Here is a 57,164-nt window from a genome sequence, read left to right as displayed (position 1 = left end):
CGCGCCCTGGCAGACCAACTCTTCGAGCAGACGGGCTGGTTCAGCGTTCTGGTCCTGTCCGACAGCCGTGTCTACTTCGAGCTCTGCTATGTGCTGGCGCTGGTTACTGCCGCACTGTTCCTGCTGGGCTGGCGTACCCGTGTCCTGTCGGTACTCTTCGCCGTCATGGTGACCTCGTTCCACAGCCGGGCGATCTTCATGACGGACGGGGGCGACAACCTGATCTTGCTGATGTCCCTCTACCTCGTCCTCACGGCATGCGGTCGGCGCTGGTCCCTGGACGCACGCAGAGACCGGTTGAAGACGGTTCGTGCGAGCAACGCGCCGACCTCGACGAGGAGCTTCCTCGCATGGCAACTCCGCGATGCCCGAACCACGTTGATCACGGTGGTGCACAACTGCGGCATGTTCTTGATCGCGGCACAGGTCTGTTTTCTCTACGGTTCAGCCGGCCTGTACAAGGTCCAGGGCGCTTTGTGGGGCGGCGGAACCGCGCTGCACTACGTCCTGAACCTCGAACTCTTCCGGCCCTGGCCCGTCCTCTCCCACTTCGTGGACGAGCACACGCTCGTGGTCGCCGTCGCCGGCTATCTGACTGTGCTCTTGCAGGTGGCCTTCCCGTTCGTGCTCTTCGGCAGGCTCAAATATCCCGTCCTCGCCATGCTGCTGGGCATGCACATCGGCATCGCCGTGCTGATGGGGCTGCCTCTCTTCTCCGGCGCGATGATCGTCGCGGACGCCGTGTTCCTTCCCGACCGCTTCTACACCTTCCTGCCTCACCTCCGCCGAGGCGCGGTGCGGCGGACGGACAGCGGACGCCCGGTGCCCGGACGAGCGGCAAGCCCCGGAGCCGTGCCCGCGCAAGGCGGACCGGGCGGCACACCCCGCTCGAAGCGCCGAGTTGTGCTCCCGGCAGGGCGGAAAAACACTACGCCCGTCTCCGAACCCGCGTCCCACCAGGTCCTCCCCGATAACAGCTGACACAAGGAGGCGGATCGGCCTGTTGGTGTCAGGCGGTGGTGTCAGCCGCTATGGGTGGGCTTGACTAGTTCGCCTCTCATGCTCTTAAGCAGTGGGCGCGGGTCGTCACTCCGGATCCGATGTGGGGCCTGTCTGCGCCTCAACCAACGACAGCCAGCCACGACGGTGGGTGCGTCGGCCGATTGGGCGCGCGTGTGCCTCGCCGTACCACCACCGGTCTCAGCCACCCTGCCGGTGTTGTTACCCGCGCTTACGCGGCCCGCGAGGGGCAGCGGCTGCCGGTTCGGTCGGTTGGTGTCAGGCCTCTGCCGTCATCACCTTGAAGATGACGACGCCAGCCACGATCACGACCACTGCTCCAGCGATGAGCAGGGCGTGGGCTGCGATGAATGCCGCGATAGCTGTCACTGACGTCACGAGCGCAGTGCCCAGAGCAGCGGCGGCGGTGATGAGGTTCCGGATCACCTCAGGGTGGTTCTTGAGCCACCCTTTGGCGAACTTTTGGGCCGCGTCGAAGCTGATAGAGCCAGCCCGCGTGGCAACACCCCCGACAAAGCATTTGCAGGCAGTGGTAGCGAGGGAGTAGATCACTTCATCCTCCTGGTTGTGTACTCCCAGGTTCTTCCCGTGGTGCCAGTGTTGAGGCAGGCGCGCGGAAGCATCCAAGGAGCGTGAGGAGCACGACTCGGAGTACAGGAGAACCGAAGGAGCCCCGTCGACTTCGAGGCTCGCGACAAGGTGGCTGGCTAAATGCCGTGGAGCCGACCGCCCCAACCACGACGTGTCCTGACCTCATGCCCTGTGCGCCCGCCCGGAGGAGCGAAGCGACGAGGGGGGCTTGAACCAGTAGCGCTGATCGATCAGCACTCCGACGACGACCGACGGCAGGAAGTTGCAGCCGGCCTCGACGCCACGGTCCGTAAGGCACGCCAGGAAGTGCAGGAAGCTGCGGCCGTGCCAGAACCGAGGACGGGCGCTCCGGACGATCAACGTTCTGGCACGAATCTGGCACGCGGCGAGTGATCAGAGCGCACAGCAAAAAGGCCCGGGTCGATGACCTGGGCCTTCTTCGTGGAGCGGGTGACGAGAATCGAACTCGCGCTCTCAGCTTGGGAAGCTGATGTTCTACCATTAAACTACACCCGCGTAAGACGCCGGTCTGGACCGGGGTCGGAACGCTCCGTAACTCTACCCCATGCCGGGCCCCGGGCGATGAAGCCGTGGGTCCTGTGTGCGTTTCTGGGGAGGGATCCGGCTGCGAGCGGCCGGAGTTGGGGCGTACGGTGGGGCGGTGGAAGTGGGGTCGGGCGGGGTCGGAGTGCCGCCTGGAGGGTCGTCCCGTTCGTCCCGTAATGTGGCTTTGGTGGTCCGGCGGTCAGCAGCCGGACAGGGCTCTTGGGGAAGGGACTTCAGGACTTGATGGAGCGCACCGTCGTCCGTTGTGCCGATGGGCACGTGTTCAGTACCGCTTCGTTCCCGATGCAGCAGGCCGAGCGGCTCGGTCCCGGGCGACTCGTCCGGTGTCCTCGGTGTACCCGGTTGCGGAGTGCCGTACCGGTGACTCTCGAGAAGCGGTAGCGGCAAGAGGGAGCCGGAGGCGCTGGAGGCGCCGTCGGCCTGGCGCGCGGAGTCGTCCGATGGTGGTCGCTCCGCGCGCTTTGCGTATCCTCGGGACGTGCTTCTCTCAGACAAGGACATCCGGGCCGAGATCGACGCCGGGCGAGTGCGGATCGATCCCTACGACGAATCCATGGTGCAGCCGTCGAGCATCGACGTGCGGCTCGACCGGATGTTCCGGGTGTTCGAGAACCACCGGTACCCGCATATCGACCCCTCCGTCGAGCAGGCCGACCTGACGCGGCTCGTGGAGCCCGAGGGCGACGAGCCGTTCATCCTCCACCCGGGGGAGTTCGTGCTCGCGAGTACCTACGAGGTCATCTCGCTTCCCGACGATCTCGCCTCGCGGCTGGAGGGCAAGAGCTCCCTCGGACGGCTGGGGCTGGTCACCCACTCCACCGCCGGGTTCATCGACCCCGGCTTCTCCGGACATGTGACGCTCGAACTGTCCAACCTCGCCACCCTGCCGATCAAGCTCTGGCCCGGTATGAAGATCGGCCAGCTGTGCATGTTCCGGCTCAGCTCGCCGGCCGAGTCCCCGTACGGCAGCGAGCGGTACGGGTCCAGGTACCAGGGCCAGCGCGGGCCGACGGCCTCCCGGTCGTTCCTCAACTTCCACCGGTCCCAGGTGTGAGCGGCGACGGCGTGAGCGGCGATGGCGTGAGCGGCGCGGACGTGGCGCGGGAGAACCTGACCTACGAGCAGTTCGGCACCGCCGTCCGTGAGCTCGCGCAGACCATCGCCGACGACGGCTATGTACCCGACGTCGTGCTGAGCATCGCCCGCGGCGGTGTGTTCGTCGCCGGCGGGCTCGCCTACGCCCTCGACTGCAAGAACATCCACCTGGTGAACGTCGAGTTCTACACCGGGGTGGGGACCACGCTCGAGATGCCCGTCATGCTCGCGCCCGTCCCCAACGTCATTGATTTCTCGGACAAGAAGGTCCTGATCACCGACGACGTCGCCGACACGGGCAAGACGCTCAAGCTCGTCCGCGACTTCTGCCTGGACGCCGTCGCCGAGGTGCGCAGCGCCGTCGTCTACGAGAAGTCGCAGTCGCTCGTGAAGTGCGAGTACGTGTGGAAGCGGACCGACGACTGGATCAACTTCCCGTGGAGCGTTCTGCCGGTCGTGCGTAAGGCGGGGGAGGCCGTCACGCCTTCCAGGGAAGCCCTTTAGCCGTCCAAGCCCTTAGCCCTCCAGCCCTCTGGCCTCAGTGGGCCCCTGTGGCATGAGGCGAGGCGGGCCGGCCGTTTCTGTCGTCGGCCGGCCCGATCCGGCTCATGTTTCTGTACGTTTCCCCGAGCTTCCCCGAGCTTCCCCGAGCTTCCCCGAGCTACTTCGCGTTGGTTGCGTTACTTCGCTCGAAGTACTTTGACGCCGTCCCGTTCGAAGTCGTAGACGTAGTCGTTGAGGCGGAGGCCGTCGACCGCGCCGATCCACATGAAGTCGCGGCCCTTGCCCACGGCGACCGTGTAGACCGTCGGCCTGGCGTTGACGGAGGTGAACGAGGCTTTCAGCTGGGCGAAGGTGCACTGGGCGGCCTGGGTGCAGGTGGTCTCGCCGCCCGTGAGGTACCAGTAGCCCGTCCTCGTGGCGTCGAGGAAGGGGCTCCAGCCGTTCGTGACCGGGGACGCGGCCGGCACCCACACCAGCGTGGAGTAGTCGTCGGTGCCCGTCACGTTCGGGTCGATCTCGATCCTGATGTTCGGCAGGTTCGTCACGCCGCCGTAGCTGACGTTCTCGCCCGTCTGGAACACGTGGAAACCGACTCGGCGCAGCCCCAGCACCTGCTTCCCGAAGAAGTCCACCTCGTTGCCGAAGTCGACCTTCTCGCTGGGAGGGGCCAGCGTGGTGGAGTTGTTCGCCACCTCGATGCCGAGGCTGCCCCGCCCGTACGGCGGCCTGGCGGCGGTGCCCGTCGTGCCGAACGGGCCGAAGGGGCCGTTGCGGAGTTCGGCGACCGGAGAGCCGATCGTGTTGCGGGCGATCACGCCCCAGTGGTCCGAGTGGGCCCGGTTGTCGTCCGTCTGGGCGGCTGCCGATCCCGGAAGGATCAGGGCGACGACGGCGACCAGCAGGGCGGCCACGAGCGCCGTTCCCCGCCTCACGCCAAAGCGAGCTTTCACGCGCACTCCTTGTTGGAGGGTGTAGGGAACAGTCACAATATATTACGCTCTGTAGTTGTCATGGTGCGACATGCGGTGTTTCGTATGGTTCATACCGGACTGGCAGGCGTGAGCTCTTGCTTTCCGTGACGACATGCCAAGGGCCCCCGGCGATCCGCCGAGGGCCCTACCGGTGTCTGTTCCCCAGGTGCTAGAACGTGCCCAGCTTCACGATCGACAGCAGTGCGATCAGCTGGATCGACGACGCGCCCAGCGCCTTCGGCCACGGCAGGTCGTGCGAACGGCTGACCATCAGGGTCAGCAGGGCGCCGGCCGCCACCCACGTCGCCCAGCCCAGCAGCTGTACGAACGACGCGTCGCCGCCGAAGAACATCGCGACGACCAGACGCGGGGCGTCCGTGAGGGACATGATCAGCATGGAGAGGCCGACCGTGGGCTGCCACGCGCCGTCGCCGCCCAGCTGGCGGGCCAGGGAGTGGGTGACCACGCCCAGGATGAAGGAGCTCAGCACCATCGCGACGGCCGTCGTCAGGACGATCGGGATCGCGTTGGACAGCGTCGCGTTGATCGCGTCCGCACGCGTGTCGTCGAAGCCGAAGACCGCGAGCAGGCCGTAGAGGAACGTGACGACGAGGGCGGGGCCCCACATCGTGTAGTCCCGCATCTGGAGGAAGGTCTGCTTGGGGGCGAGGACGATGCCCTTCAGCAGCTCCTTCCAGTGCAGTCGCGGACCGACCGGACCAGCCGGGGCCGAGCCCGCGTGGTACGTACCACCCTGGTTGTACTGGTCGTACTGGTGGTGGTCGTCGATCGAGAAGGCCTGGGTGTGCCCCGGATTGTTCGCGGCGTACGGGTCGTGCGGGACACCCCCCGGGCCGCCGGGACCGCCGGGGCCGCCCGGAGCACCGTACGGGGCGTCGCCGCCGAAGTACTCCGGCTCGTCGCCGTTCTGGCCGCCGTACCCTGCGCCGTTCGCCTGCGGCCACTGGCCGCCGCCCGCGCCCGTGCCGCCGTACTGCGGACGCTGCTGCGGGTACGGCTGCTGGCCCGACGGGTAGCCGTACGACGGCCCCGAGGGTCCCGACGGTCCCGAGGACCGCGACGGTCCCTGGGGCGCCTGCTGCCCGTACGGAGGTTGTTGCGGTCGCGCTTGCGGGGCACGGTTGTCCCGGCCGCCGCGTCCGATCCTGAATCCAGCCACGTCATCGAACGTACCTGGTCCCGGAGAGTGACGTGCCTGACCCTGCCGTCCGGGTACGGCTTTGCTGCCGACCTGTGACATCCCCTAAGGGGAGTAACGGGGCTGGAAACGGTGGTTCATCAGGGAAGTGTCGTAGGGGGCGCGGGGACGGCCGGGGAGTGCAGGTGTGAAACGGCGACGCCCCCGTGTCCACGGTGGGACACGGGGGCGGCGGTGCGGCTGCGGCGGTACAGCCGGTCGGGCTGCTGCCGGTGGGGTTGCTGCCGAGCGGGCTGCTGCCGGTCGGGTTACTTCACCGGTTGTGGTTCCGGCTCACTCTCGGTCTGCGTGCCGCCTGCCGGGGGCTCGTCGTCGACCGGGGTCTTGACCGACTCCAGGAGCAGCTGGGAGACGTCCACGACCTGGATGGACTCCTTGGCTGTGCCGTCGTTCTTCTTGCCGTTGACCGAGTCGGTCAGCATGACGAGGCAGAAGGGGCAGGCGGTGGAGATGATGTCGGGGTTGAGGGAGAGGGCTTCGTCGACGCGCTCGTTGTTGATGCGCTTGCCGATCCGCTCCTCCATCCACATCCGTGCGCCGCCGGCGCCACAGCAGAAGCCGCGCTCCTTGTGCCGGTGCATCTCCTCGTTCCGCAGACCCGGGACGTTGGCGATGATCTCGCGCGGAGGCGTGTAGATCTTGTTGTGGCGGCCGAGGTAGCAGGGGTCGTGGTACGTGATGAGGCCCTCGACCGGGGTCACCGGGATCAGCCTGCCCTCGTCGATGAGGTGCTGGAGCAGCTGGGTGTGGTGGATGACCTCGTAGTCGCCGCCGAGCTGCGGGTACTCGTTGCCGAGGGTGTTCAGGCAGTGCGGACAGGTCGCGACGATCTTCTTCGCCGACTTCGGCTTGCGTGAGTCCGGGGTGGTGTTGCCGTCGTCGTCCAGCTCCTCGCCGAAGGCGCTGTTCAGCGCCATGACGTTCTCCATGCCGAGCTCCTGGAACAGGGGCTCGTTGCCGAGGCGGCGCGCGGAGTCACCGGTGCACTTCTCGTCGCCGCCCATGATCGCGAACTTCACGCCCGCGATGTGGAGGAGCTCGGCGAACGCCTTCGTGGTCTTCTTCGCGCGGTCTTCGAGGGCGCCGGCGCAGCCGACCCAGTACAGGTACTCGACCTCGGTGAGGTCCTCGATGTCCCGGCCGACGACCGGCACCTCGAAGTCGACCTCCTTGAGCCACTCCAGGCGCTGCTTCTTCGCCAGCCCCCAGGGGTTGCCCTTCTTCTCCAGGTTCTTGAGCATCGTGCCCGCCTCGGACGGGAACGCGGACTCGATCATCACCTGGTAGCGGCGCATGTCGACGATGTGGTCGACGTGCTCGATGTCGACGGGGCACTGCTCGACGCAGGCGCCGCAGGTGGTGCACGACCACAGCACGTCGGGGTCGATGACGCCGCCTTCTTCGGCGGTGCCGATCAGCGGGCGCTCGGCCTCGGCGAGCGCGGCGGCGGGCACGCCCGCGAGCTGCTCGGCCGACGCCTTCTCCTCGCCCTCCATCGACTTGCCGCCACCCGCGAGGAGGTAGGGCGCCTTGGCGTGGGCGTGGTCGCGCAGCGACATGATCAGGAGCTTGGGGGAGAGCGGCTTGCCGGTGTTCCAGGCGGGGCACTGGGACTGGCAGCGGCCGCACTCGGTGCAGGTGGAGAAGTCCAGCAGGCCCTTCCAGGAGAACTGCTCGACCTGGGAGACGCCGAAGACGTCGTCGTCGCCGGGGTCGGTGAAGTCGATCGGCTTCCCGCCCGACGTCATCGGCTGCAACCCGCCCAGGGCGGTGGCGCCGTCGGCGTTGCGCTTGAACCAGATGTTCGGGAACGCCAGGAAGCGGTGCCAGGCCACACCCATGTTGGTGTTGAGCGAGACCACGATCATCCAGATGAACGACGTCCCGATCTTGATCATCGCGACGAGGTAGACCAGGTTCTGGAGCGTGGTGACGCCCAGCCCCTTGAAGGCCAGGACGAGCGGGTACGAGGCGAAGTAGCCGGCCTCGTAGTGCTCCACGTGGTGCAGCGCACCCTCCAGGCCGCGCAGCACGTAGATGGCGAGGCCGATGGTGAGGATGACGTACTCGACGAAGTAGGCCTGACCGGACTTGGAGCCGGCGAAGCGCGACTTGCGGCCTGCGCGTGAGGGCAGGTTCAGCAGGCGGATCGCCATGAGGACGACGATGCCCAGGATCGTCATCACGCCGATGAACTCGATGTAGAGCTCGAACGGCAGGAAGTCGCCGATGACCGGCAGCACCCAGTCGGCCTGGAAGAGCTGGCCGAAGGCCTGGGCGAGGGTCGGCGGCAGCGTCAGGAAGCCGATCGCCACGAACCAGTGGGCGAAGCCCACGATGCCCCAGCGGTTCATCCGCGTGTGGCCGAGAAACTCCCGTGCCAGCGTCACGCTGCGCGCGTAGGGATTGTCTGTCCGAGTTCCGGCGGGGAGCGGCTGGCCCAGCTTGAAGTACCGGACGAACTGGCCGATGGCACGTGCGATCAGGGCGACGCCGACCACGGTCAGAAGCAGCGACACGATGATCGCGGCGAGTTGCATTTGGGGGCTCCTCGGGCCTGCGAGGGAAATTACTAAGCGGTAACTTATGCAGTCCGTTTGAGACTACCCCGTATTCTCCGTCGCACTGTAGCGGGATGCGGAGTGATCTCAGTCGCTGAGGGTTGCCTCAGGATCCGGTCGGGTTCCGGTCGGGTTCGGGTCGGGTTCGGGTCGGGCTGGAGTGGAGGGAAGGTCGGGTTCCGGTTGGGATCCGGTCGAGAATCGGCCGTGTTATTCGTACCAAATTGGTACATATGTGACTAATTTATATCCGTGCTCTACGGGATCGTCGCCGCCATCACCGCCCTGTTCCTCGCCGCCGTCCTCGCCGCGCTGCTGCGCGTGCCCGCCCTGCGCCTGGGGTTGCTCGACCGGCGGCAGCGGCAGCGGCGGGTGCCTCTGTTCGGGGGTGCCGCCGTGGTGCTCGCCACCTGCCTCGTCGCGGTCGCCGGGGACTGGACGGGCATTGCCCCGCTCGGCGACGGCATCGAGGTGCTGCTCGTCGCGGGGGGCGCCGTCGCCGCGCTCGGGCTCGTCGCGGACGTGTGGCGGCTCAACGCGCGGTTCCTGGTGGTCGGTACGGCGGTCGCGGCCGCCTTCGTGGTGCCGTACGGCGACACCGGGGCGGTGGCCGGAGCGGCGGGCGTCGGCTGGATCACGTTCGTCGCCCTCGCCTTCCGGTCGCTCGACCACGCCGACGGAGTGGCCGGAACCGTCGGGGTCGTCACCGCCTTCGGAGTGGCCGCCTGCGCCGCGGTCGAGGTCATGGACGGGCTGGCGGTGCTGCTGAGTGTCTTCGCCGCCGCGCTGACCGGGTTCCTGATGCACAACTGGCCTCCCGCGCGTGTCGCCCTCGGAGCGTGCGGGTCGCTCTTCGCGGGCTTCCTCCTCGCCTCGGCCGCCGTGATCTCCCGCGCGGGGCACGATCCGGTCGCCGGCGCGGGGGTGCTGTTCGCGCTCACCGCGGTCGCCGTGGCCGACGTCGCCCTGGTCGTGCTGTCGCGGCGACTGGCCCGACGGCCGTTGCTGCGTGGCGCGTCCGACCATCTCGCCCACCGGCTGCGGCGGCTGGGGCTCACCGCGCAGGGGGTGACCGTGCTGCTCGGGGTGGCGGCCTTCGCCGCGGTGCTCGTCGGGGTGCTGGTGCACGCCGGGTGGGTCGACGCGCGGGCGGTGTGGTGGGTGGCCGGCGGGGCGCTGGTCGTCGTACTCGGGATGCTGCGGGTCGCGGTGTACGGGCCGCCACGCGCGCGTGGCCGTCGTGCCCGGCGCGCCGGTCGTGCGGGCCGCTCCGCGCCGCGCCAGGCGGCCCGCCCGGTGTCCCGCCCGGCACCGCGTCCCGGGTCGGGTTCGGCGTCGGTGTACGCGCCCCGGCGTCAATCCGAGGACCCGGCGCTTCACCCGGAACCTGGGATGCGGCGGACCGGGCGCTCCGTATCGCCGCAGGTCAACGCCTCCTTGCGTGTAAGGAACGGATAAGAGTTGAGTGGGTGCGACTCAGGTCTGTTGACCCAGAGGTGAGCCTCGTGCACACTTGAGTCCGTTCCACTCAAGTCAGCTGGAGGAAGATCACCATGGCACGTGCGGTCGGCATCGACCTGGGCACAACAAACTCCGTCGTCAGCGTTCTGGAGGGCGGCGAGCCCACCGTCATCACCAACGCCGAGGGTGCCAGGACCACGCCGTCCGTCGTCGCCTTCGCCAAGAACGGTGAAGTGCTCGTCGGCGAGGTGGCCAAGCGCCAGGCAGTCACGAACGTGGACCGGACCATCCGCTCCGTGAAGCGTCACATGGGCACGGACTGGACGATCGAGCTCGACGGGAAGAACTTCAACCCGCAGCAGATGAGCGCGTTCATCCTGCAGAAGCTCAAGCGCGACGCCGAGGCCTACCTGGGCGAGAAGGTGGCCGACGCGGTCATCACCGTCCCGGCGTACTTCAACGACTCCGAGCGCCAGGCGACGAAGGAAGCCGGTGAGATCGCCGGTCTCAACGTCCTTCGCATCGTCAACGAGCCCACCGCGGCCGCGCTCGCGTACGGCCTCGACAAGGACGACCAGACGATCCTCGTCTTCGACCTCGGTGGCGGCACGTTCGACGTGTCCCTCCTGGAGATCGGTGACGGCGTCGTCGAGGTGAAGGCCACCAACGGCGACAACCACCTCGGTGGTGACGACTGGGACCAGCGTGTCGTCGACTACCTGGTGCAGCAGTTCAAGGCCGGCCACGGTGTGGACCTCGCCAAGGACAAGATGGCGCTCCAGCGTCTGCGCGAGGCCGCCGAGAAGGCGAAGATCGAGCTGTCCTCGTCCACCGAGACCTCGATCAACCTGCCCTACATCACGGCGTCCGCCGAGGGCCCGCTGCACCTGGACGAGAAGCTCACGCGCGCCCAGTTCCAGCAGCTGACGGCCGACCTGCTGGAGCGCTGCAAGACGCCGTTCCACAACGTCATCAAGGACGCCGGCATCAACCTCTCCGAGATCGACCACGTCGTTCTCGTCGGTGGTTCGACCCGGATGCCCGCCGTCGCCGAGCTCGTTCGGGAGCTGACCGGCGGTCAGGACGCCAACAAGGGCGTCAACCCGGACGAGGTCGTCGCCATCGGCGCCGCGCTCCAGGCCGGTGTCCTCAAGGGTGAGGTCAAGGACGTCCTGCTCCTCGACGTGACCCCGCTGTCCCTCGGTATCGAGACCAAGGGCGGCATCATGACCAAGCTGATCGAGCGCAACACGACGATCCCGACGAAGCGTTCGGAGATCTTCACGACGGCCGAGGACAACCAGCCGTCGGTGCAGATCCAGGTCTACCAGGGCGAGCGCGAGATCGCGGCCTACAACAAGAAGCTCGGCATGTTCGAGCTGACCGGTCTGCCGCCGGCGCCGCGTGGCGTCCCGCAGATCGAGGTCGCCTTCGACATCGACGCCAACGGCATCATGCACGTCACGGCCAAGGACCTCGGCACGGGCAAGGAGCAGAAGATGACCGTCACCGGCGGCTCCTCGCTGCCGAAGGACGAGGTCGACCGCATGCGCCAGGAGGCCGAGCAGTACGCGGACGAGGACCACCGTCGTCGCGAGGCCGCCGAGTCCCGTAACCAGGGCGAGCAGCTCGTCTACCAGACGGAGAAGTTCCTCAAGGACAACGAGGACAAGGTTCCGGCCGAGGTCAAGACCGAGGTCGAGGCCGCCGTCGAGGAGCTCAAGGCCGCGCTCAAGGGTGAGGACACCGCCGAGATCCGCACGGCCACCGAGAAGGTCGCCGCGGTCTCGCAGAAGGTCGGCCAGGCCATGTACGCCGACGCCCAGGCCGGTCAGGGCGCCGACGCTCCCAAGGCCGACGCCCCGAAGGCGGACGACGACGTCGTGGACGCCGAGATCGTGGACGACGAGCGCAAGGACGGTGCCGCGTGACGGAGGAGACTCCGGGCTTCGAGGAGAAGCCCGACGTCCCCTCCGGCGCCACCCCTGAAGACGCCGAGCCGAAGGCCGCTTCCCCCTCCGCTTCGGCGGCGGGGGAGGCCCCGGCCGGGGACACGAACCAGACAGCCGGTCTGGTGGCCCAGCTGGACCAGGTGCGCACCGCTCTGGGCGAGCGCACCGCGGACCTCCAGCGCCTCCAGGCCGAGTACCAGAACTACCGCCGCCGGGTCGAGCGCGACCGGATCGCGGTCAAGGAGATCGCCATCGCGAACCTCCTGACCGAACTCCTGCCCGTGCTCGACGACATCGGCCGCGCGCGGGAACACGGCGAGTTCGTCGGCGGCTTCAAGTCGGTGGGCGAATCGCTGGAGACCGTCGCGGCCAAGATGGGCCTCCAGCAGTTCGGCAAGGAGGGCGAGCCCTTCGACCCGACGATCCACGAAGCCCTGATGCACAGCTACGCGCCCGACGTCACCGAGACGACGTGCGTGGCGATCCTGCAGCCCGGGTATCGGATCGGCGAGCGCACCATCCGCCCCGCGCGGGTGGCCGTCGCCGAACCGCAGCCCGGTGCACAGGCGGCCAAGGGCGACGAGGCCGAGGCGGCCGACGACAAGGAGAGCGGTGGCCCGGACGAGGGCTGAGCTCGAACGGATGAGCGGGTGGGAGGAGGGACGTCGAGGATGAGCACCAAGGACTTCGTCGAGAAGGACTTCTACAAGGTCCTCGGCGTCCCCAAGGACGCCACCGAGGCCGAGATCAAGAAGGCGTACCGGAAGCTCGCCCGCGAGTTCCACCCCGACGCCAACAAGGGCAACGCCAAGGCGGAGGAGCGCTTCAAGGAGATCTCCGAGGCGAACGACGTCCTCGGTGACCCCAAGAAGCGCAAGGAGTACGACGAGGCGCGCGCCCTCTTCGGCAACGGCGGCTTCCGCCCCGGCCCGGGGGCGGGCGGCTCCTTCAACTTCGACCTGGGCGACCTCTTCGGAGGCGGCGCCCAGGGCGGCGGCGCGCAGGGCGGCTTCGGCGGCGGCATCGGGGACGTGTTCGGCGGCCTGTTCAACCGTGGCGGCCCCGGCACGACCCGTACCCAGCCCCGGCGCGGCCAGGACATCGACACCGAGGTCACCCTGACCTTCACGGAGGCGATCGAGGGCGCGACGGTCCCGCTGCGCATGTCCTCGCAGGCCCCCTGCAAGGCGTGTTCGGGGACGGGCGACAAGAACGGCACCCCCCGCGTGTGCCCGACCTGCGTGGGCACGGGCCAGGTGGCGAGGGGCTCGGGCGGCGGCTTCTCCCTGACCGACCCCTGCCCGGACTGCAAGGGCCGGGGCCTGATCGCCGAGCATCCCTGCCTGGACTGCAAGGGCAGCGGCCGCGCGAAGTCGTCGAGGACCATGCAGGTCCGCATTCCCGCGGGAGTGACGGACGGTCAGCGCATCCGGCTGCGCGGCAAGGGCGCCCCGGGCGAGCGTGGCGGTCCGGCGGGCGACCTGTACGTCGTCGTCCACGTCGGCGCGCACTCGGTGTTCGGCCGCAAGGAGGACAACCTGACGGTGACCGTCCCGGTGACGTTCACCGAGGCGGCACTCGGCGGCGAGATCAGGGTGCCGACGCTCGGTGGACCGTCCCTGACCTTGAAGCTTCCGCCCGGCACGCCCAACGGCCGCACGATGAGGGCGCGGGGCAAGGGCGCGGTCCGCAAGGACGGCACCCGCGGCGACCTGTTGGTCACCGTCGAGGTGAGTGTTCCGAAGGACTTGTCGGGGAAGGCTCGTGAGGCGCTGGAGGCGTATCGCGAGGCGACCGCGGGCGAGGACCCGCGGGCGGAGCTGTTCGAGGCCGCGAAGGGAGCATGAGAGTGATGGACGGCCGTCGGCGTAACCCGTATGAACTGACCCAGGAGACCCCGGTCTACGTCATCTCGGTGGCGGCCCAGCTCTCGGGCCTGCATCCGCAGACGCTACGCCAGTACGACCGCCTGGGTCTCGTCTCCCCCGACCGCACCGCCGGCCGGGGGCGCCGTTACTCGGCCCGCGACATCGAGCTGCTGCGCACGGTGCAGGCCCTGTCCCAGGACGAGGGCATCAACCTGGCCGGCATCAAGCGGATCATCGAGCTGGAGAACCAGGTGGCCGCGCTCCAGGCCAGGGCCGCGGAGCTGGAGGCCGCGCTGGACGGTGCGGCCGCGGCCATGCAGCAGCGGGAGGCGGCGGTGCACGCCTCCTACCGGCGGGACCTGGTGCCGTACCAGGAGGTGCAGCAGACCAGCGCGTTGGTGGTCTGGCGGCCGAAGCGGCAGCAGCCGACGGACTGACGCCTGACGGCACGTATACAGCGGCACGTATCCAGGGGTACGTATCCAGCGGCATGTATACAGCGGTACGTATACGAAAGAGGGGCCCGGAGATTCGTCTCCGGGCCCCTCTTCTCTTGTGTTGCCACGGCCGCCCCGTCCTCGTACGACTGTCAGTCGTCCATGTCGACGCCCGGCTCGGGTCGTTCGTGGCCCGGCGGCCTTTGCTGCGGCGGCTGCTGGGCGGGGGCGGACGGCCGGTCGGCACCGCGCCGACGCACGCCCATCTGCCAGAGATGCGAACCGGAGACGCCGGGGGCGGGAGAGGGGGTTGGAGCTGGGGCCGGGGTCGGGGCCGGGGTCGGGGTTGGGACTGAGGGCTGGGCTGGGGTGGGGGGCTGGGCTGGAGTCGGGGTCGTGGTCGGGGTGGGAGTCGGGGTCGCGGTCGGGGTGGGGGACTGGGCCGGTGCCGGGGACGGTGCCGGTGCTGGGGCCAGTGCCGGTGCTGGGGCCGGAGCTGGGGCCGGGGCTGGTTCGAGGTTGGTGACGGGCTCCGGGTCCCGTTCCGCCTCCGGGGCCCGTTCCGCCTTCGGACCCCGTTTCACCTGCGGGTCCCGTTGTGCCGTCGGCTTGGGCTTTTCCTGGGGCAGGGCGGGGGTCTGGGGGTCGGTGGTCGGAGGCTCTGCCCCCTGGCCCAGGTCCGGGCGTCGCCAGCGTTCCGGGATGGTCGACATCCGTCGTACCGCCTCGGGGTCGCCCGCCGCTGCCGCCGCGACGGCGCGTGCGCGCAGGGCGCTCTGGCGGGCGATCGGGGAGAAGCCGGGGGCCGCGTTGCCGGTCTCGGACGGCAGGCCGCGGAGGCCCATCCGGTTCAGCTCGGCCTGAAGTCCCGTCTCCGGGGCGAAGATCTCGCGCGGCAGTTGCCAGGAGGCCGCGCCGTCCACGTCGACGCGGTGTTCCCTGCCGTCCACGGCGAAGGTGAGCCCGTAGCCGATGTACTGGTCGTCCTTGTCGAACAGCAGGTCCCCGGAGATCTCGCCGCCCCGGTCGCGCACCTCGTCGGCGAGGACCTGGAGGGCGGGCGGGAGGGGGTTGGTGCGGCCGAGGCTGGTGACGTAGCCGTCGCTGCGGGCCACCTGCCGCTCGTCGGTCCCCTTCTCGGTGTAGGGGACCTGGAAGCGGGTCTCGCCCTTCTCGTCCTGGTAGGTCTCGATGGCCCCGACGCGTGCCTCGACGAAGGTCAGCCGCTTCTCGCCGCCCTCGCCATGGCCGTACCGCTGTTGCATCGCCGGGAACTGGACCTGGTGCTGCAGTGCCGGCGGCGGCCGCGAGCCGATGATCGTGACGTGGGCGTCGGGATTCTGGATCAGGATGATCTCCGCGTTGGCGACGGCGGTTCCGCCGGAACCCACGACGATCCACTCCTTGGCGGCGTGCGGATCGAAACGGCTCTCGGCGACCTCGTCGCCCAGCAGCACGCGCCCTGCCGCGGCTCTACGCGCCGCCTCCCACTTCTGCGTCGAGTCGAGGGCGGTGAAGCAGTTGCCCATGCGGGTCTCGTCCGCGGTGCCCAGGCCGGCCGTGAGGGCGTCCTTCAGTGCCGGGGAGGAACTCAGGGCGCCGAGCACGGTGCCGGTGTCCGTGCCGCTGCGCTCGGCCTGTGTCAGCCAGGCGCGCAGATCGCCCGCGCCGGCGATCCCCTGCCCCTCCAGCTCTCGCAGCCGATCGCCGATCAGCCGTACCGCTTCGCCGCGGCTCTCCACGGGGAAGTCTCCGCGCGGCATTCCCGGTACGAGCTCCGGTGTGAGGCCGGTGGCGATGCCGGGCGTGCCGGCGCAGGCCACCCAGAGGGGAGTCGCGCTCTCCTTGCCTTCTTCGCCCAACGTGCTTACTTCTGCCAGGAGTTCGCCGTCCCGTCCCAGGCGCAGCCGGGCGCGGCCGTTCACCACGTCGCCCTGCGTGGCGAGTTGGTCCTCCCAGACCCGGACGGCGTGGATGGAGATGCGGTGCCGGGGATCCTCGACCGCCGAGTACGGGTCGACGCCCATCCACTGCGCGAGGTCGCGGTCCTGGTCGGCGGACTGCACGATCCCGTCCCCGGGGTCCAGGTGCCAACGGCCCGCCCCGTCCACCAACAGCGCCTCCGGATCGCGTCCGGTGAGGCTCGCGCCGCCGCCGATCACGACCTTGCGCAGCGGGAGTCGCCCTTCGGCGAGCTGCCCCTCCAGCGTCTGCACGGTGCGCTCGCTGACCTGCGCGCGGTACTCCGCCCATCGCTCGGCGGCGGGTTCCAGCTCGTCGCGGGGGAGCGGCAGCCCGTCCTGGTCGTAGCCCGGCATGGGCATGGTGACGTCACGCCGTCCGATGAACGCCTCGACCTGACGTTCCGCGCGCAGGGCGGCGTCGCGGGACGCCTGGAGGGCGGTGGCGTCGGCGGGGGAGAGGTTCTCGATGGGGTGGGCGAGATCCTCGAGGAGACTCACCGAATCTCTTGAGAGAGAGGCGTACGACACCAGGTATCGGACGCGTGCCGCTTTTTCCTGGGTGTGGAACGCCGCCTCGTCGCTCAGAGCGACAGTGGGTCGGATGCCGTACGGGTCGAGCAGTGCGGAGAACTGCGCGCGCGCCTCCATCTGCTCCTGTGAGGAGAGCCCGGTGTCCTTGCTCTGTCCGGCGAGCCAGTTGAGCTCCCCGATGCGCCCCCTGTCCGAGGCTGACAGCTGACGGTCCGCGGGGAGCTCCGCTCCTTCCCGCAACAGGTCTTCCCGGACGGGGACCAAACCGTCGGCCGCGCGCTCGCGCACGGCGGCGAGCTCACCGAGTTCGTGGGCGAGGACTCGTCCCAGCATCGCGGTCGGAAGGCGGTCGGACACCCGGATGACGTAGTTCTGCGAGGCGGTGTTCGTCGCCGTGTCGGCGATCGCTCCCGTCGTCAGCGGAATGGCGTCCACCCAGATCTGGGCGGACTCCCCCCGACTGTCCTGCAACACGAAATACTGGCGCCCGTCCTCGGTCTCAGCAGGAGTGAGGGAGGCCAGTCCGTCCCCCAGGACGACGGACGCCACCGCACCCATGTCCCGCCTCGCCGCCCACACGAGATCTTGCTGCTGCACGGGTCCGCCCGGCCGGAGTGTTCCCATGACGAACTGCGGATCGGCCGATGTGTCCACGTGATGCCCTCCCCCAGGCTCTGTACATATGCACGCCGCACAACAGACTTTAGGATCATCCCATGTTGAGAGCCCGTTCCTCGCTGGAAGCACACCTGTACATGGACCTGCACCCATGCGAGTGCGGGAGCTCCGACTTCGTCCGCCGACACCGCTTGGAGCAGCGTGGTGACGGCATCGTCGCCGTGTACGAGGGTCCGTGCAGCCAGTGCGGCCGCAACCGGAACTTCGCCTTCCTGATGGCCGACGAGATCCCCCCGCCTCCGCCGGCCTTCGGCGGGCCCGAGCCGTCCGAGATCATCGACCCCGGTGAGTTCGCCGAGGTCGCCTCCGACGTCTCGCGCCGCGCCGGGCTGGAGATCCTCAACACGCCCGAATCCGAGCACCACAAGCATCGCGGCGCGATGGCCTATGCGGTTGCCGCCGTCGAAGAGGTCCTGAAGTTCATTCCTCCGGGCCAGGACGCCGTCCCCGCTTCGGCCTTCACCTCCGAAGTGGGCAAGGCTCGCTACGAGAGGGACCGGGGAAAGTTCGATCGCGACATCCTGGAGATCGAACTCCGCCTCACGCGCCAGATCCTCGCCGACATCGACGAGGTCAGCCCTCCGCCCGGCCGGAGCGGCCCTCAGGCCTGAGTGCGGGCTCGGCGGCGGCGGCTCAGCCCAGCTGTTCCGTCGTGCCGTCCGGGTGGATCAGGAGGCGGATCGCGCCGCCGTAGCGGTTGTCGGTGATGGTGGCCGGGGTGGGGGCGCCGAGTTGCTGGGCGCGTTGCTGGAGGATCGCCAGGACGACGTCCTGGATGTCGCCGTAGGGCGGGGCGGTGACCGGGACGCCGTCGATCAGGCCGGCGTTGGGGGAGAAGACGTGCACCTGGGCGTCCGCCGTGGCGGGGGGCGGGGGTGGCGGCGTCGGTTCGGTCATCGGGTGTCTTGGTTCCTTCCGGCTCGCTTCCGGAGCAACTCCGGCTCAGGCGCTCTTCGCCTCGTCCTGCTCAGGGACGTCCACGGTGACGTCGAGGGCGACGTCCATGGTGATGTCGACGGTGCGAGCGTACGTGCCTCGGGCGAGGCGTTGTAGGCGGCCCGACTTGACGAGGGCGGACAGTACGTTGCTGATCGTCTTCGAGGGGTCGCCGTAGACGCCGGGCGGGAGGGCGCGCAGCACGTCGCGGGCCGAGAAGGGGCCGGGGAAGGTCGATACGGCCGTCTCCACGGCCGCCCGGATGCTGGGGGCGCCGGAGGGGGCGAGGGCGGCGGCCTGGCCGGTGCCGGTGGACGTCCTGCCGGTCGGGGCCGGGTGCGGGAGGCACGCGCGGATGCCCTGCAGTGCGGTGCGGATCGGCTCCAGGTGGATCTCGTCGCCGTCCGGGGCCCCGGTCGCGGCCAGCATGGTCGCCACCTTCTCTATGTTGGCGAGGGAGGAGGCCAGCTCGCGCAGCAGCGGTTCCAGGAAGTCGCGGCGCAGGGCCGCCACCGGGTCGGTGGTGGCGAGTTCGACGGAGACCGAGCCGGTCAGGGCGCGGAGCGGACCGGCGGCGTCCGGGGCGGTCTCGGCGGAGCCGCAGGAGCTCCCGCCCCCTTGCGGAGCCAGTGCCTCCACGGCCTTCCGCGCGGCGCGGATGGTGTCCGGCAGCTCCGGCGCGATCTCGCCGCCGGGCACGCTCGCCAGCATCGTGACCAGCTGCTCCAGGCCGGTGAGCGTGGGCAGGGCGGAGCGGATCAGGGGGGCCAGCAGAGCCTGTCGTACGGCCTGGGCGGGATCCTCGTACGAGAAGGCGATCCGCTGCCCGGACTCGGCCGCTGCCATGTCCTCGCTCCTGCTTTCCGGGTGGATGGGTCTGGAACCGTGGCCGTCGTCGTGCGTCCGCCGAGTGGTGGTGTGCTCGTGCAACTGCCTCGGGATGGCGGGCAACTCGCTGCGCTGCCTGGCCAGTTGGTCCTGGCGTGCGTCGAACGCGTCGAGGATTCGCTCCAGCACGGGCTGACCGCGCTCGGCGTCGTGCCGGGCGGCCGTGTCGGCGCTGAGGGAACGCAGGCGCAGCAGGCGGCGGGACGTTTCGCCGGAGCTGTAGCCGGGGCCCGCGCCGGGGCCGTCCACCGTGTGGGTGGGCAGATCGCCGTTCGCGTCGCCGACGCCGAGGGCGCGGCGGATCCAGCGGCGGTCGTCGAGCGTGGTCGCGGCCGCGTAGCCGTAGGGCTCGGCGTGGGCGACGGCGTCCTGGAGGCATTCCGCCCACAACGGGCAGGAAGCGCACAGGTCGCGGGCGGTGCGGAGCAGTACGAGGTGCTGGTGGCGCTGTTCGGGCGAGGTGTGCGGAATGTCCGTGGGTGCCTCCAGCAGCGGGTGCTGGAAGACGTCCGGTCGGCGCTGGCAGGGCAGAGCGGCGTCGGGAGTGTGGGCCCCCGTCCCCGCCCCCGCTCCCCGTACCGGCCCGCGCGCGGGACGCGTGGGCAGCGCCGTATGGCTGGCCATAGGCATGTGTGGTGTCCCCCGTGGTGATACGTGATCGGGGGGGAGCCTAAAGCGTTCCGTCAATCCCGTGCAACGCATCTGCAAAGCATGTGCCGACTTGGCACAGTGACGAGACGAAACGTTCACACGGGCCTCAACTGTCCGTCGGGTCACTGGCTTTGGGCGTCCGCAGGCGGCCAAGTGCCTGGCGGGCCCGGCCCGAAACCGCTTTCGCGCTGCTTCCGCGCATCGCCAGTACGCCGAGCACACCGAGGAAACCGAGCGGCACACCGGCTTCCGGCAGGAACATCCCGACGACGGACGCGATGACGAGGATCACATCCGCGAGCACGACGGTGACGCCCCGTCGGCCCGGGTGCTCCTTCACCATCCAGGCGCCGAGGAGCGCCATTCCGGCGAGCGCCCAGTAGCCGAAGGCGGCTGTGCCGGTGACGGTGGCGCTGCTGGACAGGCGGACCGCGTCGCTCACGGCGGAGAAGTAGCCGGTGAACGCTGCGGAGAGGATGGTCGAACCGAGGCCCAGGAGGAGCTGGGTGCGGCGGCGGAGCAGCCAGACCAGTCCGCCGAGGACGATCAGGGTGCAAACGGTGACGAAACTGGAGCCGCTCTCGGAGGCGATGGCGAAGAGGGTGTAGGCGGCGGCGAGACCGAAGACGAGGCGGGGGAGGAGCTTGACCGCCCAGGGATCGTTCTTGTCCTGGTGGAGGAGGCGGCGGAGGAGCTGAGCCGGGGTCTTGCGCGGGGGCGGGGGTGTGTCGCGTCGTGCGGCCTTGTCTCTCACGCTCATCCCATCCCCGTGCCGGTGGCTTGCTTGCCGAGATCGGGAGCGGGCGGAGCCGTCGACTTGACGGTGGAGGTGGCGGTGGCGGCTTCGGGCTTGACGGGAGTCGGTTTGAAGCCCATCTGCCACACGGGGATGGAGGCTGTCGGCTTCTCCGTCTGTTTCGGCACAGCCGCTGCGGGCGTCTCGGCTTCGGGGCCCCTGGACTCCGTTGCGCTGGAGGCGGAGCCGGCCTTCTCCACAGTCCGTTCTGCGCGTTCTGCTGTCACCGACGCGCATTCGGCGGCCACAGCGGCTTGGCGGGCTACGGGGTCCTGTGTCGCGTAAGCGACGGGATCGACGTAGTGAGGGAGGGACGGGTCGTCGACCTGCACCTGAGCGCGCACGCCGTTGGTGCCGACCTCGGTCCTCGTCTCCTTCGGCCACGCCTGGGGGGCGGGATATGCGAAGTTGATGTTGTCCAAGCCGACGTGCTGGTTGGCGTGCAGAGTGGGGAGTTCGCTGTTGTAGAGGATCGACCGGGTGTGGGCGGTCTCGGCGAAGACGACGACGGGACCTTCGGCCGCCTCGGCGTAGGTTTGGGAGATGTTGCCCCAGCACTCACGGGCCCAGGCGTAGGTGTAGCCCTCTTCGTCGCCACCGAGCGCCTTGCGGACGGCGTCTTCGAAGAGGTACATCTCGTTCAGACGGCGGCCTCCCGCCGTCGTTTCGAGAGTCTGGGCCGAACCGGGATTTCGTTTGTTCTGGCTTCTGGCCCAGGCCTCGGCAATGTAGCGGTTGTCCAGGAAACGTTCGCTGTTCCAGTTCAGCGGTGCCCTTGTATTCGGTATTCCGTGTGACCAGAAGGCACTGGTCGGGGTGGTGCCCTCGGGAGGTTCCACGCCCTTGGGATCCGTGGTCAGGCTTTGGATGTAGTCCTTGACGGAGGTGAAACCCGCAGTCTCGGATTCGGTCTCCAGGCGACGGGCGAGGGCCAGGGAACCCTCCCTGGTGCTCGCCTCCTGTGCGTTTTTGGCTTCCTCGTTGGCGATGTTGAGGGCGAGCTCTTCGATGTACTTGGGTATCAGCTGAGGGCTCACAGTCCCCCGATCTCGACCGGACGCGGGTGGAAGGTCACCGACAAGTTGGCGGTGCCACGACGGGGTGCCGGTCCGGCGGTATCTGCCTTGAGCGAGACCTCCATGATCACCAACGGGCCGGTTGTCTGCTGGGGCATCCAGTAAGCAAGCCGGTGCGGGTTCTGCTGCTCGAGCCGGTAAGCGCGCGATCCGACGTCGTGATTGCCGAGGTTCTCGGGGAAGTCCTCGGCGTCCCACGCGCCTTCCCAGGTCGGTTCCCCCAGCACGGAGCAGGTGGCTGTCAGGTACACCGGCCAGGCGCGGGCAGCTTCGGCCAGTAGGGCGGGGTTGTCCTCGACGGCTTCCGCGCTTACTCCCCAGACCCAGTGGCTGACGTGGGTCACCGGGGCCCAACTGCCGGCGAGGTTGTTGAGGGTGAATGTGCCGCCGGTGTCGGTGCGCACCTGGAGCACTCGCTCGAAACTGGTCGGTACCCAGTCGAATTGCGCGCACCACATGTCCAGGCCCTTGCCCGGATAGGGCGGGCCCGACCAGATGGTCGGCCAGTCCACGTCGGTCAGTCCCCGCAGCTCGGTGACCAGTTCCTGCGGGGTGCGGTCCTGGAGTCCTGAAGTGAGGCCCATGATCAGTCTCTCGTCTCGGTTGTCGTCACAGCAGCCAGCCGGGGCCGTCGTCCTCGGGGTCGGCAGGGCCGTGGCAGGCGAGAGAGATCGTCGCACTGCCCGGCCCCCAACCGGCCGCCGTACCCGCCGCGAGGTTCGCCTTGAGCACGAACAGCGGTGCCCCCGGCGTACGGAAGGACCACACCGCCAGCCGGTACGGGTCCCGGTGTTCCGCACGCCACTCGGCGTTCTGCCAGTACGCGCGGCCGGGCGGGTCCGGGAAACCGGCCGTGTCCCAGTCGCCGGACCAGGTGGGCACGCTCAGCACCGCTTGGACGGCGGCGACGTACGCGGGCCACTTCCGGGCGGCGAGGGACATCAGTGCCTCGTTCTCCGCCGCCGCACCCGCGCGTACCGACCACAGGACGTGCTCGAGGCGGGTCACCGGGCGGGCGGGGGCGACCGAGGCGAGGTGGAGGCGGCTGCCCTGTGCCGTACGGACCCACTGGCCCGACTCGAACCACAGGGGACGCCAGCCGAACCCCGCGCACCAGCGCGTCCGCTTCTCCTCGTCCTCCGGTACCCCGGCCCACACCGTGGGCCAGTCCACCTCGACGAGCCGCGCCAGTTCCCCGACCAGCTGGTCGGGGGTGCGGTCGGCGGTCAGGACGGGCATGGAGTGGCTCCTCGAAGCTGCTTACGGGCTGGGGGGCGGGGTCAGACGCGACCGCTGGGACCGCGTGGGTCCCGGGGCGGCGGGGGGACGACCGGAGCCGCCGGCGGCGTCGGCTGCCGGGGCGGGGCCGGCGGGTCGGCCGGGGCGGGGCGGGGGCGTGGCGCGGACGGCTGCGGCTGCGGTGCGGGAGCCGGGCGGGGCTCGGTCGACGGCACGGACTGCTGTGGCGCCTGCTTGCCGCCCGAGTCGCTGACGCGGCGGCCGCGCTTGGGCGCGGGCGGAGCCTGGGCCTCCTGCTCCTCCGGCTGGCGGTTCCGATCCTCCTGGGCGGCGCGCGCTGCCTCAGCCGACCGGTACGCCGTCTGTTGCTGCTCGCGCTTGGACTGGCCGAGCCAGCCTCGCTTCTGCAGTGCGGCCCGGCCCCGGCCCTTGTTGGCGAACTTGTCCAGGGCCCAGGCGCCGCCGCGTGCCGCGCTGCCGGTCACGCGGGCCGTGCCCTTGGCGGTGGTGCCCGCGACGCGGCCGGTGGCACGGGCGGATCCGATGGCGAGGCCCGGGGCCATGGCGGCCGCCTTGTCGAAGGTGGCGTTGGCTCCGTCCCGGATACCGAGGGCGTCTTCGCCGCCCGCGACCTGCGGGGTGAAGTTCCCGGCGAGGAGCTTCTTCAGCATCATGACGACGGCGACGGTGACCAGCAGCAGCATGAGCAGCTGGGTGCCGAGGGCGATCTGCGCGGGCAGGATCATCTGGTAGAGCACGAGCAGCACGGTCAGGATGACGCCGAAGCCTGCACGCAGCACGAAACTGTGGATGAACGTCTCCAGCCAGCTCTTCAGCAGTTTCTGCTGGGAGGGATGGATGCCGAGCGTGGCGACCAGCGGCAGCAGCATGACCAGGATCAGTGTGACCGCGTGCCACAGGAGGGTGAGCGCGCTGAGCGCGAGGACCATCACGCCGACGATGAAGGCGGCCACGAGGGAGTAGAACGCGATGCCCACCCGGTCGGTGGCGTTCTTGCCGGCCCAGTCGTTGAAGGCCACGGGGTAGATACTCTTGTCCGCGGCATCCTCGCCGACGGCGATGTCGATGCGGATCTTCTGCCAGTCCTTGAACTTACTGTCGTTGCTGACGCCCTTGATCTGGCTGTCGACGTTGGTCCATGACTGGGCCACGGCCTGCTTCACGCGCAGGTCGGCACAGCGGACGCCCTCTCCCCAGGAGCACTCCGGAGCCTTCTCCGACAGGGCGCAGACGCCGTCCGTGCCGACCGTCCCGGTGTCGTTCTTGAAGATGCACGTGGAACCCGGCTCCCCGAACTGCCCCATGGCCCACGGCCGGAAGGCGAGGGTGTCGTACATGGCGCAGCTCGACAGCCGAAGGCCCACTTGGCCGGGCTCGTCCTTGCCGTTGTTCGGCAGGTCGCACGGGCTCTGCATCTTGCCCGAGACACCCGCGAGCACGGTCGAGCTGAGCGCGGAGTTGGCCTCGGCGATCCATTTGTCGGAGCTCTCGACGACCTTGTCGTAGTTGTGGCCGGTGAGGAACGCCATGACGGCGATGACGGTCAGGGCGGTCCAGGAGACTCCCGCCCACACCTCGCGCATGTCGCCCTTGCGCCATTTGGTGAAGACCCACAGGCCGACCAGCAGGATCATGACCGCGACGGCGGGCTTCAGGACGTTGTCGCGCAGCGTCGTCACGACGTTGTCGCGGCCCGTGTACAGGCCCGAGAAGGGGCTCGGGTTGGACGCCATCTCCTTGACGGAGATGGAGAACCGGGTGAGCACCTTGGTGCCGTAGAAGACGGCATCGGCGATGCCGTTGTTGACATAGGCCATGACCTGGCAGGAGTCGGCCCCACTGCCCCACGAGCCGTTCTCCTCAGAGGCGTCGCCCTTGCCCTTGAAGGTCATGGACCAGTTCAGGCCTCGCATGCCGTTCAGCTCGTACAGGGTGTAGTGCTTGGCCTGGCCCTGGTCGACCTTGAAGGCGCCCTTGACCGTGCCCGTCTCGTCACCGAGGTTCTTGGAGCCGTCGCTGTCCTTCCACTGCACGACGGCGGGCATGATGCCCTCGCCGTTACTGCCCGGCGAGTCCATGTGGTAGCTCTCGTCGCCGGTGAAACTGCAGGAGAAGTCCGCGTACGCCGAACTCGGCGCGGCCAGGGTGAGGGCGATCAGCGCCAGCACCACGAAGAGGCCGGCGCGGACGGCCACACCGGTTTTCCGTATGCGACGGCTCAGCACGCTGGGCGGGTGCATCTGAAAATCCTTACGGAGACGGGGAAAGGGCTGCTGCGGAGACGGCCGTCAGCCGGCGGAGAGGTAGTTGGTCAGTACGCAGCCGTCTGCCGACGCGTCCTGGGTGCGGTAGCCGTCGGGTGCCTTGAAGTCGGGGTCGCAGTTCTCGATCATCAGGCCGGTCTGGAGCAGGCTGTCGCTCGCCTCGTAGTTCGTGGGATCGACGATGAAGTCCGCGCCGATGAGGAACTTGCCGCGGCTCAGCCGGCCGGCCCATCCCTCTTCCTTCGCCGACTCCCTGGCCGTGTCCCGGTAGTTCTCCTGGAACGCCTTCATGTCCTTGGGCAGGTAGACGACCCAGCCCCCGAGATCGGACCTGGTGTCACCGCAGAAGCCGGCTTCCTTGATCGACCAGGCCGCGGCCTCGCGCTGCTCCTTGGCCGTGTCGTCCTCGTCGGTGTGACCGAGGAAGCCCTCCACGGGGGTTCCCTGCGCGCCTTCGTCCGTGGTGATGTCCGTGCACGGCAGGCCCGCTCCGGCGATGAAGTCCTGCGCCTCCTCCAGCGACTTCGCGCTGGGCAGGCTGCCGCCCTCGGGGGCGGCAGCGGAGGCAGAGGCGGGGTGGGGCCCGGAGTCCGAGTCCGACCCGCACCCGCTCATTGTCGCGAGGAGGGCCAGGGACACGGCCCCCGTGGCGAGCGGCTTGGACAGGCACATGGGGATGCGGTCTCCTCGGTGGGTTCGGGTGGTGGGCGTCATACCGTGGCCGTTGCCGGGGCTTCCGACCGTGCCGGGTCCTCCTCCACCTCCTGGAGGAACGTCCAGTCCCAGACGCTCAGCGGTGGGTTGACGCCCTGGCGGGCCGGGCGGGTGGTGCCGTTGGTGTCCGTGGCGGCGAGGATCTCCTTGAAGACCAGGTCGACGGCGACCGTGCCGACGCGCTTGTCGACGTCGCGCTGGAGGCAGACACCCGTGCGGAGGTCCTGGAGGGCCGCGATGACCTTCGGGTCGTTCTCCGGGCGGCCCAGCAGAGGGGCCACCAGGGACGCCTCCTGCGCCGACTTCTGCTTGAAGGCGAAGACCGTGTGGATCTGGTTGGCGCCGCCGCTGCGGGCCTCGGAGTCCTCGATCTGGACCAGGTCGATGGCCTGCTGGGTGATCAGGACGGTGACCGCCAGGTAGGAGCGGCCCTGCTTCAGCGCGCGGCGCATCAGGTCGCGGCCGGACTCGGTCGCCGTGACGACGTACGCCTCGTCGACGAACAGTGCCTTCGGGCGGAGGCCGATCTCGCCGGTCACCGGGTTCTTCTCGTAGCCGACGTCGAGCATCTGGCTGCCCAGTTCCACGACCGCCATGAGGGCCGTCGCCGCGAGGCGTTCCGCCGGGTTCCAGCTGCGCGGGTCGGAGGCCGCGGGCGACTGGAAGCCGCGCAGGGTGATGACCGTGCGGCGCTTGCGCATGCTGGACAGGGGCTGCGGGCGCTCCGCGAAGGAGAGACGGGCGTAGGGGAGCGTGCGCAGCTCGGTGAGGAGCATCTGCGCGAGCTTCAGGTCCTTGATCGCCTCCCGGTCGCCGCTGGCCACCGCTTGGTCGTACGCCGCGACGACCTCGTCCACGACCTGCCACAACGTCGGGCGGGGGACGGCGAGTTCGGCGTCGCGGGCGGTGTGGCCCTGCTCGACCGCCTGGCGGATCGCGGAGTTGTAGCGGCCGATGACGGTCGCCATGCCCTCGATGACGGGGAGGCGTACGCGCTGGTAGTCCTCGTCGCCGAGGAAGCCCCGGAGCATGGACTCGGCGAGGAGGCGGCCCGCGGGGACGTCGCGGGCGATGACCCACGGGTCCAGGACGCCGGCCTGGCCCTTCAGGAGGTCGACGACCTCCGTCTCCGCCCAGAACTCGGGGTTCACCGGCTGGAACTTGCTGGCCGGAGTGCCGAGGAGGCCCGCTTCCGCGTCGCCCGCGAACGCCGGGTCGTTCACCTGGGCGCCGAAGCCCAGGTAGTAGCAGAGCTGGGCGAAGTCGGTCTTCGGGTCGATGACCAGGCAGCGGACGCCCGACTCCGACTCCTCGTAGAACTTCTGGAGGGCCAGCGAGGACTTGCCACCGCCGGAGGCGCCGACGATGGCCAGGCCGCCGCCGTCGTTGCGGGCGGGGCCGACGTGCAGCGAGTAGTGGACCGGCATCTTGCCCGCCCAGCCGACCAGGTTGCCGACCCAGCCCAGACGCTTGCCGGAACGGTGCTCGGGATTGTCGCCCAACTCCGTCCCCGCGGTGGGCAGTCCGGCGCCGAGCTGCTCGACCTCCTGGAGCCGCAGGTAGGGCGCGATCGGCAGCTTGGGCGCGTCGCCGGGGAGCTGTGCCTGGAGCAGCCGCCACTGCTGGCGGGTCGGGCGCAGCAGGGTGACCTTCAGGTCCTGCTTGAACTGCATCTCCAGGACCCGGCGCCGGCGCTCGAGCTCCTTCACGTCGTGCGCCGAGATCGTGAAGCGGATCTGCGCCTCCATGCCCGGCATCTTGTGCTCGTCGATGTCGTCGACGAGCTCCTGGGCGCGGGTGACCTGCGTGGCCAGCTTGGTGTCGGGGCTGCGGCCGGAGTTGGCCATGTCGTTCATCTCGTCGACCAGGTTGCCGCGGATCTTGTCGGCGCGGTCCTTGAACTTCAGGTACGGGATGAGCGTGAACCGCATGTCGATCTCGACGGGGAAGTCGACGTGCTGGGCGGCGTAGCGCGCCCACGCGGTCGACTGGCGGAAGCGGGTCTCCGCGGGCCAGTTGGCGGCGACGAGGGTGGTGGTGTAGCTGGTCTGCTGCTCGCCCGTCACCTCGTCGTACTGGTTCAGCACGATGTGCGTCTTGCGGTTCTCGCCGGAGAAGTCGACGACCAGGTCGAACTGGTTCGGACCCCAGGCGCGCGAGCCGAGCACCGGCTCGGGAGGCACCGGGAGGTCGCCGTGGAGCGGCTTGCGGATCAGCCAGACGAGTTCCTCGCGGGTGAGCGGGGCCCCCTTGAGGCCCTCCAGGCTCTCGTGGACCTCGACGGCGACCTGCGTCCACTCGGCGAGGACGTGCGGGGAGAGGTACTCGTCCGTGACGCCGGTCGCGGTGGCGGCGGCCTGGTCGGCGGCGCCGCGCACGCCCTGGAGCAGGCCGGGCTCGTCGTACGGCTCGTCGTCCTGGGCGACGACCCCGCTGCCGCCGTTGGTGCGCTTCAGCGAACCGAGCTTCACCAGCAGGATGTTGCGCTCGCGCTTGGCGCCGATGCGCTCCTGGTACTCGGCCTTGCGCAGGTTGTACGCCTTGTAGTTCTCGGTGGGCTCCCAGGCGACCGCGTTCAGCTCCTCCGCCCAGGTCATCGCGGTGATCGGCTGGTAGACCTTGCGGTAGTGGCACTCGACGTTGCGGTCGCCGCGGGCCAGGTTCAGCAGACCGCGGGCCGGGCCCTCGGCCATGGCCTGGAGCTCGCCGGCGTTCAGGTACTCGTCGATGGCGTTGGGCAGGACCATGCCCGTCCACACCGAGTCGCCGTGCACGAAGATCATGTCGTCGGCGTAGCGGTAGGGGAGGCGGAGGTCCTCGCGGCGGGCGGCGGCCGAGGAGTTGGACGGCTTGGAGCGCGCGGCGGAGGAGTTCCTGCCGCCGCCCTGGCCGCCCTGGCCGTTCTTCTTGCTCGACGAGGCGGCCATGATCATGGCGACCACGAAGAAGGCGGCCGCCCCGCCCAAAAGGATCAACATGAACATGGAGGAGTCACCCTGGGGTAGTTGACGTGTAGAGGTTCAGCGGTAGGTGGAGAACGCGCTGCCGCGTTCGGCGGCGGCCCGGCGTGCGGCCTCGTAGCGGGACTGCCAGCGGGACGAACCGGGAGTGAAGAGGATGACCTGCCAGTGCAGCTCTTCCGGCTCCTGGTCGGCGGCGAGGCCCTGGAGACGCTTGGGCTGGAACCACCAGTCGGTCCACACCACGATCTGCTGGCTCAGCGTGAGCGCCGAGGGCAACGGCCGTCCCCAGACGAAATAGACGGCGAACGGAGGCCCGAAGTAGAGGATCGACGTCCACATCGACATGCCGAGGAACGGCAGGAACGCCGACATCGTAAACAGAGCGATGAGCCAGATCAGCCCGAAGCCGAAGGCCGCGCCCAGCGCGGGCAGCAGCAGGCCCGGCAGCGGGATGTTGCCCCAGTTCCAGATCCGCTTGGGGCGGTTGACCAGATCGGTGTGGTCGTACGCGACCAGCGGCTCCGGCGCCTCCTGGCTCATGTCTGCGAACTCCCCTGATAGGGACGAGAACTGATGGACTGTCGAGCAATGTCCGAGCGGTCGGTCAGTTGCCGCCGCCGATCTCCGTGCCGAGGCCGATGAGCACGCCTGCGAGGCCGCTGGCGCCACCGATGATCAGGGCGGCGAGCGCGATCATGCCGAAGCCCTGGAAGGCCTCGCGCATCCCGTCGCCGCGCTTCATCGACATCAGCATGCGGATGCCGAGGACGAGCAGAGCGATGACGGCGACCATGGTGCCTGCGTTGCGGAGGATTTCCTCGATCTTGTCGAACATGTCCGTCAGCGTGGTACCGGCGGCCAGGTACATGGTGATTCCTCTCGGTGGTTGAGCGGTAGTAAGAGGTGGGGGGTGGGAGCGGCGCGGTCCCGGTCAGGACTTGCCGGGTTGCGGCGTGCCCTTGGGCGACTGGGCGGACGTGGAAGGGGAGGCCGGTGCGGACGGGGAGGGGCTCCCCGTCGCGGGGACGCTGTCGGTGTCGTCGCTGTCGGCCCGACCGCCCTGCTCGTCGAGCACACCGCCCCGGACGTCTTTGATGAACCAGCCCTGGGCCGTGTTCACGATCGTCATCCGGTACGCGCGGCGCACGGCGACGCCCTTCGCGTCGCTCCAGTCGACGGCCACGCGCACCTGGACGTCCTGCCCGACGCCGTAGGCGTAGGGGTCCGTGTCCTGGACGCTTGACGGCACGAGCGCGACGACGGTGCCGATCTCCGGGTTCGTCAGGCGTCCGGAGAGGCCGGTAGTGGCCGTCAGCGTCGCGTCGGGCGTGATGAAGCGGGACATCGCGGTCGTGTCGGAGGCACCCCAGGCCGCGAAGTAGCCGGGCAGCACCTTCTGCTGGAGCTGCGTGGAGAGGGCGTCGTCCACGACCTCGTCGCTCTGGTCGACCTCCGGCACGTCCGCACGCGCCGGCAACGGCATCTGGCCGACATCGCCGGCGATGCGCATGCCCTCGCCCGTCTTGAGGTCCTGCACATAAACGGGGACGGTGAGCGTGGTGAGCGTGCCGTCGTCCGTCCGGACCTGCACGCCCAGGTAGCGGCCGTGGTCACCGTACTCGGGAAGCTTCTCGGCGGTGCCGTCCCAGGTGACGGAGACGGCCGTGCTGGTGCCCTCACCGCTCCAGCCGCACTCGGGGTCGACACCGGCGGAGGAGTAGCGGGCGAGGTCGGTGCGGCGGGTGGACGAGGTGTCGGGGGAGAACGTCATGCAGAGCTGCGCGTACTGCTCGGCGAAGGCCGCCGCCTGCTCGGTGGGGAACTCGGTGAGGCGGTACCGGGTGGCGTCCGACGCGTCCAGCCCCGCGGTGGTGGACCCGGACGACTTGCCGATCACCAGTCCCATCACGCCGCACGAGCCCAGCGCGAACACGCAGGTCGTGATCAGCAGGGTGGCGCGGAGCGCGACGTGCGTGCGGCGTCCGCCGCCGGGGATACGGCCGCCGGGCTTGGGCACGTCGAAGTCACGCGCGGGGGCGGGCTTCAGGGTGGCCTGGCCGGGGGTGGCTGCACCCGGGGCGCTCGCGCCCGCGGCCGGGGCGCTCGCGCCCGTGGTCGGGGCCGCCGTGGCCCTGGGCGGCATCGTGGAAGAGCTGTGGGCGGGGGCCTGGTGGCCGTGCTGGGGGGAGTACTGGGCGGTAGGCGTGGGCGTGGGCGCCGGCGCGGCGGCGGTGGCGGCCGTCGCCGTACCGCCCCGCTTGCGCTGCTCCTTCTCCGCCTTCTTCTGCTCGTACGCCGCCTTGCGCGCCGCCCGCTCGCGCTCGCGCTTCTCCTTCTTCGACTCGCCCTGGGGCCGCGTCTCACGCGGCGGCAGCGACGGGACGGCGGCCTGGCCGGCCCGGGGCGTGCTGCGCACCCAGGCGGCGGCGACCTGAGCGCGGGCCGCGTCGGAGGGAAGCGGCTGCGGCTGCTGCGGGGCCTGCTGCGGGGTGGGCGCCTGCTGGCCTTGCCCCTGCCACGCCTGCTGCGGCGGCTGCTGGGAAGGACCGAAGGACCCGGGCTGCCCGGAAGGCTGGCCTCCGCCGACCGCGCCAGCAGGGCTGTTGTGGTCTGTCATCGAGTCGGTTACTCCAGCGAGTCGGTTCCCCGTCCGCCTGGGCGGGTTCACGACCGCACCGCACGACGGGCCCTGGCCCGGCCAGGTGCGCTTGGCAGTGTGACAAAGACCTGTCACCGGACCGGTGCCGCTTTCCTCGCCGGGACTGCGGGAATTCCCGATGCCGTGTCCATGAGGAAACCGGTCGGGAAAACTGTCAGGGACACGACGGGAAGGTGGCGTGCCGTACCGGGCCGCCCTGGGCCCACAATGCGCTGGGCACGTGTGCCCGAGGTGCCCGGCTACCGCTACTCGGCTACCGCCACCCGGCACCACCCCTTGGACCCGACGGACCCGGCGAAGGACGAGAGTTGACCGACCACAACGGGCACCCGCAGCAGCCGCAACCCCCGGAGCAGCCCGACCCGCGCACCTGGGAGATCCCTCAGCAGGCCCCGCCGGTCCAGCAGGTCCCTGCCGCTGCCGCTCCCTCTGCGCCTGTCCCCGCCCCTGTCCCCACCCCTGCGCCCGCTACCGCACCGGCCCCGGCCCCGCAGCCGGCCCAGGCCGCCCCGCAGGTCTTCCAGGCCGAGCACGCCTGGGTGGACGGCTATGAGCCCGGCAACCCCTGGCAGGCCAGCCTGTGCGTTCAGACGCCGTACGGGACCTTCGCCTATCCGCTCACGCCGAACACGATTCCCGAACTCCTCGAGCAGATAGTCCTGGTGGCGCAGGAGCAGCAGGGGATGCCGGTCGGTTTCGACGAGGATCCCGAGTCGGCGCCGACGGTCGGCGAGGAAGAGGGCGAGGAGCAGGAGGGGGTGGTCGCCCGCCTCCAAGGGGGGCGCGCCGCACGGATGAGCGGCTGGACGGTCGTCCACGACCTGTGGGAACGCGAGGATCCGACGGCGCGCATCGTGATGGGGGCGATCGTGGTGGTGCTCTTGTTGCTCGGTATTTTCCTGACCTGATCACGCCACCGCTACAGACCGACCGATGAGGACAACGATGACAAGCACCGACGAGGTCGGCACCGAGCCGGAGTTCTACTTTGCGGACGTCTTCGTCTTCGTCTCCGACTACCTCGCCCAGTTGATCCGCCGCCGTGTCAACGGCACTTCGGCCACCTGGTGCCCGAAGTGGTGGGAGCACCCCGAGGCCGGTGCCCGGCTGTCGGCGCTCTGGCTGGCCTGGGAGCATCTGCGCCAGGACCCGGCGCTCGGCATGTCGACGTGGTGGCTGCACCATGCCGATCCGCATCTGCGGGTCCTGATGGACGCCGACTCGGGGCCGTTCGCGGCCTGTTCACCCAAGGACGGGCACACGGCCTACCCGTTCGATCCGCTGCCCGTGGAGCCGCGTTCGGAGTGAGAGTCCTTCGTTCGCGACCGCGGCGGAACGTCTTCCTTTCCCGGGACCCCGGCCCGGCCATTCCCGGTTCTTTCCCCACCGGGAAAACGCGGGGCTTCGCCGCGCCACCGCCACCTACCGTGTCCCGGTCACCCGTCGACCGCCGTTACCGGCCCATCACAAGGGAGGCGCGGGAACGTGGAGTTGCCTGCCGAGAACAAGCGCACGGCACTACTGCCTCTGGTCGTGCTCGGCGCTTTGTTGATTCTCGTGCTGACGATGTTCACCGTCTTCGACGGTGACGACGATGACAGCGGCGGCGCGGACGCGGCGCCGACCGCCACTTCCGACGGTCGCAACGGTGCCGACGCCGACTCGGGTTCTTCGGGCTCCGATGCGGCCGGCAACGGCGCCACACCCATCGTCGAGCCTGCCGAAGTGGCCAAGGCCCATGCCGTCATGGCGAAGTACATGGCCGGGCTCACCACCTACGATCACACGAGCAAGGCAGCCGCCTGGGGCGCCCCGCTGCTCGCCCTCACCACCGGCGACACACAGATGAAGCAGACGACCGTACTGCCGTCCGGCAAGGAGTGGGCGACCTGCCAGGCCGAGGAGTGCTCGTCCAAGGGCGCGGCGGTCGTCGAGCGTGACGCGGTGATAGCCGACGACGTGGTGCGCGACAGCGGCCGGACCATATCCAGCCTGGTGAAGGTGACCGTCACGCACACCTCCGGCGGCCAGTCCTCTACGGAGGAGAACGAGTGGCTGGTGACCGTCAAGGAGGACGGCGGTCAGTGGGAGGTGTCCGGCTTCGATGTCTTCGGTCTCGGCAACGTCGGGACCTCCGAAGACGCAGGGGAGTGAGCCGGACATGGTGGCACCCGCTGTACTCGCGGCCGCGGCGAAGGCCGCGAAGGTCGCCAAGTCCGCCAAGAAGGCGGGGCAGCACGCGGCCGGGTCCGGGGGAGGCCAGAACGGCGACGGCGGCAAGAAGAAGGACAAGACCTTCAAGTGGTGGATGATCATCGGCGGCGGTGGCGGTCTGGCCGCCGCGTCCGTGATCTTCCTGGTCCTGCTGCTCGTCGGCAGCATGGTCGGCGGCGTGGGCAATGGCGCGACGAACGCGGCCTGCGGTGACTACGCCGACAACGCCAACGCCGGCAACACCGGTGATGCCGCCGCCACCAACCCGATCATGCCGGCCGGCAAGATGTACATGCCGAGCGCGACCGCGCGCGCGGAGATACCGCCGAAGATGATCCTCGCCGCGATGCGCGCCGCCGCCAACTACGACGGCCTCGACTGGACACTCATCGCCGGTCAGATGTACCAGGAGACCAAGTACGGCCAGGACAAGTCGGCCGCGCCCGGTGGCAAGAACTCGCTCGGCTACATGGGCATCCTTCAGTTCGGCACCCCGGCCTGGCAGGACTACGGCTCCGATGGCAACGACGACGGCAAGAAGGACCTCTACAACATCGACGACGCGGCCTGGGCGGCCGCCAAGTTCCTGCACGCCAAGAAGGCCGAGACCGAGCCCTTCAAGGCGCTTCAGAACTACTCCGGTTCCACGGCCTCCAACACGATCTACCCGAGAGTCGTCCTCACCCAGGCCGCCCGGTACCGCGGGGTGCTCACCGGTGACCAGGACCTCATCGAGCGCTGGTACGCGCACCTGAAGGAGACGGTCGAGAAGAACCCCGACTTCCCGACTCTCGGGCAGCAGTCGGACATCCCGGAGCCGGTCGGCAACGACGCCCAGCCCGGCAAGGCCCTCAGCATCGCCTCGTCTCCGGCCCGCTCCTGGTCCACCCCGCCGATGGACGACGACGGCGAGACCGTCACCGCCATGGCGCCGGCGGCGTACACCACGGGCCTCACGAACACGACGGGTACGGCGAGCGTGACGACCGTCGCCTTCCCCAAGGCCAAGCAGCCCACCGTGGTGGGCGGCAAGGACTGGCAGTGGCCCATGAAGGAGGGCACCTACTCGCTGGGTACGCCCTACCACCAGAACGGCAGCATGTGGAGCCTCGGCTACCACACCGGCCTCGATCTCGTGGCCACCTCGGGTACGCCGATCTACGCCCCGGCCGACGGCAAGGTCGTCCACGCAGGCCCGGGCGGTTCGTACGGCAACGAGACGGAGATCCAGCACGCGGACGGCGTCATCACGCTCTACGCGCACCAGACCACGATCAAGGTGTCCGTCGGCGACAGCGTCAAGCGCGGTCAGCAGATCGGCACGGTCGGCGCCACCGGTAACGTCACCGGACCCCACCTGCACTGGGAGGTCCGGGTCCCCGGCGTGGACAACCCGTTCGTCGGCGGTCAGGACCAAGGCCCCGGGATGGTCGACCCGAAGGCCTGGATGGACGGCCGGGTCACCGGAAACCCCGACTACGGCACGGTCCCCGGCTCCGAGGAGCAGAGCAGGGACGCCCAGTACGCCCAGTGCGCCGAGGGCAACGGCGGCGCGGCCGTCGCTCCCGACGGCGCCGGTGCCTCCGGTGTCATCCCCGACTCCGACGACCCGGTGATCCGCGCGGTCCTCGGCTGGGCCCAACGTGGCATCGGCACCCCGTACGTCTATGGCGCCCCGCGCCTCCAGGGCCAGAACCCCACCAGCTTCGACTGCTCGAGCTTCACCCAGTGGGCGTACTACATGGCCAGCAACGGAAAGATCGACATCGGCAGTACGACGTACTCGCAGCAGCCCTACCTGAGCAAGTACAAGGTGGATCTGTCCGAGGCCCAGCCCGGTGACGTGATCTTCTTCGGGCCGGAGGGCGGCGGCAGGTCGAGCCATGTCGGGCTGGTCTGGGACGCCAAGGGGCACAAGATCCTCCACGCCCCTCGCCCGGGGAAGTCGGTCGAGTTCAGCACCTGGGACTACCAGGCCGAGATCACCGGCGTCTACCGCGTCCCGATCCCGCAGGGCACGAACGCCGTCGAGGGCGACGGCACGAACAACACCGCGGGCGCCTGAGGCCCGGCGCGCGCCTCCTGTCGTATCTCACCTTATGGAGCAAGGAAGTTGACGAAACCACGTACCGCTCTCATCACCGGTACCGTGCTGTCCCTGGGACTTCTCACCGGCTGTGGAGGCGGTGACGAGTCGGCGGGCACGGACGCGACGGGATCGGCCTCCCCGGACGCGTCGGCGACCACGGCCAAGTCGCCCGCCTACCCGGGCGACCCGATCCCCGGGCTCTCGGCGAAGCCCGCGTGGAGTCTTGCCCAGAAGACCGATGCCTCCCAGTGGTGTGCCGGCGATGCCTCTCGCGCGTCCGACAAACAGGGGCAGGACGGCATCTGCGCGGTCGGCGACGCCTTCCTCCTGGTCGAGGACCTGTCCGCGCCGGTCGCGGAGGGCGAGTCGGAGCCGCAGACAGCGCACTTCGTAGGCCACCTCTACGACGCGGCGACCGGCAAGGAGCGCAAGGCCTTCACCGTCGAGTGCACGTACGACCCGTCCGTGAGTGACGCGCCCGGCCGCGACATCCAGGTCCAGGTGGGCACCTGGAAGGACGGCTCTCCGGCCGTGCTGATCCGCAGCTGCGAGAACACCGAGGCCAGCGGTCTGAAGAAGGCCGCGGTGAAGACCGTGTACACCATGTACGCGCCCAGCGGCACGAAGCTTGGCAGCTCCACCTACACCGACGAGGAGCAAGCGGGCCTCCCCGTCATCCGGGGGCATGTGCTGCTGCCCGGCGGGGATGACGAGGACCGCACGCTGGCGCCCATCGGTGGCGGCAAGGACCTCGTGCTCCCCGCGAAGTTCGCCGAGGCCGATCCCATCGGCACCGGACAGGGATACATGGTCGAGGGCGACGGCAGGAACGAACCCCTGTCGGTGATCGACCGCGGCACGGGCAAGTCCCTCTGGACCACGACGGACCTCACCCCGCCTGCGGACGTCGTCGCGCAGATCGAGGACGACGAGGAACCGGATGCCGAGCTCTACGCCCTCCAGGGTGATCGGGGAATCCTCGTCTGGTCGGCGAGCGGCTCCAACGACGCGATGATCACCACCGTCGACCTGCGCACCGGAGCCACCCTGGCCGTCGGTCCGCGCACCACGCTCAAGGAGTTCGACCAGGTCGACGTCCCCGTGGTCTCCCCCGACGGCAAGACCGCCGTCGTCGACTTCGCCGGGGAAGCGGTGGCCTGGAACACCGCGACCGGTGCCGAGCTGTGGCGACAGGAGGCCGACGAGAAGGAGATCCGGCCGGTCGCGGTGACGACGGGCGGCGTGCTGTTCGCGGAGCTCGAGTCCGACCAGGGAGCCCTGTCCATGGCGACGAAGAGCCTGATCGGCGTGCTTCCCCAAGGGACGAACGTACCCACGCAATTCACCACGAACGGCTACACACTCATCCCCGCCGACGACGGCCTCTTCGCCTTCCTGGCGACGAAGGCCTGACCGGCACCCGGCCGATCCCCACAACAGGCCAGGAAGTCCAGGAAGGACGGACCCGCGGGTGACCGCAGAACAGCAGAAGAAACCCCGCGCCGAGGACGACTGGACCTTCGAGATCGTCATCGCCGTCGCGGTCGTGCTCCTCGTCGGCGCCGGTGCCTGGCTGGCGGCGAAGGTCGGGGCCGGGTACGCCGACGCGCCGGCGCCGGCCGGCAACCCGCTGACGTTCCTCGTCGAGGTGATCAAGGGCGACTACAGCTGGCCGGGTTCGGCGGCCAGCGCCGTCGCGGCCGGCGAGGCGGTGGTGGCCGGGATCCTCGGCCTGGTCGCCTACCGGGTGCGGGAGCGGTTCAGGAACAAGCCCAAGGTGGACGGCGCCGCCCGGCACCTCGCGAAGGGCGAGGAGCTCGGCAAGCTGACCATGAAGGGCGCGGCCGCCACCGCCGAGCGCCTCGGGGTGCGGTCGAGCACGCCCGGCGTGTTCATCGGACGGTCCGTCAAGGGGCGTCAGCCGCTGTACGGGTCGTACGAGGACATGCACGTCGACATCTGGGGCCCGCGGACCGGCAAGACGACCCGGCGCGCCATTCCCGCCATCCTGGACGGGCCCGGCGCCGTCCTCGTCACCTCCAACAAGCGCGACATCGTGGACGCGACCCGCGGTCCGCGGACCGCGCGCGGCCCGGTGTGGGTGTTCGACCCGCAGCAGGTCGCGCAGGAGGAGCCCAGCTGGTGGTGGAACCCGCTGTCGTACGTCACCGACGTGGCCAAGGCCCGCAAGATGGCCGACCACTTCGCCAGCGGCTCGCGGGACGCCAACGCCTCCACCGACGCCTTCTTCGACCCGGCCGGCCAGGACCTGCTCGCCAACCTGCTGCTCGCCGCCGCCTGCGCCAAGGCGCCGATCACCCAGATCTACACCTGGCTGTCCAACCCCAAGGACGACGCCCCGGAGCGGATCCTGCGCGGCGCCGGACACGCCATGTCCGCGGACGGGCTGGCCGGCGTGATCAACGCACCCGACAAGCAGCGCAGCGGCATCTACGGCGTCGCCCAGCAGATGGCTTCCTGCCTGGTCAATCCCGAGGTCAACCGATGGGTCACACCGCCCGCCGACGAGTACGCGGGGGAGTTCGACCCGCACGCGTTCGTCCGTGGCGGCGGCACCCTGTACTCGCTGAGCCGGGAGGGGCGCGACTCCGCCGGTCCGCTGGTGACCGCGCTGACCGTGGCCGTCGTCGAGGCGGCCGAGGAGTACGCCACCACCCAGCGCGGCGGACGCCTTCCGCTGCCCCTCGTCGGAGTCCTCGACGAGGCGGCCAACGTGTGCCGCTGGCGGACCCTGCCCGACCTGTACTCGCACTACGGCTCGCGCGGGATCATCCTGATGACGATCCTCCAGTCCTGGGCGCAGGGCATCGAGGTGTGGGGCGAGCGCGGCATGGAGAAGCTGTGGTCCGCCGCGAACGTCCGTGTCTACGGCGGTGGCGTCTCGGACACCCGCTTCCTGGGCGACCTGAGCGAGCTGGCCGGCGAGTTCGAGCTGCGGGAGTACCAGACCAGCCGTGAGTCGGAGTTCGGCGGCTGGTCCGGCAACCGCGCGATCAGCGAGTCCACGCGCCGCGAACGCGTCCTCCAGGTCTCCGACCTCGGCGCGATGCCGCCCGGCCGGGCCCTCGTCCTCGCCTCCGGCACCAAGCCGGTGCTGGTCGAGACGGTCCCGTGGTGGGAGGGCGCGTACGCCGCCGAGGTCCAGGCCTCGTTGAAGAAGTACGACCCCGGGGCGCGCTGACCCGACGACGGCACGGAAGTCGGAGAGGACGGCCAAGGGGCCCGGAGGCGCATGCCTCCGGGCCCCTTGGCCGTGCCTGTCGTGTCTGTCGTGTCTGGCGTGTCTGTCGTGATCAGGCGCGGGTCGTCCGGCGACGACGCGTGCCGAACCAGGCCGCCGCACCGCCGACGGCCAGCAGGGCGGCCGCGAGGGCGCCGTAGAGGCCGGCGCCGCCCGAACCGGTGGCGGCGAGCGAGCCGGTCGCGCTCGTGGTGTTCGTGGTGCCGCCGGTCGTCCCGCCCGTGGTGGTGGCCGCGGAGCTGGAGGCGGACGCGGACGTCGACGGGGAGGCCGAGGCCGAAGCGGACGTGGAGGCGGACGGCGTCGTGGACGGCGTACCGCTCGGCGCGGTGACCACCGCCGGGCCGGCCTTCACCTGGGTCTTGGCGCCGTTGAACCCCCAGGTGTCGCCCATGGAGAACAGCGCCTGCAACGGGACGACGGTGTCCTTCTTGATGTCGCTCTTCGCACCCAGGGAGAGGTACAGCTTGACGCTGTCAGTGCCCGCGGAGGCGCCGAAGCCCTTGGCTATGGCAGGGAGTTCCCACTCGCTGTCGTTGAACTCCTTGAGCTTCACGATCTTGCCGCCGACCTCGGCCTCCAGGACGAAGTCGGGGTGGCCGGCGCCCTCCCGGAACTCCTGGGCCGACACGGTGCGCCGCAGCTCGGCGGGGAACTCGCCGGGGCCGGTGGCCGTGGCGTTCAGCACCAGCTCGGCACGCTGACCGGGCCGGGCGACGGCGCCGGTCTTCTGCTCCCAGGCCACGTTCAGCTTGCCGGGTGTGATCGCCGGGTCGATCTTGAAGACCTGGGTGTTGCGGGACGGCTCGTCGTCGGTGTCGCCGATGAGCCGGCCGGCGGTGAGGGTGAAGTCACCGTCGTTGGTGGGGTAGGAGGCGCCGAGGCCGACCGTGACCTTCCAGGTGTACTCGGTCTTCGCCGGGATGGAGAAGGTGGACGCCGCGTTCCCGGTGGCCGGGAAGAACAGCCCCTGGAAGAGGCCGTCCTGGCGCCCGACCTCCGACTTGGTCGCGGGCGCGTCGATCGCGGTCACGTCGAAGACGATGGAGTCCTTCAGCACCGGGCTCGGGCCGTCGGGCTCACCCGGCAGCCAGGCCGAGAAGTCCTGTGCCTTGTCGGAGGAGTTGGCGACCGTGAGGATCATCGACTCCGTCGCCCCGCCGCGCTTGAGCGGGCCCGCGGGGGCGGGCGCGCCGAGCGTCATCTTCAGCGCGTGTTCCCCCGCCTTGTCGGCGGCGACAGCGGTGGCCGGGACGAAGGCGGTGCCGGCGACAGCGGTGACGACGGCGGTCGCGGCCACGGTGCGGAGGCGGCGGGCGGCGACGGAACGAACGGACATGATGGATCCCCCCAAGGAATCAACAAGGGCGCGCCGTGCTGACGGCGGCGAAGTGACCGCCCGCCGGTCCTGCTTGTCCCCCCGGCGGCTCGCGGTGTCCTCATCTTCACCTGGATTTCACAGGTGATCAATCGTCGCTCCGTCACCACTTGGCAACAGCGCCGGAAGCGGCAATTCCGCTGGTCAGGGTCGATGTCGGGGCCGCTGGCGTCCCTCGCCCGCCCGGCTGCCGGCCCGGTCGAGGTGAACGCGAACTGCCCGCTCGTCTTCTTCGTGGTGGCGGAGGCGTTCCCCTGGTCGGAAGGGAGGCCGGCGGGATCACGACCCGCCGGGAACGGCCTTGGTCGTGCGACTTCTTGCCCACTCGTCGGCTGGTTCCCTGCCCGGGTCTTTTCAACGTCTCCCCGTGGTCTCCATGCGTCTTCACCCGCTAAGCGGAGTGTGATGTTGCTACTTCGTTAAGTAGTTCCGCTTGACGCCGATGGCCGCCGCCGCGTTGTCTTTTCAGACACCTGGGTCTACATGTCGCACCCATGTGTCCGGAATCGCACCGAACGCACCTGAAGTGAGCCCCCGAATGCGTCGTATCGCCATAGCCGTGGTCGCCTCCACGATGTCCCTGTCGCTCGCCGGGTGCGGAATGCTGGGAGCCTCGGAGAACAGCAGCAGTGCGACACCGACCCGGAGCAACGAGATCACGGTGGGCGTGCTGATGCCGGAGGAGACCAACACCCGGTACGCGGACTTCGACTACCCCATCATCAAGAAGAAGGTCGCGGAGCTCACCCAGAACAAGGGCAAGACCGAGTACGCGAACGCCGAAGGGGAAGCCAAGACGCAGACCACCCAGATGCAGAAGATGATCGACGAGAAGGTCGACGTCATCCTGCTGGACGCCGTCGACTCGAAGTCGATCGCGGCCATGGTGCAGAAGGCGAAGGACGCGAGCATCCCCGTCATCGCCTACGACCGTCTGGCCCAGGGGCCGATCTCCGGGTACGTCTCCTTCGACAACGAGCTCGTCGGCGAGGTGCAGGGCCGCACCCTCGTGGAGGCCATCCCCAACGTCAAGCAGAGCGACAAGATCGTCATGGTGAACGGCTCGCCCACCGACCCGAACGCCGGGCAGTTCAAGGCGGGCGCGCTCAGCGAGCTCAGCGGCCGGGTCACGGTCGCCAAGTCGTACGACACCGACAAGTGGAGCCCGGAGATCGCCGAGGCCAACATGGCGAAGGCGATCAACCTGTTGGGCGCGTCCAACATCGCCGGCGTCTACTCCGCCAACGACGCCATGGCCGGCGGCATCATCAAGGCCCTGAAGGCCGCGGGCGTCGGCGCCGGCGACCTGCCCCCGATCACCGGTCAGGACGCGGAGCTGGCGGCCGTGCAGCGCATCATCAGCGGCGAGCAGTTCATGAGCGTCTACAAGCCCTACCCCGGCGAGGCCGAGGCCGCCGCCGAGGCCGCCGTCGCGAAGGTCCAGGGCCGCGACATCCAGTTCGACGCCCTGACCCGCGACCGGGTCGACAGCCCGACCGACAAGGACATCCCGGCCAAGCTGGTGACCGTGGTCGCGCTGACGAAGAGCAACATCAAGTCGACCATCGTCGCCGACGGCATCTACAAGGTCTCCGAGATCTGCACCGCCAAGTACAAGGCCGCCTGCCAGGCCCTCGACCTGGGCTGAGCCGGACCCCGGACTCCGGGCGGGCCGACAGCCCGCCCGGACCGCGCCCGCCCGCGTCGCCGCTCACGCCACCCGGGTGAACTCCACCGTCACCTCCGGGGGGCCGCCGGCCACGCCGCGGTAGATGCCCTTGTGCGGGGTGACGTCGTCGTAGTCGCGACCCCGGCCGACCACGACATGGGACTCGTCGGGCCGGGTCCGGTTCGTCGGGTCGTAGCCGTGCCAGTCGCCCGCCCAGTACTCGACCCAGGCGTGGCTCTGCCCGGCCACCGGGCGGTGCAGCTCCGCGTCCCGTTCGGGGTGGAGGTAGCCGGAGACGTACCGGGTGGGCAGGCCCAGACCGCGCAGCAGCGCGATCGTCACGTGCGCGATGTCCTGGCAGACCCCGGCGCCCTGTTCCCAGGCCTCGGCGGCCGAGGTGTTCACGCCGGTGACGCCGGGCAGGTAGGACACCTGGTCGGCGACCATCGCCGACACGGCCACCGCCGTCCCGTGCGGGTCCAGGCCCGCGGCGGCCTTCCTCGCCTTCTTCACCAGCTTCGGCGGGACCGTCGTACGGACCGTGGGGCCGGCGAACTCCAGCAGGCGGGAGCCGGCGGTGTGTTCGGCGATCTCCGGCCACCCCGGGGCCGGCGGCAGCGCGCCCGGCGGGGCCGTCTCCACCAGGCTGGACGCCGTGATCGTGAGGTCCTCGTGCGGGTCCAGCAGTTCGAAGGCGGTGACCTGGGTGCCCCAGTAGTCCCAGTACGACCAGGTCGTGGCCGCCGGGCTGATGGTCACCCGGGAGTCCAGCGTCGTCTGGCCCGGCAGGGTGAGGGGGGTCATCCGGACCTCGTTGTGCGAGAGGACGGCGGCCTGCGCGTAGGAGACACGGGTCGTGTGCCGGATGCGGAGCCTGCGGGTGGTGGCCGTGGTGGCGGTGTTGGCCCTGGTGCTCATCGTGCTCACGCTCCTTCCTGGGCCCACACGACGGGCCCCTGGTACGGGTAGAACCGCTCCGCCACCGCCTCCGCCGACGCCATGCAGGCCGCCTGCAAGTCACCGAGCAGCAAAGGCAGTTGATCCTCCAGGGCGGGCGAGTCGAGATATTCGAGGCGGGTGCGCAGCCGGCCGATGGGACGGCGGGCCGGGTCCTGCCGGGGACGGCCGAGCGCACTCAGGCACTCCTCGGCCGTCGTCAGCGCGTGCAGCGCCGAGCGCGGGAAGTCCCGGTCCAGGAGCAGGAACTCGGCCACTCTCGGGGTGTCGCCGAAACCGCCGTGCACGCGCGCGTACGCCTCGTCGGCGCCGGACGCGCTCAGCAGGGTCGGCCAGTCGGGCGCGTGGGCGGCGTCCAGGACGCGCACCGACAGCAGCCGTACGGTCATGTCCACCCGCTCCAGGCTCCGGCCCAGGACGACGAACCGCCAGCTGTCGTCGCGGCTCATCGTGGAGTCCGCGAGCCCGAAGAAGAGGGCCGCGCGGCTGCGGACGAGCTCCAGATAGCCGTAGGGGCCGGTACGGAGGGCCGCGCGGCGCTGGTCGGCGAGGGCGTGCCAGGTGGCGTTCAGGCACTCCCACATGGCCGAGGAGACGGCCTCACGGGCGCTGCGCGCGTTCAGCCGGGCGGCGCCCAGCGCGCCCTCGATGGCGCAGGTGGAGCGGGAGTCGAAGGCCAGCTGGTCGAGCACCTGCTGCATGTCGACCGCGTCGGTGTCGGGGCCCGCGTCGACGCCGAGGATCGCGTACAGCGACCGGCAGGCCGTGTCCTCGTCGCGCCAGGGGTCCTCCAGCATGCGGTGGAGGTAGGCGTCGAGGATGCGCGCGGTGGCGTCGGCCCGTTCGACGTAGCGGCCGGTCCAGGTCAGCGCTTCCGCTATGCGGGAGAGGATCACGTCGTTCACTGCTGCTGCGCCCCTTCCTGTACGACGGTGGGGGACCCGTCCGGGCCGTGCTGGCGGGGTGCGACGGCCGGTGGCGCGTCGTCGGCCGGCAGGGCGGCCGGGCCGTCCGCCGGGCCCTCGGCGAGGACCCAGGTGTCCTTGGAGCCGCCGCCCTGGCTGGAGTTGACGATCAGGTTGCCCTCCTGCAGGGCCACCCGCGTCAGTCCGCCGGGCAGCACCCAGACGTCGGTGCCGTCGTTGACGGCGAACGGCCGCAGGTCGATGTGGCGCGGCGCCATGCGTTCACCCGCGAGGGTGGGGGAGGTGGACAGCGCCACGGGCCGCTGCGCGATGAAGCCGCGCGGGTCGGCGGCGACGGCCTTCCGCGTCTTCGCCAGGGTTTTGGCGTCGGCCTTCGGGCCGATGACGATGCCCTGTCCGCCGGCGCCGTCGACGGGCTTGACGACCAGCCGGTCGAGCTGGTCGAGGACGGCTTCGAGCTGCCCGGGCTCGTCGGGGCGGTACGACTCCACGTTGGGGAGAATCGCTTCCTCGCCGAGGTAGTACCGGATGAGGTCCGGGACGTACGTGTACAGCAGCTTGTCGTCCGCGATGCCGTTGCCGACGGCGTTGGCGAGGGTGACCCGGCCGGCCAGGGCCGCGGTCATGATGCCCGGGCAGCCGATCACCGAGTCCAGCCGGAAGTGGAGCGGGTCGAGGAAGTCGTCGTCCAGCCGCCGGTAGACGACATGGACCGGGACCTCGCCCTTGGTGGTCCGCATCCACACCCGGTGGTTGCGGACCACCAGGTCGTGCCCCTCGACCAGCTGCACGCCCATCAGCCGTGCCAGCAGGGCGTGTTCGAAGTAGGCGGCGTTGCTGGGGCCCGGGGTGAGGACGACGACCCGGGGGTCCGCGGTGCCCTCGGGCGCGGCGGCCCGCAGGGCGGCGAGCAGCCGCGCGGGATAGCCGTCCACCGGCACGACGTGCTGCCCGTCGAAGAGCGAGGGGAACACCCGGGTCATCGCCCGCCGGTTCTCGATGACGTACGACACCCCGCTGGGGACCCGCACGTTGTCCTCGAGCACCCGGAAGTCCCCCGCCTCGTCCCGGACGAGGTCGATGCCGGCGACGTGGATGCGTACTCCGCCGGGTGGTTCGACGCCGTGGGCGGCGCGGTGGAAGTGCGGGGAGCCCAGCAGCAGCCGCCAGGGGACGACACCGTCCTCGAAGGCGCGGCAGGGCCCGTAGGCGTCGGCGAGATAGGCCTCCAGGGCTCTGACCCGCTGGGCGACCCCTCTTTGTATGAGATCCCACTCCAGCGCGTCGAGGATCCTGGGCACCAGGTCCAGCGGCCAGGGCCGCTCCTCGCCCGCGAAGGCGTAGGTCACCCCGCGGTCGGTGAAGGCGCGGGCCATCTGGTCGGCGCGGAAGCGCAGTTCACCCGGTTCGATCGGCTGGAGTGCCGCGAGTACCGGCTCGTAGGCGGTCCTGACCTCACCCGGCCGCTCGAACATCTCGTCCCACGCGTCGGCCAGCGCGTACGCGTCAAATATGTCCGCCATGGCCCGACGTTAAGTGCGGGACGTAACACCGCGATCACTCGGGCATTTCCGGAAGTGCACGGGTGCCGGGGTGCTCGGCGGGTCCGCCGGGGCGCTGCGGGCGTGGTGGCCCGTGGCCTGGGCCCGGCCGGACTCCCCCGTGGTCCGGCCGGGTTGGCTGTGCTCTCCCCCGAGTGGGGAGCACCCGGGGGCAAGCGGAATCAACGATGCACTGTCGCGAACGCACCGCACCACCGTCAGCTTGTTGCAGTGCGAGGGGAGGAGGCCGGGAGAAACAGGAACAGATGGGTGGTTTTCCCGGGCGTCGGCCGGGGCAGCCGTGTTGCGGAGCTGGTCCAGGCCGCGCATAGTTGCGCTCCGGAAGAGGCGTACGGCGGGGGTGGGATGGGCGATGGCCGGGCACGGGACGGAGGAGCATCCACACGGTGCCGACCGACTGTGCGAGGCCGGGGATCGCGTGTATTCCCGGGCTGTACGGCGCGGTCGGGTGGCGCGGACCGACGCCGAACCGGTCCCCTGCCTCCTGGAACTCGCCCTGCTGCACCCCGACCCCGACGACATGGACTGGCTGGTGCCGACCTCCCCGCAGGAGGTCATGACCCGGCTGCTGCGCGGTCTGTACGACGAGGTGAGCGCGAGCGGGCGCCGGATGGGCTCGGCGGTCGCCGCCTTCGAGTGGTACGCGGGCCTGGGCGGTCCCGGGCGGGGCGGGGCGGCCGGCGAGGGCGCGGCGATCCGGGTCCTGGACGGCGCCTCCCGCATCCAGGCCGCCCTGGACGCGGCGACCGAGGCGTGCACGACCGAGGTCCTCACCGTGCAGCCCGGCGGCATCCGGCGTGAGCACGAGCTGTCGGAGGGCCTGCACCGGGCCCTGGAGCTGCGCGGCCGGGGCGTGCGCATGCGGGACATCTACAACCACGTCGCGCGGCACGGCCAGGGCCTGCTGACCTATCTGGAGCTGATGGGCGACGCGGTGGAGGCCCGCACGCTGGACGAGGTCATCGACCGGCTGATCCTCTTCGACCGCACGGTGGCCTTCATCCCGGCGAACACCGACCGCACGATGGCCCTGGAGCTGCGTCACCCGGCCCTGGTCTCCTACCTGGTGACGGTCTTCGAGCGGCTGTGGCGGCTGGCGATCCCGCTCACCGCGCCGCTGCCCGAGACCCGGATCGAGGGCATCTCGCACCGTGAGCAGTCCATCGCCGCCCTGCTGGCGGAGGGGCACCAGGACGCGGTGATCGCCGAGCGCCTGGGCATCAGTGTCCGCACCTGCCGCGCGCACATCGCCCGGCTCTCGGAGACCCTGGGCGCGGCCAGCCGGACCCAGCTGGGGGTGCGGATCGCGCAGGTCGGCCTCGACCGGCCGTCCGCGGGGGCCGGGCCGCCGGCGGTCAGTCTTCCGGCGCCGGCGCCGGGGTCCGGCCCGGACCCGGCGGCTCCTGCTCCTGCGCCCGGTCCCGGTGCTGTTCCCGGTCAAGGATCCCCGACTGCCCTATGAGGTAACCGAGTTGGGCGCGGCTCTCGCTGCCGAGGGTGGTGGCGAGTTTGGCGATGTGGACGCGGGCGGTGCGGATGTTCATGCCGAGGCGGTCGGCGATGACGGCGTCGGTGTGCCCTTCGACGAGGAGGGCGGCGATGGCCTGCTGTCGGGGGGTGACGCCGTTGAGGGACGGACGGTGCACCGCCTGCGGGTACATGGGCGTGGCCAGCCGCCAGAGGCGGTCGAAGGTGATGGTGAAGTAGGTGAGGAGGGCCGGGTGGCGGACCTCCAGGGCCAGTCGGCCGTCCTCGCCGGCGGGGATGAAGGCGACCGCGCCGTCGATGACGATGAGGCGGTCGGTGACCTCGTCGAGGGTGCGGGCCGCCACGTCGCCCCGCAGCTGCTCGTAGCGGGCCAGGACGAGGGGCTGGTGGCGCTGGGTGTGCTGGTAGAGGGTGCGGATGCGGCAGCCCCGGTCGAGCAGGGCCTGGTCGCGAGCCATGGCCACGGTCTGGGCCGTCTCGCCGCGCGGCCCGCTGTAGTGCACGTTGGGCTGGATGCAGAGGAGTTCGTCGGTGGCCTCGGCGGTCGCCTCGGTGATGGCCCCGTTGATCTGGTCCGTGCCGCTGAGGAGCCGCAGGGAGGCGGAATCCGTGGCGGCGGTGCGGCTGCCGGTGATCCGCATGAGGGGTTCGAAGAGGGTCGCCAGTCGTTCCTCGCGGCGCCGTTCGTCGGCGATGCGGGTGCCCGAGGCGCGCAGCAGCCGGTGCAGGGCCAGGGCCGGGGAGACGGGTTCGAGTTGGTGGGGGTCGTCCACGACCGGGTGCAGGAGGCCGAAGGACAGCAGACAGGGGGCCGCCGTCTCGGCCTCCTCGGCCTTGATCCGCCCGTCGTGCAGGGCCTGCTCGTAGAGGTTCGTGCCGGCGGCGCACAGGTTCTCCACGCCGTGGTGGGGGTGCGGCGGCGCGTTCACTGCGAATCTCTCTCCTGTTCGAGGACGACGGACGACGGGCGGGGCGCGGGCGTGCCGTTCCCGGTTCTCGGTCCCGGGCCCGCCCGCACGGTCAGGGTTCCTGTTTGAGGAGTCCCGACTGGGCTATGAGGAAGCCGAGTTGGGCGCGACTGCCGCTGCCCAGAGCCGTGGCGAGTTTCGCTATGTGGGCTCGGCAGGTGCGTACGTTCATGCCCAGCCGGCGGGCTATGGCCTCGTCGACATGCCCCTCGACGAGGAGCTTGGCGATGGAGTGCTGGATGTCCGTGATGCCGTCGGGGGCGGTCTCGTAGGGCGCCCCGGTGGCCAGCGGCACCGCGCGGCCCCACATGAACTCGAACACCTTGATCAGGTAGCGGACGAGCCCCGGGTGCCGGAGTTCGAGGGCGACCTGTCCGTCGTCCCGGGTCGGGATGAAGGCGACGGTCTCGTCGCAGATGATGAGCCGCTCCACGAGTTCGTCGATGGTGCGGTACTCCACCTTGCCGTCGGTGAACTGCGAGACGTAGCCGAGCGTCTCGGGGCTGTACCGGGCCGTGTGCTGGTAGAGCGTCCGGATCCGACAGCCGCGATCGATCAGCGGTCTGTCGCGCTCGAGGCCCTGTACGAGGGTGTGTTCGAGGCGCCGGCGGCTCGGCTGGACGGTGAGCATCTCGGTCTGGCACTGGGAGGTGGCCAGATCGAGTGCCGCGTTGATCCGGTCGATGCCCTCCAGCACCGTGATCGAGTGCGTGGTCGGCGTCGGCTGGGCGCTGAGGGTCATGAACGGCTCGAAAGCGTCGGCGAGTTCGACCGACAGCCGTCTGCGCTGGGTGATCTCGCGCTCGATCGGGTTGAGCAGTTGTGACAGGGCGATCGACGGGGGCACCGGACGTAGCCAGTTCGCGTCGTCGGGGTCCGCATGAAGCAGGGCGAACTCCATCAAACACGGAGCAGGCTCCACGTCGGCACGGGCTATGCGGCCCGTCCGAAGAGCGTTCCCATAGAGACGGCGACCTTCCTCGCACAGCTCAGTCGACGCATGAGGATGTGTCTGCTTTGTCTCATTTTTCGTCAAATCTCCACCCCCCAGGGTCCTGAACGTGCAGGAACATGATGCATCGATTGTGTGGCCATGACGTGCCCGAATGGGCCATCGTCGTAGTGGACGGGGGAGAGGTGACCTTCAAATGAGGACGAAGCCGACTATGCATAAGAGAATGCTTCGCTCGGCGCTTGCCGCCGCCTTCTCCGCTGCCTTGGCCTTCGGGGCGCTGAGTGGCCTTGCGGGAACGACGGGTGACACGGCGCGCGACAGTACCTGGAGCACGGGTACCGAGACCGTCGCGGCGCCCGCGGACAGTACGTGGGTCGCGCCCCGCGACAGCACGTGGGTGATCACGGCGGCAGACGTGCCGGGCGACAGCACTTGGGTCGCTCCCAGCGACAGTACGTGGGTCGCCGAGTCATGACCACTCCACCCGACGACCGCTCCTTCCGTCGCGAAATGGCCACCGCCTACCGCTCCGGCTGGCACTTCATCGACCTGGTCACCGCCATCCCCCACAGTGGTGACTCGCTGATGGTGACGGTGTTCGGCGAGCCGGTGGTCGTGACGCGCGACGAGGACGAGGACGTACGGGCCTACCGGTGCCTGCGCAAGCCCCGGGGGGCGCCGCAGCCCGTGCGGTGCGCCATTCGTTACGGAATGATCTTTGTGAACCTGGACCAGCGGGACCACAGGCTCGTCGAGCCCGAGACCCCGCCCCTGAAGACCATCTCAGCCACCCCCCGCAGTGCCTGACGCGATTCCCCCGTCGTAACAGATCGCTCAGGTGCTTCCCCCCGCAGCGGCGTCACCGTGACCTGAACACGGTGACGCCGCTGTAATTTGCGGGGAAATTTCCACACATGCACCCGCTTGAGCGTTGGCCGAAAAACGACGGGGACGAATTTGGTCACTCCCGTCCCGTCGGCCGGCTCACCCGCGTCCCATCGCCCGGGTCAGCTCGATCTCGATCACCACGCGCGAGGGGTTCGGGCTCGGCGTGCGCCCGTAGCGCTCGGCGTACCGGCGCTCCGCCTCCGCGACCCGGTCCGGCTCTCCGCGGACGTACGCCCTGCCCTCCAGGGTGGCCCAGCGTTTGCCGTCCACCTGGCACACCGCGACCCGGGCGCCGGCCGGGCCCGCCGCCAGGACGTTGCCCACCTTCGTGCTGCCCTTGTCGGCGATGACCCGAGCGAGTCGGGCCCCGGGTTCGTATGTCACTCCGACCGGAACCACGTGCGGGCTGCCGTCCCGGCGTGGTGTGGTCAGGGTGCACAGGTGTCGTTCGCGCCAGAAGGCGAGATACGGCGCGTCCGGGGCGCCCGGGTCCTGGGGGTATGCGGCCATGGTCCGGAACCTAACGCCTTCCCGGACTCCCCCGCACACCTTGAGCGGAATAGACTCAACTTTGTGTACGCTGACTGAGTCAGATACGGAGAGCGCTGACGCCAGGAGGAGAAAGCGAACGTGGACGCCGAGCTGACCAACCGGAGCCGGGACGCGATCAACGCGGCCAGCAACACGGCCGTGTCCCAGGGACACGCCGACCTCATCCCCGCCCATCTGCTCCTGGCTCTGCTCCAGGGCCAGGAGAACGAGAACATCGTCGATCTCCTGGCCGCCGTCGACGCGGACCAGGCGGCCGTGCGGGCCGGGATCGAGAAGGTGCTCGGCGCGCTGCCCAGCGTGACCGGCTCCACCGTCGCGCCCCCGCAGCCCAACCGTGAGCTGCTGGCCGTCATCGCCGACGCGCAGAGCCGGGCCCGCGACCTGGGGGACGAGTACCTGTCGACCGAGCACCTGCTCATCGGCATCGCCGCCAAGGGCGGACAGGCCGGTGACGTGCTGGCCCGGCAGGGAGCGACCCCGAAGAAGCTCCAGGAGGCCTTCCAGAAGTCCCGCGGCGGGCGCCGGGTGACCAGCGCCGACCCCGAGGGGCAGTACAAGGCCCTGGAGAAGTTCGGGACGGACTTCACCGCCGCCGCCCGCGAGGGCAAGCTCGACCCGGTCATCGGGCGGGACCAGGAGATCCGGCGCGTCGTGCAGGTCCTCTCCCGGCGCACGAAGAACAACCCCGTCCTCATCGGCGAGCCCGGCGTCGGCAAGACCGCCGTCGTCGAGGGGCTCGCCCAGCGGATCGTCAAGGGCGACGTGCCCGAGTCCCTCAGGAACAAGCGGCTCGTCGCGCTCGACCTCGGCGCGATGGTCGCGGGCGCCAAGTACCGGGGCGAGTTCGAGGAGCGGCTGAAGACCGTCCTCGCCGAGATCAAGAACTCCGACGGACAGATCATCACCTTCATCGACGAGCTGCACACGGTCGTCGGCGCGGGCGCCGGCGGCGACTCCGCCATGGACGCCGGCAACATGCTCAAGCCGATGCTCGCGCGCGGTGAGCTGCGCATGGTCGGCGCCACGACGCTCGACGAGTACCGGGAGCGGATCGAGAAGGACCCGGCGCTGGAGCGCCGCTTCCAGCAGGTGCTGGTGGCGGAGCCGTCGGTCGAGGACACCATCGCGATCCTGCGCGGTCTCAAGGGCCGCTACGAGGCCCACCACAAGGTGCAGATCGCGGACGCGGCGCTGGTCGCCGCCGCGACCCTCTCCGACCGGTACATCACCTCCCGCTTCCTCCCCGACAAGGCCATCGACCTGGTCGACGAGGCGGCCTCCCGCCTCCGGATGGAGATCGACTCCTCCCCGGTCGAGATCGACGAGCTCCAGCGGTCCGTGGACCGGCTGAAGATGGAGGAACTGGCGCTCAGCAAGGAGACGGACGCCGCCTCCCGCGAGCGGCTGGACAAGCTGCGCCGCGACCTCGCCGACCGGGAGGAGGAGCTGCGCCTGCTCACCGCCCGCTGGGAGAAGGAGAAGCAGTCCCTCAACCGGGTCGGCGCGCTGAAGGAGAAGCTCGACGAACTGCGCGGCCAGGCCGAACGCGCCCAGCGCGACGGCGACTTCGACACCGCCAGCAAGCTGCTGTACGGCGAGATCCCGACCCTGGAGCGCGACCTGGAGGCCGCGACCGAGGCCGAGGAGGAGGCCGCGAAGGACACCATGGTGAAGGAGGAGGTCGGCTCGGACGACATCGCCGACGTCGTCGCCTCCTGGACCGGGATCCCCGCGGGCCGCCTCCTGGAGGGCGAGACGCAGAAGCTGCTGCGCATGGAGGAGGAGATCGGCCGCCGGCTCATCGGCCAGGCGGAAGCGGTGCAGGCAGTCTCCGACGCCGTCCGCCGCTCCCGTGCCGGCATCGCCGACCCGGACCGCCCCACCGGCTCCTTCCTCTTCCTCGGCCCGACCGGCGTCGGCAAGACCGAGCTGGCCAAGGCCCTCGCCGACTTCCTCTTCGACGACGAGCGGGCCATGATCCGCATCGACATGTCGGAGTACGGCGAGAAGCACAGCGTCGCCCGCCTGGTCGGCGCGCCCCCCGGCTACGTCGGCTACGAGGAGGGCGGCCAGCTCACGGAGGCGGTGCGCAGGCGCCCGTACAGCGTGGTCCTGCTGGACGAGGTGGAGAAGGCGCACCCGGAGGTCTTCGACGTCCTGCTCCAGGTCCTGGACGACGGCCGGCTGACCGACGGCCAGGGCCGCACGGTCGACTTCCGCAACACCATCCTGGTGCTGACGTCGAACCTCGGCAGCCAGTACCTGGTCGACCCGGTGTCCACCGAGGCGGAGAAGAAGGAGCAGGTCCTGGAGGTGGTGAGGGCCTCGTTCAAGCCGGAGTTCCTCAACCGGCTCGACGACCTGGTCGTCTTCTCGGCGCTGAACAAGCAGGAGCTGGAGCGGATCGCCCGCCTCCAGATCGACCGCCTCGCCAAGCGGCTCGCCGAACGCCGCCTCACCCTGGAGGTCACCGACGCGGCCCTGGCCTGGCTCGCCGACGAGGGCAACGACCCGGCGTACGGCGCCCGTCCGCTGCGCCGCCTGGTCCAGACGGCCATCGGCGACCGGCTCGCCAAGGAGATCCTGGCCGGCGAGGTCAAGGACGGCGACACGGTCCGGGTGGACACCTTCGGCGAGGGCGAGGGCCTGATCGTGGGGCCGGCGACGGCGCCGCGGTCGTCGCTGGACAAGACGCTGTAACGCCCCCGCTCACGCCCGTGCCCCGCTCACGTCACGTCGTGAACGCCGAGTACCGCACCCGTACGGTCTCGGCGTTCACGTTCGTCACGTTCACGTCGACGTAGTAGGCCTCAGCCCCGGGGCGCTCGGTGACGTCGAACTGGAAGCAGTAGTCCGCGCCCTGGACACAGGCCTGGGCGCCCGGACCGCCCGCCGAGGGCGCCTCCGGATAGGTGTCGGCCAGCCAGGCGTCGAAGCCCGCGCGTGGCATCCGGAAGTCGGCCTGGTAGTTCGTGTCCAGCCAGGACTGCACCGTGCACTCGGCGTCCTCGACGCCCGTCGGCAGCTCGGCTCCGCCGAACGCCAGCGCCTCGGCGCAGGGCACCTTCTCCAGCCGGGTTCCGTCCACTTCCTCGTCGTCGGTCAGCAGCCAGACCGCGATCAGCACCAGCAGGCCGCCCACCAGCAGCGCCGGCAGGGCCAGGATCGCCGCCACCAGGCCCCACCTGGTCCGGCCCCTCGGTCCCGGCCCCGCCGACACACCGGTCTCGCTTCGCCCGTTCGCCATGCAATTCCCCTCCACCCGTCACCGCCCCTTCGCGCAACAGGCCGGATCATGTCAGCTCAGGGCTGACAGGCCCCTGCTGGGCTTGCCACCCCCCTCCCCGCATGGGGGAGGATGGCGGGATCCGTACGAAGGGAAAATCACGGTGAGCATCGACCCGTCCTCGATTCCGAACTTCGGGGGCCAGCAGGAGCCGCAGCCCCAGGGTGGACCGGCGGGCCCCGTCGTCCCGGATCAGGATCTTGTGAAGCAGCTCCTCGACCAGATGGAGCTGAAGTACGTCGTCGACGACGAGGGTGACCTCGCGGCGCCGTGGGAGGAGTTCCGTACGTACTTCATGTTCCGCGGCGAGGGTGACCAGGCGGTCTACTCGGTGCGGACGTTCTACGACCGGCCCCACGGGATCGACGACAAGGCGCAGCTGCTCGAGTCGATCGACGACTGGAACCGCCGCACGCTGTGGCCGAAGGTCTACACCCACACCCACGACGACGGCACCGTCCGCCTCATCGGCGAGGCGCAGCTGCTGGTCGGCGCCGGTGTGAACATCGAGCTCTTCGTCTCCTCGACGGTGAGCTGGGTGCGCGCGGCGATCGAGTTCGACAAGTGGCTCGTGGAGCAGCTGGGCCTGGAGTCGGCGGTCGACGCCGCCGACGAGAAGCCCGCGGACGGCACCGAGGGCGCCGAGAACTCCGAGAAGGCCGAGGACGACGAGTAGGTCCTCGACCTGCCTGTACGCCTGTACGCCGATCGGGCGCCCGTCCACAGCCTGTGGACGGGCGCCCGATCGCGTCGGCGCCTGCCCCGACTCCTGCGACGTTCAAGAAACCGCACGTCGACCCCGCGGTGCGGCAAGCTCCGGATGGTGACCGTGACGCGAGGATGCGGCGACCGGCCCGCAGGGCTGTGTCAGTGCGCGAACGCCTTGCGGAGCCGTTCCACCGCGTCCGTCAGCACCTCGGTGCGCTTGCAGAACGCGAACCGTACGAAGGGCGCGCCCGTCTCCTTGTGGTCGTAGAAGACCGCGTTCGGGATGGCGACGACGCCCGCCCGCTCGGGCAGCGCGCGGCAGAAGGCGAAGCCGTCGCTCTCGCCGAGGGAGCGGATGTCGGTGGTGATGAAGTAGGTGCCGGCCGGGCGGAAGACCTCGAAACCGGCGTCAGCCAGCCCCGCCGCCAGCAGGTCCCGCTTGGCCAGCATGTCTGCGCGGAAGTCGGCGAAGTAGCCGTCGGGCAGGGCCAGCGCCTCGGCGACCGCGTACTGGAACGGGCCGGACGACACGTACGTCAGGAACTGCTTCGCCGAGCGCACCGCCGTGACCAGTCCGGGCGCCGCCGTGACCCAGCCGACCTTCCAGCCGGTGAACGAGAACGTCTTGCCCGCGCTGCCGATGGTGACCGTCCGCTCCCGCATCCCGGGCAGCGTCGCCAGCGGCACATGCTCGGCCTCGTCGAACACCAGGTGCTCGTACACCTCGTCCGTCACGACGAGCAGATCCCGCTCCACCGCCAGCTCGGCGATCGCCGTCAGCTCCTCGCGGGTGAGGACCGTGCCGGTCGGGTTGTGCGGGGTGTTGATCAGCAGCAGCCGGGTGCGCCCGGTGACCGCGTCGCGCAGCTCGTCCAGGTCGAGGCGGAAACGGGCCTGCTCGGGATCCGGGCGCAGAGTGACCGGCACCCGCGAGGCGCCGGCCATCGCGATGCAGGCCGCGTAGGAGTCGTAGTACGGCTCCAGGGCGACGACCTCGTCGCCGGGCTCCAGCAGCGCGAGCAGGGTGGCGGCGATGGCCTCCGTGGCGCCCGCGGTGACCAGGACCTCCGTGTCCGGGTCGAAGGAGAGACCGTAGCGGCGGCGCTGGTGGTCGGCGATCGCGGTGCGCAGCTCGGGCACGCCGGGGCCCGGCGGGTACTGGTTGCCGCGCCCGTCCCGCAGCGCCCGCACGGCCGCCTCGCGGACCTCCTCGGGGCCGTCGGTGTCGGGGAAGCCCTGCCCCAGGTTGATCGCGCCGGTCGCCGCGGCCAGGGCGGACATCTCGGCGAAGATCGTGGTCCCGAACTCGGCGAGACGGCGGTTGAGGAAGGGGCGCGCGGTGGAGGTCATGCCCGTCATCCTGCGCCGAAGCTCTGGAGTTCCTCAACTTTGCTTTGGCGGATGAGACGGACGGGCATCCCCCGTTCACGCGGCGCTCGGGCGCCACGCGAGGCGCCCACGGGGGGCCGCTTCGGGGGACACGGAAGGAGGGTGACGGCCATGGTCTTCGCCATCATCCTGGCGGTGATCGGAATCGTGTTCGTGGCGGCCCTGGTCGCCAACGCCGGCAGGCGCGGCGCCGCGCGGTCGCACCGCGCCGGCCGGGCGCGCCGGTACAGCGGCGGAGGCGGCTCCGCCGCCGGCGGCAGCTGGTGGGCAGGCGACAGCGGCTCCGGCGGCGACGGCGGCGGTCACGGCGGAGGCCACTCCTGCGGCGGAGGGTCGTCCTGCGGGGGCGGATCGTCCTGCGGCGGGGGCGGCGGATGCGGCGGAGGCAGCTGACACGGGGCAGCTGAGCTCCCCGCGGGGGGAGCCGCATCCGGACCGCGGGGCCCGACCCTGACCACGGGCTCCGCGGTCGTACCGGTCGTACGGTCGTACCGGTTGTACTGATCCCACCAGTCCCACCAGTCCCACCAGTCGTGCCGGTCGTACCAGTCGCACCGGTTGTGGCGGTTGCAGCGGCTACCCCCGCTCGCGGCTTTCATGGGGGGCGCGTGGATGCACGCCTGGGCCGCCCGAGGTACGGCAAAGTTGAACAATTGAGCTGTGGACCCCCCGAGGGATGGAAACCCCACGAAGTTGGGTAAAAACGCTGTGGAGCCACCGCAGTTCATGATTCCCTCTAAACCACCAACGCAGCCCCTCGGACCCCTTCGGACGTCCCCTGCGGACGACCTTCCGGACCGGGCCGACCAGGGCCGTTCTCCCGGCTTCGACCGGGGTGCGCCGACCTGCCCCCTCTCTTTGCGTCTCCGCGGAGCCGATCCATGCTCACCACCCTGAACACCTCCTACACCGACACGCGCGCGGCCGATCTCGCCTGGGCCCTGGGGCGAGAGCCGTTGCCCGCCCTCGCCACACTCGACCTCGAACTGTCCGCTGCCAAGTTGCAGCTGAGACTGCTCGGCGCCTCGCACCAGGTGCTGCTGGAGGAGGAGCAGGGCTCTTGTTCCGAGACGGTGGCCTGCCTCCCCGGCAGCAGTACCCCGCTCCCCCTGGGCGTCGCCAAGCGGGTCGGCGACTGGGAGTACGAGTTCGCGGCGCGCGTCGAGGTGCTCTCGCCCGGCCAGTTCGCGGGCCGCGCCCAGGAACTCCTGGCCCTCGTCTCCGAGCACCCGCACGGCCTCGCCGGC

48 protein-coding genes and 1 tRNA gene (2 of these 49 only partly in view) are annotated in these 57,164 nt (G+C 70.0%); 22 read left to right on the top strand and 27 right to left on the bottom strand.

The genetic code is table 11. The annotated features are described in order from the left end of the window. Positions 1-981 carry the 3' portion of an HTTM domain-containing protein gene (locus tag ACIRPU_RS13445; RefSeq protein ID WP_403865866.1) on the top strand. The gene continues 213 nt to the left of window position 1, outside the view, so the window shows 981 of its 1,194 coding nt (coding positions 214-1,194); the start codon falls outside the window, past its left edge; its stop codon occupies positions 979-981. 297 nt (positions 982-1,278) lie between these two features. Here the strand turns inward: ACIRPU_RS13445 and ACIRPU_RS13440 are convergent, their stop codons facing one another. Beyond that, entirely contained in the window at positions 1,279-1,572 is a 294-nt protein-coding gene (locus tag ACIRPU_RS13440) for a hypothetical protein (RefSeq protein ID WP_403865863.1), read from the bottom strand. A gap of 481 nt (positions 1,573-2,053) precedes the next feature. Next, positions 2,054-2,127, bottom strand: a tRNA-Gly gene (locus tag ACIRPU_RS13435). Positions 2,128-2,656: 529 nt separating this feature from the next. Between ACIRPU_RS13435 and dcd the strand changes: the two genes are divergently transcribed. Together dcd and ACIRPU_RS13425 are read left to right on the top strand one after the other, a co-directional pair. Continuing rightward, on the top strand, positions 2,657-3,232 hold the full coding sequence (gene dcd, locus ACIRPU_RS13430; protein ID WP_355702535.1) for a dCTP deaminase: 576 nt from the start codon (positions 2,657-2,659) through the stop codon (positions 3,230-3,232). An 11-nt stretch (positions 3,233-3,243) separates the two neighbouring features. After that, on the top strand, positions 3,244-3,777 hold the full coding sequence (locus tag ACIRPU_RS13425; protein WP_385563510.1) for a phosphoribosyltransferase: 534 nt from the start codon (positions 3,244-3,246) through the stop codon (positions 3,775-3,777). 176 nt (positions 3,778-3,953) lie between these two features. Here the strand turns inward: ACIRPU_RS13425 and ACIRPU_RS13420 are convergent, their stop codons facing one another. From ACIRPU_RS13420 to ACIRPU_RS13410, 3 genes are all read right to left on the bottom strand, one after another. Beyond that, positions 3,954-4,727, bottom strand: coding sequence for a hypothetical protein (locus ACIRPU_RS13420; protein ID WP_403865861.1), 774 nt, complete (start codon positions 4,725-4,727; stop codon positions 3,954-3,956). A gap of 190 nt (positions 4,728-4,917) precedes the next feature. Beyond that, a complete protein-coding gene (locus tag ACIRPU_RS13415) occupies positions 4,918-6,009 on the bottom strand; it encodes a Yip1 family protein (RefSeq protein ID WP_403865859.1) in 1,092 nt (363 codons plus the stop codon). Positions 6,010-6,215: 206 nt separating this feature from the next. After that, the gene (locus ACIRPU_RS13410; RefSeq protein WP_403865856.1) at positions 6,216-8,507 is read right to left on the bottom strand and encodes a heterodisulfide reductase-related iron-sulfur binding cluster; all 2,292 of its coding nucleotides are present in this window, start codon (positions 8,505-8,507) and stop codon (positions 6,216-6,218) included. Positions 8,508-8,780: 273 nt separating this feature from the next. On the opposite strand from ACIRPU_RS13410, the gene ACIRPU_RS13405 reads away from it, so the two are divergent. From ACIRPU_RS13405 to ACIRPU_RS13385, 5 genes are all read left to right on the top strand, one after another. Next, positions 8,781-9,986, top strand: a complete 1,206-nt coding sequence (locus ACIRPU_RS13405) for an MraY family glycosyltransferase (protein ID WP_403865853.1) — start codon at positions 8,781-8,783, stop codon at positions 9,984-9,986. A gap of 95 nt (positions 9,987-10,081) precedes the next feature. Further along, the gene (dnaK, locus tag ACIRPU_RS13400; RefSeq protein WP_020129150.1) at positions 10,082-11,920 is read left to right on the top strand and encodes a molecular chaperone DnaK; all 1,839 of its coding nucleotides are present in this window, start codon (positions 10,082-10,084) and stop codon (positions 11,918-11,920) included. Continuing rightward, positions 11,917-12,573, top strand: coding sequence for a nucleotide exchange factor GrpE (gene grpE / locus ACIRPU_RS13395; protein ID WP_384124616.1), 657 nt, complete (start codon positions 11,917-11,919; stop codon positions 12,571-12,573). Before dnaK ends, grpE begins: the two co-directional genes overlap by 4 nt. 39 nt (positions 12,574-12,612) lie before the next feature. Then, entirely contained in the window at positions 12,613-13,788 is a 1,176-nt protein-coding gene (gene dnaJ / locus ACIRPU_RS13390) for a molecular chaperone DnaJ (RefSeq protein WP_355702541.1), read from the top strand. Positions 13,789-13,793: 5 nt separating this feature from the next. Further along, on the top strand, positions 13,794-14,246 hold the full coding sequence (locus tag ACIRPU_RS13385; protein WP_020129153.1) for a heat shock protein transcriptional repressor HspR: 453 nt from the start codon (positions 13,794-13,796) through the stop codon (positions 14,244-14,246). A 152-nt stretch (positions 14,247-14,398) separates the two neighbouring features. On the opposite strand, the gene ACIRPU_RS13380 is transcribed toward ACIRPU_RS13385, so the two are convergent. Then, positions 14,399-17,395 carry a hypothetical protein gene (locus ACIRPU_RS13380; RefSeq protein WP_403865848.1) on the bottom strand — a complete coding sequence of 999 codons (2,997 nt, stop codon included), beginning with the start codon at positions 17,393-17,395 and terminating at the stop codon, positions 14,399-14,401. A gap of 62 nt (positions 17,396-17,457) precedes the next feature. Between ACIRPU_RS13380 and ACIRPU_RS13375 the strand changes: the two genes are divergently transcribed. Continuing rightward, a complete protein-coding gene (locus ACIRPU_RS13375) occupies positions 17,458-18,030 on the top strand; it encodes a hypothetical protein (protein WP_403865845.1) in 573 nt (190 codons plus the stop codon). Between the two features lie 22 nt (positions 18,031-18,052). On the opposite strand, the gene ACIRPU_RS13370 is transcribed toward ACIRPU_RS13375, so the two are convergent. The 12 genes from ACIRPU_RS13370 to ACIRPU_RS13315 form a co-directional block, all read right to left on the bottom strand. Beyond that, positions 18,053-18,316: a hypothetical protein gene (locus ACIRPU_RS13370; RefSeq protein WP_355702545.1), complete on the bottom strand. Its 264-nt coding sequence runs from the start codon at positions 18,314-18,316 to the stop codon at positions 18,053-18,055. Positions 18,317-18,361: 45 nt separating this feature from the next. Further along, positions 18,362-19,873, bottom strand: coding sequence for a WhiB family transcriptional regulator (locus ACIRPU_RS13365; RefSeq protein ID WP_403865842.1), 1,512 nt, complete (start codon positions 19,871-19,873; stop codon positions 18,362-18,364). A 127-nt stretch (positions 19,874-20,000) separates the two neighbouring features. After that, positions 20,001-20,654 carry a hypothetical protein gene (locus ACIRPU_RS13360; RefSeq protein WP_403865839.1) on the bottom strand — a complete coding sequence of 218 codons (654 nt, stop codon included), beginning with the start codon at positions 20,652-20,654 and terminating at the stop codon, positions 20,001-20,003. Then, positions 20,651-21,727 carry a hypothetical protein gene (locus tag ACIRPU_RS13355; protein WP_403865836.1) on the bottom strand — a complete coding sequence of 359 codons (1,077 nt, stop codon included), beginning with the start codon at positions 21,725-21,727 and terminating at the stop codon, positions 20,651-20,653. The genes ACIRPU_RS13360 and ACIRPU_RS13355 overlap by 4 nt, the downstream gene beginning before the upstream one ends. Continuing rightward, positions 21,724-22,350, bottom strand: coding sequence for a hypothetical protein (locus tag ACIRPU_RS13350; RefSeq protein ID WP_403865833.1), 627 nt, complete (start codon positions 22,348-22,350; stop codon positions 21,724-21,726). The genes ACIRPU_RS13355 and ACIRPU_RS13350 overlap by 4 nt, the downstream gene beginning before the upstream one ends. A 25-nt stretch (positions 22,351-22,375) precedes the next feature. Then, positions 22,376-23,005, bottom strand: a complete 630-nt coding sequence (locus ACIRPU_RS13345) for a hypothetical protein (protein WP_403865830.1) — start codon at positions 23,003-23,005, stop codon at positions 22,376-22,378. Positions 23,006-23,046: 41 nt separating this feature from the next. Then, the gene (locus tag ACIRPU_RS13340; RefSeq protein WP_403865827.1) at positions 23,047-25,266 is read right to left on the bottom strand and encodes a hypothetical protein; all 2,220 of its coding nucleotides are present in this window, start codon (positions 25,264-25,266) and stop codon (positions 23,047-23,049) included. A 48-nt stretch (positions 25,267-25,314) separates the two neighbouring features. Continuing rightward, positions 25,315-25,962 (bottom strand): hypothetical protein, encoded by a 648-nt coding sequence (locus ACIRPU_RS13335; RefSeq protein WP_403865824.1) that lies wholly within the window; start codon positions 25,960-25,962, stop codon positions 25,315-25,317. A gap of 38 nt (positions 25,963-26,000) precedes the next feature. After that, on the bottom strand, positions 26,001-28,988 hold the full coding sequence (locus ACIRPU_RS13330) for an ATP-binding protein (protein WP_403865821.1): 2,988 nt from the start codon (positions 28,986-28,988) through the stop codon (positions 26,001-26,003). Between the two features lie 36 nt (positions 28,989-29,024). After that, on the bottom strand, positions 29,025-29,507 hold the full coding sequence (locus ACIRPU_RS13325) for a hypothetical protein (protein ID WP_142265349.1): 483 nt from the start codon (positions 29,505-29,507) through the stop codon (positions 29,025-29,027). A 64-nt stretch (positions 29,508-29,571) separates the two neighbouring features. After that, positions 29,572-29,835: a TrbC/VirB2 family protein gene (locus tag ACIRPU_RS13320; RefSeq protein ID WP_142265350.1), complete on the bottom strand. Its 264-nt coding sequence runs from the start codon at positions 29,833-29,835 to the stop codon at positions 29,572-29,574. Between the two features lie 63 nt (positions 29,836-29,898). Further along, the gene (locus ACIRPU_RS13315; protein ID WP_403865817.1) at positions 29,899-31,584 is read right to left on the bottom strand and encodes a conjugal transfer protein; all 1,686 of its coding nucleotides are present in this window, start codon (positions 31,582-31,584) and stop codon (positions 29,899-29,901) included. A gap of 350 nt (positions 31,585-31,934) precedes the next feature. On the opposite strand from ACIRPU_RS13315, the gene ACIRPU_RS13310 reads away from it, so the two are divergent. From ACIRPU_RS13310 to ACIRPU_RS13285, 6 genes are all read left to right on the top strand, one after another. After that, positions 31,935-32,534: a hypothetical protein gene (locus ACIRPU_RS13310; protein ID WP_403865814.1), complete on the top strand. Its 600-nt coding sequence runs from the start codon at positions 31,935-31,937 to the stop codon at positions 32,532-32,534. A 37-nt stretch (positions 32,535-32,571) separates the two neighbouring features. Continuing rightward, on the top strand, positions 32,572-32,934 hold the full coding sequence (locus tag ACIRPU_RS13305; protein WP_403865811.1) for a DUF4913 domain-containing protein: 363 nt from the start codon (positions 32,572-32,574) through the stop codon (positions 32,932-32,934). Positions 32,935-33,111: 177 nt separating this feature from the next. Next, on the top strand, positions 33,112-33,780 hold the full coding sequence (locus ACIRPU_RS13300; protein ID WP_403865808.1) for a hypothetical protein: 669 nt from the start codon (positions 33,112-33,114) through the stop codon (positions 33,778-33,780). 7 nt (positions 33,781-33,787) lie between these two features. Continuing rightward, a complete protein-coding gene (locus ACIRPU_RS13295) occupies positions 33,788-35,905 on the top strand; it encodes a peptidoglycan DD-metalloendopeptidase family protein (RefSeq protein ID WP_403865805.1) in 2,118 nt (705 codons plus the stop codon). A gap of 48 nt (positions 35,906-35,953) precedes the next feature. Next, positions 35,954-37,342 (top strand): PQQ-binding-like beta-propeller repeat protein, encoded by a 1,389-nt coding sequence (locus ACIRPU_RS13290; protein ID WP_403865802.1) that lies wholly within the window; start codon positions 35,954-35,956, stop codon positions 37,340-37,342. Positions 37,343-37,400: 58 nt separating this feature from the next. After that, entirely contained in the window at positions 37,401-39,131 is a 1,731-nt protein-coding gene (locus ACIRPU_RS13285; RefSeq protein ID WP_355702563.1) for a TraM recognition domain-containing protein, read from the top strand. Between the two features lie 112 nt (positions 39,132-39,243). On the opposite strand, the gene ACIRPU_RS13280 is transcribed toward ACIRPU_RS13285, so the two are convergent. Further along, a complete protein-coding gene (locus ACIRPU_RS13280; RefSeq protein WP_403865798.1) occupies positions 39,244-40,530 on the bottom strand; it encodes a hypothetical protein in 1,287 nt (428 codons plus the stop codon). 577 nt (positions 40,531-41,107) lie between these two features. On the opposite strand from ACIRPU_RS13280, the gene ACIRPU_RS13275 reads away from it, so the two are divergent. Beyond that, positions 41,108-42,217: a sugar ABC transporter substrate-binding protein gene (locus ACIRPU_RS13275; RefSeq protein ID WP_403865795.1), complete on the top strand. Its 1,110-nt coding sequence runs from the start codon at positions 41,108-41,110 to the stop codon at positions 42,215-42,217. A 63-nt stretch (positions 42,218-42,280) separates the two neighbouring features. Here the strand turns inward: ACIRPU_RS13275 and ACIRPU_RS13270 are convergent, their stop codons facing one another. From ACIRPU_RS13270 to ACIRPU_RS13260, 3 genes are read right to left on the bottom strand one after another with little or no spacing between them, the layout of a single operon-like run. Next, positions 42,281-43,156 (bottom strand): transglutaminase N-terminal domain-containing protein, encoded by an 876-nt coding sequence (locus tag ACIRPU_RS13270; protein ID WP_403865792.1) that lies wholly within the window; start codon positions 43,154-43,156, stop codon positions 42,281-42,283. A 5-nt stretch (positions 43,157-43,161) separates the two neighbouring features. Next, a complete protein-coding gene (locus ACIRPU_RS13265) occupies positions 43,162-44,100 on the bottom strand; it encodes an alpha-E domain-containing protein (protein ID WP_403865789.1) in 939 nt (312 codons plus the stop codon). Further along, on the bottom strand, positions 44,097-45,644 hold the full coding sequence (locus tag ACIRPU_RS13260) for a circularly permuted type 2 ATP-grasp protein (protein ID WP_403865786.1): 1,548 nt from the start codon (positions 45,642-45,644) through the stop codon (positions 44,097-44,099). Before ACIRPU_RS13260 ends, ACIRPU_RS13265 begins: the two co-directional genes overlap by 4 nt. Before the next feature lie 391 nt (positions 45,645-46,035). On the opposite strand from ACIRPU_RS13260, the gene ACIRPU_RS13255 reads away from it, so the two are divergent. Continuing rightward, positions 46,036-47,145 (top strand): LuxR C-terminal-related transcriptional regulator, encoded by a 1,110-nt coding sequence (locus ACIRPU_RS13255; RefSeq protein WP_403865783.1) that lies wholly within the window; start codon positions 46,036-46,038, stop codon positions 47,143-47,145. On the opposite strand, the gene ACIRPU_RS13250 is transcribed toward ACIRPU_RS13255, so the two are convergent. Continuing rightward, entirely contained in the window at positions 47,039-48,100 is a 1,062-nt protein-coding gene (locus ACIRPU_RS13250) for a helix-turn-helix transcriptional regulator (RefSeq protein ID WP_403865780.1), read from the bottom strand. The genes ACIRPU_RS13255 and ACIRPU_RS13250 overlap by 107 nt on opposite strands. A 91-nt stretch (positions 48,101-48,191) precedes the next feature. Continuing rightward, positions 48,192-49,040 (bottom strand): helix-turn-helix transcriptional regulator, encoded by an 849-nt coding sequence (locus ACIRPU_RS13245; RefSeq protein ID WP_403865777.1) that lies wholly within the window; start codon positions 49,038-49,040, stop codon positions 48,192-48,194. A 525-nt stretch (positions 49,041-49,565) separates the two neighbouring features. Between ACIRPU_RS13245 and ACIRPU_RS13240 the strand changes: the two genes are divergently transcribed. Further along, on the top strand, positions 49,566-49,901 hold the full coding sequence (locus tag ACIRPU_RS13240) for a hypothetical protein (RefSeq protein WP_054241900.1): 336 nt from the start codon (positions 49,566-49,568) through the stop codon (positions 49,899-49,901). A 177-nt stretch (positions 49,902-50,078) separates the two neighbouring features. Here ACIRPU_RS13240 and ACIRPU_RS13235 read toward each other — a convergent pair whose 3' ends face one another. Beyond that, on the bottom strand, positions 50,079-50,492 hold the full coding sequence (locus ACIRPU_RS13235) for a pyridoxamine 5'-phosphate oxidase family protein (protein ID WP_403865773.1): 414 nt from the start codon (positions 50,490-50,492) through the stop codon (positions 50,079-50,081). 120 nt (positions 50,493-50,612) lie between these two features. Here ACIRPU_RS13235 and clpB point away from each other — a divergent pair, with 120 nt between their 5' ends. Then, on the top strand, positions 50,613-53,234 hold the full coding sequence (clpB, locus tag ACIRPU_RS13230) for an ATP-dependent chaperone ClpB (RefSeq protein ID WP_403865771.1): 2,622 nt from the start codon (positions 50,613-50,615) through the stop codon (positions 53,232-53,234). Positions 53,235-53,265: 31 nt separating this feature from the next. Here clpB and ACIRPU_RS13225 read toward each other — a convergent pair whose 3' ends face one another. Beyond that, on the bottom strand, positions 53,266-53,781 hold the full coding sequence (locus ACIRPU_RS13225; RefSeq protein ID WP_403865768.1) for a hypothetical protein: 516 nt from the start codon (positions 53,779-53,781) through the stop codon (positions 53,266-53,268). A gap of 142 nt (positions 53,782-53,923) precedes the next feature. Here ACIRPU_RS13225 and ACIRPU_RS13220 point away from each other — a divergent pair, with 142 nt between their 5' ends. Further along, a complete protein-coding gene (locus tag ACIRPU_RS13220; RefSeq protein ID WP_403865765.1) occupies positions 53,924-54,496 on the top strand; it encodes a YbjN domain-containing protein in 573 nt (190 codons plus the stop codon). Between the two features lie 191 nt (positions 54,497-54,687). Here the strand turns inward: ACIRPU_RS13220 and ACIRPU_RS13215 are convergent, their stop codons facing one another. Next, positions 54,688-55,887 (bottom strand): pyridoxal phosphate-dependent aminotransferase, encoded by a 1,200-nt coding sequence (locus tag ACIRPU_RS13215; RefSeq protein ID WP_403865762.1) that lies wholly within the window; start codon positions 55,885-55,887, stop codon positions 54,688-54,690. A 141-nt stretch (positions 55,888-56,028) separates the two neighbouring features. Between ACIRPU_RS13215 and ACIRPU_RS13210 the strand changes: the two genes are divergently transcribed. Then, a complete protein-coding gene (locus tag ACIRPU_RS13210) occupies positions 56,029-56,310 on the top strand; it encodes a hypothetical protein (protein ID WP_403865759.1) in 282 nt (93 codons plus the stop codon). A gap of 488 nt (positions 56,311-56,798) precedes the next feature. Next, positions 56,799-57,164, top strand: partial view of a DUF2617 family protein gene (locus tag ACIRPU_RS13205; RefSeq protein ID WP_384125580.1) — the 5' portion only. It continues 189 nt past the right edge of the window; 366 of the gene's 555 nt are visible here — the first part of the coding sequence; it begins with the start codon at positions 56,799-56,801; the stop codon falls past the right edge of the window.

The organism is Streptomyces sp. NPDC102259 (assembly GCF_044766465.1).
Taxonomy (GTDB): Bacteria; Actinomycetota; Actinomycetes; order Streptomycetales; family Streptomycetaceae; genus Streptomyces.
Note: the sequence above shows the minus strand (reverse complement) of the source record. Positions and strands in the feature narration are given on the sequence as shown.

What these genes read in the sequence shown, in the direction of transcription:
- ACIRPU_RS13415 (WP_403865859.1), bottom strand. Translation starts at nt 6,009, where the DNA reads ATGTCACAGGTCGGCAGCAAAGCCGTACCCGGACGGCAGGGTCAGGCA.
- ACIRPU_RS13410 (WP_403865856.1), bottom strand. Translation starts at nt 8,507, where the DNA reads ATGCAACTCGCCGCGATCATCGTGTCGCTGCTTCTGACCGTGGTCGGC.
- dnaK (WP_020129150.1), top strand. Translation starts at nt 10,082, where the DNA reads ATGGCACGTGCGGTCGGCATCGACCTGGGCACAACAAACTCCGTCGTC.
- dnaJ (WP_355702541.1), top strand. Translation starts at nt 12,613, where the DNA reads ATGAGCACCAAGGACTTCGTCGAGAAGGACTTCTACAAGGTCCTCGGC.
- ACIRPU_RS13385 (WP_020129153.1), top strand. Translation starts at nt 13,794, where the DNA reads ATGGACGGCCGTCGGCGTAACCCGTATGAACTGACCCAGGAGACCCCG.
- ACIRPU_RS13375 (WP_403865845.1), top strand. Translation starts at nt 17,458, where the DNA reads ATGTTGAGAGCCCGTTCCTCGCTGGAAGCACACCTGTACATGGACCTG.
- ACIRPU_RS13370 (WP_355702545.1), bottom strand. Translation starts at nt 18,316, where the DNA reads ATGACCGAACCGACGCCGCCACCCCCGCCCCCCGCCACGGCGGACGCC.
- ACIRPU_RS13365 (WP_403865842.1), bottom strand. Translation starts at nt 19,873, where the DNA reads ATGCCTATGGCCAGCCATACGGCGCTGCCCACGCGTCCCGCGCGCGGG.
- ACIRPU_RS13360 (WP_403865839.1), bottom strand. Translation starts at nt 20,654, where the DNA reads ATGAGCGTGAGAGACAAGGCCGCACGACGCGACACACCCCCGCCCCCG.
- ACIRPU_RS13350 (WP_403865833.1), bottom strand. Translation starts at nt 22,350, where the DNA reads ATGGGCCTCACTTCAGGACTCCAGGACCGCACCCCGCAGGAACTGGTC.
- ACIRPU_RS13345 (WP_403865830.1), bottom strand. Translation starts at nt 23,005, where the DNA reads ATGCCCGTCCTGACCGCCGACCGCACCCCCGACCAGCTGGTCGGGGAA.
- ACIRPU_RS13340 (WP_403865827.1), bottom strand. Translation starts at nt 25,266, where the DNA reads ATGCACCCGCCCAGCGTGCTGAGCCGTCGCATACGGAAAACCGGTGTG.
- ACIRPU_RS13335 (WP_403865824.1), bottom strand. Translation starts at nt 25,962, where the DNA reads ATGTGCCTGTCCAAGCCGCTCGCCACGGGGGCCGTGTCCCTGGCCCTC.
- ACIRPU_RS13330 (WP_403865821.1), bottom strand. Translation starts at nt 28,988, where the DNA reads ATGTTCATGTTGATCCTTTTGGGCGGGGCGGCCGCCTTCTTCGTGGTC.
- ACIRPU_RS13325 (WP_142265349.1), bottom strand. Translation starts at nt 29,507, where the DNA reads ATGAGCCAGGAGGCGCCGGAGCCGCTGGTCGCGTACGACCACACCGAT.
- ACIRPU_RS13320 (WP_142265350.1), bottom strand. Translation starts at nt 29,835, where the DNA reads ATGTACCTGGCCGCCGGTACCACGCTGACGGACATGTTCGACAAGATC.
- ACIRPU_RS13315 (WP_403865817.1), bottom strand. Translation starts at nt 31,584, where the DNA reads ATGACAGACCACAACAGCCCTGCTGGCGCGGTCGGCGGAGGCCAGCCT.
- ACIRPU_RS13305 (WP_403865811.1), top strand. Translation starts at nt 32,572, where the DNA reads ATGACAAGCACCGACGAGGTCGGCACCGAGCCGGAGTTCTACTTTGCG.
- ACIRPU_RS13295 (WP_403865805.1), top strand. Translation starts at nt 33,788, where the DNA reads ATGGTGGCACCCGCTGTACTCGCGGCCGCGGCGAAGGCCGCGAAGGTC.
- ACIRPU_RS13280 (WP_403865798.1), bottom strand. Translation starts at nt 40,530, where the DNA reads ATGTCCGTTCGTTCCGTCGCCGCCCGCCGCCTCCGCACCGTGGCCGCG.
- ACIRPU_RS13275 (WP_403865795.1), top strand. Translation starts at nt 41,108, where the DNA reads ATGCGTCGTATCGCCATAGCCGTGGTCGCCTCCACGATGTCCCTGTCG.
- ACIRPU_RS13270 (WP_403865792.1), bottom strand. Translation starts at nt 43,156, where the DNA reads ATGAGCACCAGGGCCAACACCGCCACCACGGCCACCACCCGCAGGCTC.
- ACIRPU_RS13260 (WP_403865786.1), bottom strand. Translation starts at nt 45,644, where the DNA reads ATGGCGGACATATTTGACGCGTACGCGCTGGCCGACGCGTGGGACGAG.
- ACIRPU_RS13255 (WP_403865783.1), top strand. Translation starts at nt 46,036, where the DNA reads ATGGCCGGGCACGGGACGGAGGAGCATCCACACGGTGCCGACCGACTG.
- ACIRPU_RS13245 (WP_403865777.1), bottom strand. Translation starts at nt 49,040, where the DNA reads ATGGAGTTCGCCCTGCTTCATGCGGACCCCGACGACGCGAACTGGCTA.
- ACIRPU_RS13240 (WP_054241900.1), top strand. Translation starts at nt 49,566, where the DNA reads ATGACCACTCCACCCGACGACCGCTCCTTCCGTCGCGAAATGGCCACC.
- ACIRPU_RS13235 (WP_403865773.1), bottom strand. Translation starts at nt 50,492, where the DNA reads ATGGCCGCATACCCCCAGGACCCGGGCGCCCCGGACGCGCCGTATCTC.
- ACIRPU_RS13225 (WP_403865768.1), bottom strand. Translation starts at nt 53,781, where the DNA reads ATGGCGAACGGGCGAAGCGAGACCGGTGTGTCGGCGGGGCCGGGACCG.
- ACIRPU_RS13215 (WP_403865762.1), bottom strand. Translation starts at nt 55,887, where the DNA reads ATGACGGGCATGACCTCCACCGCGCGCCCCTTCCTCAACCGCCGTCTC.
- ACIRPU_RS13210 (WP_403865759.1), top strand. Translation starts at nt 56,029, where the DNA reads ATGGTCTTCGCCATCATCCTGGCGGTGATCGGAATCGTGTTCGTGGCG.